This is a genomic window from Streptomyces sp. E2N166, assembly GCF_003671715.1.
Lineage (GTDB): Bacteria > Actinomycetota > Actinomycetes > Streptomycetales > Streptomycetaceae > Streptomyces > Streptomyces thinghirensis.
In genome coordinates this window covers 1-44885 of sequence record NZ_RAIF01000041.1, presented here as the reverse complement: position 1 = coordinate 44885, position 44885 = coordinate 1, and the positions used below count along the sequence as shown (strand labels likewise).

The 44885-nt window shown below is 70.0% G+C and carries 44 protein-coding genes and 2 pseudogenes; 19 read left to right on the top strand and 27 right to left on the bottom strand.

What is annotated here, in order from left to right:
• Positions 1 to 563: 563 nt before the first annotated feature.
• On the bottom strand, positions 564 to 1139 hold the full coding sequence (locus tag EBH09_RS39745; protein ID WP_238697609.1) for a hypothetical protein: 576 nt from the start codon (positions 1137 to 1139) through the stop codon (positions 564 to 566).
• Positions 1140 to 1282: 143 nt separating this feature from the next.
• Positions 1283 to 1513, bottom strand: a complete 231-nt coding sequence (locus EBH09_RS37255; protein ID WP_121751281.1) for a DUF3846 domain-containing protein — start codon at positions 1511 to 1513, stop codon at positions 1283 to 1285.
• Positions 1514 to 1645: 132 nt separating this feature from the next.
• Here EBH09_RS37255 and EBH09_RS37250 point away from each other — a divergent pair, with 132 nt between their 5' ends.
• On the top strand, positions 1646 to 2152 hold the full coding sequence (locus EBH09_RS37250) for a hypothetical protein (protein WP_121751286.1): 507 nt from the start codon (positions 1646 to 1648) through the stop codon (positions 2150 to 2152).
• Here EBH09_RS37250 and EBH09_RS37245 read toward each other — a convergent pair.
• The 6 genes from EBH09_RS37245 to EBH09_RS37210 all read right to left on the bottom strand — a co-directional run bounded on the left by EBH09_RS37245 (position 2094) and on the right by EBH09_RS37210 (position 7687).
• Complete coding sequence (locus tag EBH09_RS37245; protein WP_121751280.1) at positions 2094 to 2900, bottom strand: IS5 family transposase; 807 nt, start codon at positions 2898 to 2900, stop codon at positions 2094 to 2096. The two genes, EBH09_RS37250 and EBH09_RS37245, sit on opposite strands and share 59 nt — an antisense overlap.
• A 278-nt stretch (positions 2901 to 3178) precedes the next feature.
• A protein-coding gene (locus tag EBH09_RS37235) for an IS5 family transposase (RefSeq protein WP_238697611.1) occupies positions 3179 to 3996 on the bottom strand; the annotation gives its coding sequence in 2 pieces (ribosomal slippage) (positions 3179 to 3664 and positions 3667 to 3996; 816 coding nt in all).
• Positions 3997 to 4733: 737 nt separating this feature from the next.
• Positions 4734 to 5021, bottom strand: coding sequence for a sortase (locus tag EBH09_RS37225; protein WP_121751285.1), 288 nt, complete (start codon positions 5019 to 5021; stop codon positions 4734 to 4736).
• 46 nt (positions 5022 to 5067) lie between these two features.
• Complete coding sequence (locus tag EBH09_RS37220) at positions 5068 to 6270, bottom strand: IS110 family transposase (RefSeq protein ID WP_121751278.1); 1203 nt, start codon at positions 6268 to 6270, stop codon at positions 5068 to 5070.
• A gap of 205 nt (positions 6271 to 6475) precedes the next feature.
• The gene (locus EBH09_RS37215; protein WP_153182786.1) at positions 6476 to 6850 is read right to left on the bottom strand and encodes a hypothetical protein; all 375 of its coding nucleotides are present in this window, start codon (positions 6848 to 6850) and stop codon (positions 6476 to 6478) included.
• 60 nt (positions 6851 to 6910) lie between these two features.
• Positions 6911 to 7687 (bottom strand): CHRD domain-containing protein, encoded by a 777-nt coding sequence (locus tag EBH09_RS37210; protein ID WP_121751276.1) that lies wholly within the window; start codon positions 7685 to 7687, stop codon positions 6911 to 6913.
• 134 nt (positions 7688 to 7821) lie between these two features.
• Here EBH09_RS37210 and EBH09_RS39740 point away from each other — a divergent pair.
• Positions 7822 to 8000: pseudogene (locus tag EBH09_RS39740) on the top strand (anti-sigma factor); the annotation flags it as partial.
• A gap of 49 nt (positions 8001 to 8049) precedes the next feature.
• Here EBH09_RS39740 and EBH09_RS37200 read toward each other — a convergent pair.
• From EBH09_RS37200 to EBH09_RS37180, 5 genes are all read right to left on the bottom strand, one after another.
• The gene (locus tag EBH09_RS37200) at positions 8050 to 8853 is read right to left on the bottom strand and encodes a DUF1295 domain-containing protein (protein WP_121751275.1); all 804 of its coding nucleotides are present in this window, start codon (positions 8851 to 8853) and stop codon (positions 8050 to 8052) included.
• Positions 8850 to 10160 (bottom strand): cyclopropane-fatty-acyl-phospholipid synthase family protein, encoded by a 1311-nt coding sequence (locus tag EBH09_RS37195; protein ID WP_121751274.1) that lies wholly within the window; start codon positions 10158 to 10160, stop codon positions 8850 to 8852. Before EBH09_RS37195 ends, EBH09_RS37200 begins: the two co-directional genes overlap by 4 nt.
• Positions 10157 to 11425, bottom strand: a complete 1269-nt coding sequence (locus tag EBH09_RS37190; RefSeq protein WP_121751273.1) for a cyclopropane-fatty-acyl-phospholipid synthase family protein — start codon at positions 11423 to 11425, stop codon at positions 10157 to 10159. Before EBH09_RS37190 ends, EBH09_RS37195 begins: the two co-directional genes overlap by 4 nt.
• Positions 11422 to 12156 (bottom strand): DUF1365 domain-containing protein, encoded by a 735-nt coding sequence (locus tag EBH09_RS37185; RefSeq protein WP_121751272.1) that lies wholly within the window; start codon positions 12154 to 12156, stop codon positions 11422 to 11424. Before EBH09_RS37185 ends, EBH09_RS37190 begins: the two co-directional genes overlap by 4 nt.
• 89 nt (positions 12157 to 12245) lie before the next feature.
• Positions 12246 to 13550 (bottom strand): FAD-dependent oxidoreductase, encoded by a 1305-nt coding sequence (locus EBH09_RS37180; RefSeq protein ID WP_121751271.1) that lies wholly within the window; start codon positions 13548 to 13550, stop codon positions 12246 to 12248.
• A 153-nt stretch (positions 13551 to 13703) separates the two neighbouring features.
• Between EBH09_RS37180 and EBH09_RS37175 the strand changes: the two genes are divergently transcribed.
• Both EBH09_RS37175 and EBH09_RS37170 read left to right on the top strand, forming a co-directional pair.
• Positions 13704 to 14099: an ATP-binding protein gene (locus EBH09_RS37175; protein WP_121751270.1), complete on the top strand. Its 396-nt coding sequence runs from the start codon at positions 13704 to 13706 to the stop codon at positions 14097 to 14099.
• Positions 14100 to 14167: 68 nt separating this feature from the next.
• The gene (locus EBH09_RS37170) at positions 14168 to 14893 is read left to right on the top strand and encodes an alpha/beta fold hydrolase (RefSeq protein ID WP_121751269.1); all 726 of its coding nucleotides are present in this window, start codon (positions 14168 to 14170) and stop codon (positions 14891 to 14893) included.
• Positions 14894 to 15556: 663 nt separating this feature from the next.
• On the opposite strand, the gene EBH09_RS37160 is transcribed toward EBH09_RS37170, so the two are convergent.
• The 5 genes from EBH09_RS37160 to EBH09_RS37140 all read right to left on the bottom strand — a co-directional run bounded on the left by EBH09_RS37160 (position 15557) and on the right by EBH09_RS37140 (position 19955).
• A complete protein-coding gene (locus EBH09_RS37160; RefSeq protein WP_121751267.1) occupies positions 15557 to 16300 on the bottom strand; it encodes an anti-sigma factor in 744 nt (247 codons plus the stop codon).
• Positions 16297 to 16881, bottom strand: a complete 585-nt coding sequence (locus EBH09_RS37155; RefSeq protein WP_121751266.1) for a sigma-70 family RNA polymerase sigma factor — start codon at positions 16879 to 16881, stop codon at positions 16297 to 16299. Before EBH09_RS37155 ends, EBH09_RS37160 begins: the two co-directional genes overlap by 4 nt.
• 150 nt (positions 16882 to 17031) lie before the next feature.
• Entirely contained in the window at positions 17032 to 17703 is a 672-nt protein-coding gene (locus EBH09_RS37150) for a fasciclin domain-containing protein (protein ID WP_121751265.1), read from the bottom strand.
• Between the two features lie 78 nt (positions 17704 to 17781).
• Positions 17782 to 19398 carry a molybdopterin-dependent oxidoreductase gene (locus EBH09_RS37145; RefSeq protein ID WP_121751264.1) on the bottom strand — a complete coding sequence of 539 codons (1617 nt, stop codon included), beginning with the start codon at positions 19396 to 19398 and terminating at the stop codon, positions 17782 to 17784.
• Positions 19399 to 19682: 284 nt separating this feature from the next.
• The gene (locus EBH09_RS37140; RefSeq protein WP_121751263.1) at positions 19683 to 19955 is read right to left on the bottom strand and encodes a chaplin; all 273 of its coding nucleotides are present in this window, start codon (positions 19953 to 19955) and stop codon (positions 19683 to 19685) included.
• A gap of 280 nt (positions 19956 to 20235) precedes the next feature.
• On the opposite strand from EBH09_RS37140, the gene EBH09_RS37135 reads away from it, so the two are divergent.
• Complete coding sequence (locus EBH09_RS37135; protein ID WP_238697608.1) at positions 20236 to 20625, top strand: ATP-binding protein; 390 nt, start codon at positions 20236 to 20238, stop codon at positions 20623 to 20625.
• 146 nt (positions 20626 to 20771) lie between these two features.
• On the opposite strand, the pseudogene EBH09_RS37130 reads toward EBH09_RS37135, so the two are convergent.
• From EBH09_RS37130 to EBH09_RS37080, 9 genes and pseudogenes are all read right to left on the bottom strand, one after another.
• Positions 20772 to 21948, bottom strand: a pseudogene (locus EBH09_RS37130) (IS3 family transposase).
• 1248 nt (positions 21949 to 23196) lie between these two features.
• Entirely contained in the window at positions 23197 to 23712 is a 516-nt protein-coding gene (locus EBH09_RS37600) for a hypothetical protein (protein ID WP_153182785.1), read from the bottom strand.
• Positions 23713 to 23846: 134 nt separating this feature from the next.
• Positions 23847 to 24887, bottom strand: coding sequence for a DUF6292 family protein (locus EBH09_RS37110; RefSeq protein WP_238697607.1), 1041 nt, complete (start codon positions 24885 to 24887; stop codon positions 23847 to 23849).
• Between the two features lie 161 nt (positions 24888 to 25048).
• On the bottom strand, positions 25049 to 25603 hold the full coding sequence (locus EBH09_RS37105; protein ID WP_121751259.1) for a helix-turn-helix transcriptional regulator: 555 nt from the start codon (positions 25601 to 25603) through the stop codon (positions 25049 to 25051).
• 115 nt (positions 25604 to 25718) lie between these two features.
• Positions 25719 to 27071: a DnaB-like helicase C-terminal domain-containing protein gene (locus tag EBH09_RS37100; RefSeq protein ID WP_193776783.1), complete on the bottom strand. Its 1353-nt coding sequence runs from the start codon at positions 27069 to 27071 to the stop codon at positions 25719 to 25721.
• Positions 27068 to 28144 carry a hypothetical protein gene (locus EBH09_RS39735; RefSeq protein ID WP_238697606.1) on the bottom strand — a complete coding sequence of 359 codons (1077 nt, stop codon included), beginning with the start codon at positions 28142 to 28144 and terminating at the stop codon, positions 27068 to 27070. Before EBH09_RS39735 ends, EBH09_RS37100 begins: the two co-directional genes overlap by 4 nt.
• A gap of 343 nt (positions 28145 to 28487) precedes the next feature.
• On the bottom strand, positions 28488 to 28736 hold the full coding sequence (locus tag EBH09_RS39730) for a helix-turn-helix domain-containing protein (RefSeq protein WP_274595165.1): 249 nt from the start codon (positions 28734 to 28736) through the stop codon (positions 28488 to 28490).
• Positions 28737 to 28884: 148 nt separating this feature from the next.
• Complete coding sequence (locus tag EBH09_RS37085) at positions 28885 to 29634, bottom strand: glycosyltransferase family A protein (protein ID WP_121751283.1); 750 nt, start codon at positions 29632 to 29634, stop codon at positions 28885 to 28887.
• Positions 29631 to 30428, bottom strand: coding sequence for a GntR family transcriptional regulator (locus tag EBH09_RS37080; protein WP_121751256.1), 798 nt, complete (start codon positions 30426 to 30428; stop codon positions 29631 to 29633). Before EBH09_RS37080 ends, EBH09_RS37085 begins: the two co-directional genes overlap by 4 nt.
• Before the next feature lie 370 nt (positions 30429 to 30798).
• Between EBH09_RS37080 and EBH09_RS39725 the strand changes: the two genes are divergently transcribed.
• The 14 genes from EBH09_RS39725 to EBH09_RS37000 all read left to right on the top strand — a co-directional run bounded on the left by EBH09_RS39725 (position 30799) and on the right by EBH09_RS37000 (position 44735).
• The gene (locus tag EBH09_RS39725) at positions 30799 to 31599 is read left to right on the top strand and encodes a hypothetical protein (protein ID WP_238697605.1); all 801 of its coding nucleotides are present in this window, start codon (positions 30799 to 30801) and stop codon (positions 31597 to 31599) included.
• Between the two features lie 186 nt (positions 31600 to 31785).
• Positions 31786 to 32064: a hypothetical protein gene (locus EBH09_RS37070; protein WP_121751255.1), complete on the top strand. Its 279-nt coding sequence runs from the start codon at positions 31786 to 31788 to the stop codon at positions 32062 to 32064.
• Between the two features lie 813 nt (positions 32065 to 32877).
• A complete protein-coding gene (locus EBH09_RS37055; protein WP_121751253.1) occupies positions 32878 to 33066 on the top strand; it encodes a hypothetical protein in 189 nt (62 codons plus the stop codon).
• Between the two features lie 131 nt (positions 33067 to 33197).
• Positions 33198 to 33443, top strand: coding sequence for a hypothetical protein (locus tag EBH09_RS37050; protein ID WP_121751252.1), 246 nt, complete (start codon positions 33198 to 33200; stop codon positions 33441 to 33443).
• Between the two features lie 238 nt (positions 33444 to 33681).
• Positions 33682 to 34395 (top strand): hypothetical protein, encoded by a 714-nt coding sequence (locus EBH09_RS37045; protein ID WP_153182784.1) that lies wholly within the window; start codon positions 33682 to 33684, stop codon positions 34393 to 34395.
• 146 nt (positions 34396 to 34541) lie between these two features.
• Positions 34542 to 35699 (top strand): hypothetical protein, encoded by a 1158-nt coding sequence (locus EBH09_RS37040; protein ID WP_121751250.1) that lies wholly within the window; start codon positions 34542 to 34544, stop codon positions 35697 to 35699.
• 252 nt (positions 35700 to 35951) lie between these two features.
• Positions 35952 to 37625, top strand: coding sequence for an FtsK/SpoIIIE domain-containing protein (locus EBH09_RS37035; RefSeq protein ID WP_121751249.1), 1674 nt, complete (start codon positions 35952 to 35954; stop codon positions 37623 to 37625).
• A gap of 186 nt (positions 37626 to 37811) precedes the next feature.
• Positions 37812 to 38807: a bifunctional lytic transglycosylase/C40 family peptidase gene (locus tag EBH09_RS37030; RefSeq protein WP_121751248.1), complete on the top strand. Its 996-nt coding sequence runs from the start codon at positions 37812 to 37814 to the stop codon at positions 38805 to 38807.
• Positions 38807 to 39079, top strand: a complete 273-nt coding sequence (locus EBH09_RS37025) for a hypothetical protein (protein WP_121751247.1) — start codon at positions 38807 to 38809, stop codon at positions 39077 to 39079. The genes EBH09_RS37030 and EBH09_RS37025 overlap by 1 nt, the downstream gene beginning before the upstream one ends.
• Before the next feature lie 67 nt (positions 39080 to 39146).
• The gene (locus EBH09_RS37020) at positions 39147 to 40355 is read left to right on the top strand and encodes a hypothetical protein (protein ID WP_153182783.1); all 1209 of its coding nucleotides are present in this window, start codon (positions 39147 to 39149) and stop codon (positions 40353 to 40355) included.
• A gap of 93 nt (positions 40356 to 40448) precedes the next feature.
• Entirely contained in the window at positions 40449 to 41525 is a 1077-nt protein-coding gene (locus EBH09_RS37015; protein ID WP_153182782.1) for a hypothetical protein, read from the top strand.
• Positions 41522 to 43699 carry a hypothetical protein gene (locus tag EBH09_RS37010; RefSeq protein ID WP_121751244.1) on the top strand — a complete coding sequence of 726 codons (2178 nt, stop codon included), beginning with the start codon at positions 41522 to 41524 and terminating at the stop codon, positions 43697 to 43699. Before EBH09_RS37015 ends, EBH09_RS37010 begins: the two co-directional genes overlap by 4 nt.
• 184 nt (positions 43700 to 43883) lie before the next feature.
• The gene (locus EBH09_RS37005) at positions 43884 to 44102 is read left to right on the top strand and encodes a hypothetical protein (protein WP_121751243.1); all 219 of its coding nucleotides are present in this window, start codon (positions 43884 to 43886) and stop codon (positions 44100 to 44102) included.
• 186 nt (positions 44103 to 44288) lie between these two features.
• Positions 44289 to 44735 (top strand): RRQRL motif-containing zinc-binding protein, encoded by a 447-nt coding sequence (locus EBH09_RS37000; protein ID WP_121751282.1) that lies wholly within the window; start codon positions 44289 to 44291, stop codon positions 44733 to 44735.
• The last annotated feature ends 150 nt before the right edge of the window (positions 44736 to 44885 follow it).

Genomic DNA, 44885 nt, shown 5'->3' with positions numbered 1-44885 from the left:
CGCGCTGGGAAGTGAACGAATTCGCTGCGCGAATTCGAAACCCGCTCCGCGTGTTTTGGAAAGGCGCTGCGCGCCTTTCTTGAATTCACGCTGCGCGTGAATTCGGATTTCCGCTGCGCTCCAATCCGTAGGACTGGAGCGCAGCGCTCCACCAGTCCGGGGCGTCCGCTGCGCTCCCGCCCAACCGGCTACGCCGGGCAGCAACAGGAGCGGGTGGGGGGCGATGCATCAACTCGACTACCAGGTAGGATCCCGAACCAGTCACCCCCACCCGAGGCCGGCGCCCTCGGTCACCACTACCCCAGAAGGGTCGACGCCCCGTCAGGCACCACCAGGAGCAGTACAACCCCGGAACCGGAAACCCGCCCGGTAGGCCAGTCGCGGGAACCCCTGCCGGAACCTCACCACTTCGAGAAGAGTAGCACCCGTCGAGCGGGCTTGGGTCGCGAACCGGTCGACTGTCAGCCGTTGTTGGGAAGCACTGCCACACAGAGCATCAGCGGAGTGCATCAAATGATGCACTGGGTAGGATCCCGAACGGATCAGCATCCTCGGAGTTCGATTCACTTGCGCTCGATATGGGCCACCCAGGTAACGGCCTGGACTTTGCTGGGGATTTTTCCGATCTTCTGGGCTGCGGCGCGGTAGCAGTCGACGAGTAGGTTGTACCGCCCGACCGCTCCCAATCCCCGGTCACGCTGTCCGTAGATTTCTCGCACCGCGATATCGTGCGCGTGGCGGTCGATTACTACGGCGTCCGTGTGCTCGGGGTCGGCAATGCACACGTAGAAGAATCCCGTTTTGATGTGCATGGTAAGGACTTCGCTCGGGTCGGTTCCTGACATGATGCGGTCTGCCTTGGTGATTGCGTCGCGAACATGTCCGCTCGCCTTTCCTTCGATGAAGGCTTTGCGGGCGAGTCGGCAGTTTTCCGACCATGACTTATTGGCGGACAGTGCTGCGAGAACGCCCGCGCCCTTTTCGGTCTCTCCCGCAGCGATTTCGGCGGCGAACTTGTGTGCCGTCAGGTACCACTGGCGTCCGCGTTGTACTTGGTCGGGCGTGGCCGCGTTCCACTGGTCGATGATGGCCTGGGTGTAGGCGGCGCGCTGCTTTTCGGTGCACTTAACCGGGATCATGGTTCCTTGTGGGGTGAGTGATCGCGCGGAAGGGGGCGGTGAGGAGCGGGCTCGATGGCGGCTCAACTCGGGGCCGGTGCGCGGTGAAGACAGGGTTGGTGAGGGGGGGAGGCTCGTTGCGGCCTCCCCCGCCGTGTGGCGGCTCAGTCGGTGCGCGGGTGGGGAACCGTCGGTACGTCGATTCCGGCGAGTTCCAGTAGGGCGTGGCAGTTGTCGAGGGACAGGCCGGTGGTGTTGCCGTGAGAGTCGGTCCCGCCGGTGAATACGGCGGTGCCGTGGTAGTTCTGGTGGGCGGGTGCGGTGATGCTGTAGACCAATGTGGCCTGCTTGTTGATGGGGGATCCGTTCAGGATTCCTTCGTCGTCCAGCCACATGGAGACCTTGAGAGGCTGTTCTCTTTCCGAACCTCGTGTCACGTCTTCGCTGGGCAGGCATGAAGTAGCTGCTGCGGCGGGAGCCTGGGCTTGTTGCCAGGCGAGATGTCGTGGAGGTGGCGGATGCCGTCGATGCGGGCGGTTCTCGAAGCGCGGCAGAAGGCCGCAGCCACGCAGGTGAAGCACCTCGAAGCCGAGCTGGAACGGGTGCGGGCGGCTCTGGCGGAGGCGGAAGAGGTGCATCGGCGCCGGGTGATCGGCCTGGAGCAGTATCTGGAGGCGCTGGCCGAGGAGAACGCGCCCGTCCACGTGACCGGCGAGGTGTCGCGGAGGAAGCCGGTCGGGCCGCGCCGGGCGGTGCCTCACCGGCGACAGGCCACCGAGGTGGAGGAGTTGTCGCCGGACTATCAGGCGTTGATGACTGCCGCGGCCGATGCGGGAAGCGACGGGCTCGATGCCCGGCGGGCAGCGGTGGTGCTGGGCTGGGACACCGCGTCGGCCTCCCGCGTCGAAGGAGCCAGAGCACGGCTGAAGCGACTGGTGGAACGAGGCTGGCTGGTCGAGGCGAAGCCGGGCAGGTTCACGCTGCCCGCATCGGAGCAGGACCTTGGTGCCGGGCGGCCAGGCGGCGGCTCATGAGCATGGTCATCGACCACAGGACGACGGCTTCGCTGGTGTCGGTGCGCCGCTCGTAGTCCCGGACCAGGCGCCGGCTGCGCAGGCACCAGGCGAAAGATCTCTCCACGACCCAGCGGCGGGGCAGGACCTGGAAACCGCGGGTGTCGTCACTGCGGCGGACGATGTCCAGGACGACTTGGAGCTGCGTTGCACTCCAGTCGCCGAGGTGGCCGGTGTATCCGCCGTCGGCCCACACCCGTTTCAGCCGCCCGAAGCGGCCCTTGGCCACGGGCAACAGGATGCGGGCGGCGTCCCGGTCGGTGGTCGAAGCCGGGGTGACCAGCACGTCCAGCAGCAGACCGAGCGTGTCGGTGAGCAGGTGCCGCTTGCGCCCATTGATTTTCTTTCCCGCGTCGAAGCCCCGCGAGGTCAGGGCGACGGTGGCATCCCCCTTCACCGACTGCGAGTCGATGACCGCCGCGCTCGGCTCCGGATCACGGCCCTCGGCATCGCGCACGGCATCACGCAGCCGGTCGTGCAGTTCGGCGATCAGACCCATGTCCCGCCAGCGGGCGAAGAAGGCGTACACCCGTGGCCAGGGCGGGAAGTCCGACGGCATCGCCCGCCACTTGATGCCGTTGTCGACGAGGTAGCGCACCGCGTCGATCATCTGCCGATGGCAGTAGCCCTCCGGCCGCCCGCCCCGGCCTGCCAGCCATCCCGGCAGCGGCAGCAGATCCCGCACCACCGCCCACTCGGCATCGCTCATGTCCGACCCGTAGCGGCGCCGGCGGCCCGGACGGTCGGCCGCGTTCCCGAACCTGTGGGCGAGACAGTCACACCCAGGAGTGGACGGACTGGACCCGGCAACCATGACCACGCGAAACTTCGACAACAGGGCCTCTTGCTCCTCGCTGGACTCGACATCCGCGAGCTACCAAGAGGCCCTTCTTCCATGCGTCCGCACTGGCAGATTCCCCCGGACCAGACCCCCTGTTCGAACCCCACCGACCACACGGACGGATAGAGAACGGCCAGTTAGAGGTCCTAACAAAGGCGTTGGACGTGGCGGTGGGTGATCAGGCAGGTGGCGAGGCCGAGGAATGCTTCGTGGATGTCGTCGCGTCGTTCCCAGCGGATGCGCAGGCGGCGGAAGCCGTGGAGCCAGGCGATGGTGCGCTCGACGACGTAGCGGAAGGTGCCCAGGCCGGTGCCGTGGGGCTCGCCCCGTCTGGCGATCACGGGGCGGATGCCTCGTTGCCAGAGCAGGCGGCGGTACTTGTCGTGGTCGTAGCCGCGGTCGGCCAGTAGTGCGTCGGGGCGTCGGCGGGGTCTGCCGACCCGTCCGGCGACGGCGGGAATCTTGTCGAGCAGCGGCTCGAGTTGGGTGACGTCGTTGCGATTGCCGCCGGTCAGCGATACCGCGAGCGGGATGCCCTGGCCGTCGACGATGAGGTGGTGCTTGCTGCCCGGCCGTGCGCGGTCGACCGGGCTGGGTCCGCTTTTGGGCCCCTGCGTGCGGCCCGTACGTGGGAGGAGTCGATCACCGCCCGTTCCCAGTCCAGCTGGTTCTTCGACCGCAGCTCGTTCAGCAGCAGCTGGTGGAGCTGGTCCCAGACGCCGGCCTCGTTCCAGGCCGCAAGACGCCGCCAGCACGTCATCCCCGAGCCGAAGCCCAGCTCCTGGGGCAGGTACTCCCACTGGATGCCGGTGTGCAGGACGAACAGGATCCCGCACAGGGCCTGGCGGTCCGGCACCCGCGGTCTGCCCTCGACCTTCTTCGGACCCGGCTTCGGCAGCAACGGCTCGACCAGCGACCACAGTTCGTCCGACACGATCCACGGCCGCGACTGACGGTTTCCCATACCCAGACCTACGAGCAGAGCGGCCGACAGTCTCATGATCAGCAGCTTTTGTTAGAGCCAGTTAACCGGCGGGTACCCCGACTCGTCCTCTGGCCAGGGTTCGTCAGCCGGCCACAGCAGGGGCCCGCCCACCGAGCTGTCGTGGACAGTCGGCGTTCCAGGCGTCGGGTGCAGACGGGTGGCCATCCTGGTCAGGCCGGCCAGCTCTGGAAACACTGCAGTGATGTCCAGCGGCCGCGATGGTGTCGTGCGCGTCATGTCCTCTTCCTCCCGCCCATGGGGGCAATGCCGCATCCAAGCACGGCGCGCCGACAGCCCTGGCGGCGCGGTCGTGCCTGACGCATGCCGACGTCGGGTCATCCCTGGCGCGTGGCGCGATCAGCTCCGAGCGGAAGTGCTGTTGCATTGCGTGAACATCCCGCAGCATCGTGCATGCCGGACTGGCGAGGCCAACTGCACCATCGACGAGTTGCACGGCTACCAACCGACTCCCGCGGGCCGCCTGGGCCATCCTGCTCAGCTCGCCAACTCTCGCGCTCACTGAATGCCACCCGCATGGCCCACACACTGGGCAGGCAGGAAAGGTCCTGGGCTTCCGCGGGCCACTGGCGGCGGTTCTCGTCCGTCGCTCGCACTGCGGGCACCCGTGTCGCCCGGCCGTCGCACGCCCGGCGCGCTGGTCAGGGGGCGTGGGTCGTGCTTTCGGGGTCGGTGTCGGAGTCGCATGGACTCTGGCCCTACTCGCTGCGGCTGAGCGTGGCGTAGACGACGATGTTGTCGGCGTAGCGCCGTTCGGCGCTGGAGTAGTCGCCCGCGCAGGTGATGAGCCTGAGACCCGCGTGGTCCACGTTGCCGTAGACCTCGATGGTGGGGAAGTCGTCCTTGGCGTACTGTTCGACGCGGTCCACGGTGAAGACCGCTGTGCGGCCGTCCTCGCGGTCGACGGTGACGGTGTCGCCGGTAGCGAGTTGGCCGAGCCGGTGGAACACCGACGGTTCGCCGTTCCAGGTGACGTGTCCGGCGATGACGGCAGGGCGCTGGTGGCCGGGGGGGGTGCCTCTATGTCCTTCGTCAAGTGAGTCGGGGGCTCCTCGGCTCGTAGAAGGTTCCGTCGCGGAGCATGGCGAACAGGACGCTGATGCGGTGGCGGGCGAGGCGGAGGAGGGCCTGGGTGTGGGTTTTGCCGCGGGCTCGGCAGCGGTCGTAGTAGGTCCGGGAGGCGGGATCATGCAGGGCGGCGAACGCGGACAGGAACATCGCCCGTTTGAGCTGGCGGTTGCCGCCTCTGGGGGCGTGTTCGCCGTGGATCGAGGTTCCGGACTGCCGGGTTGCCGGGGCGAGGCCGGCGTAGGAGGCCAGGTGGGCGGCGGTGGGAAAGGAGCTGCCGTCGCCGACGGTGGCCAGGAGGACTGCGGCGGTCCTGACGCCGATGCCGGGCATCGAGGTCAGGACCTGGGAAAGAGGGTGGGCCTCCAGCAGGGCCTCGATTCTGGCCTCCAGGGCCCGGCGTTGTTCGTGGACGGCGGCCAGCGACTTCGCCAGCGACGGCACGATCACGTCGAGGGTGCCGGTGCCGGGGACGACGACGGTCTGCTCGTCGAGCGCGGTGAAGATGTCGTCGACCAGCCGCTCGGCCATGCGCGGTGCCCTCGGGCGGATGACCTCGACGAGCCTGCGGCGGCCTGCCTTGCGGAGTGCCTGCGGGGATCCGTATCGCTCGAGGAGCCAGGTGATGGCTGCGTGGTCCAGGCGCGGGCCCAGGACGCGTTCGAGGCTGGGGTGGAACTGGGTGAGCAGGCCGCGGATGCGGTTGGAGGTGCGGTTGGCCTCGCCGGCGAGGTCCTGGTCGAAGCCGACGAGCATGGTCAGCTCGGCGGTGACCTCGTCGGTCAGGTCGAGCGTGCGCAGGGTGTGGGGCATGGTGCGGGCGGCGTCCGCGATGACTGTGGCGTCCTTCGCGTCGGTCTTGGCTTCGCCCGGGTAGAGGTCGGCGATCCTGCGCATCGCCAGGCCTGGCAGGTAGGCGACCTGGCAGTCGGCGTCCCGGGCGACGGTCAGTGGGAGGGCGCCGATGGAGGCGGGCTGGTCCACGACCACCAGGACGGTGCCGAACTTGGCCTTCAGCTTGTCGAAGACCGCCCGCAGCTTCGGTTCGCTGTTCGGCAGCTGCTTGTCGAACACCTTCTTCCCGGCCAGGGTCAGGCCGTGTCCGTGATGGGTCTGCTTGCCGACGTCCAGGCCCAGGAAGACGCCCACCCCGTCGATGCTGATCACCGTGCCCCCACATGTGTCGACGTGTGCCGGCCCCGAGGTCGGGAGCCGTTCTCGCGCAGCCACGTTATGCAGACCTGCCGCCCGCGAGCAGCCGGGCATTGCGCCCGGCCAGGCGGTGGTCAGACCTCTGATCAGCGTCTCTGACGGCACCCCTCGGGCCCGGTGACACCACCCCCCAGGTCATCCCTTCGACAGGGGGCAACAGTCATGCCGGGCCCGGAGGCCAGCGGCCCTCTTGCAGGACCGCGAAGAAGATAACGGGGCCCGGGGCGTACCAGCCAGCGAGGTCGGGATCGCGCGGGGTCTCCATCGCTCCCTCGTTGTCACGGCCGAGCTCTTCCAGCACGGAAGAGATCCCTGTGGCCGGGATGGTCACCTTCACCGGAGCGGAGCGGGTGAGGGCTGCGGCCCGGCTGGGAGCGGTGTCGTGCGAGTGCTCCGTCTCGGGTGGGCTGGTGGAGGCGCGGGCGGCGGGCCCCGCCGGTGCGGAGACCGACGGGGCCGGAGGTGCCGAACGGATTCCGGTGCTGTCGTGCCACAGGCCGCCGGCCAGGACCGCGGCGGAGACCACAGCGATCACGGCGCAGAGGACCAGCCACGGAACCTTCCGGGGCGACCGGTGCTGCATCGGGCGGCCCGGTCAGCGCTCGCCGGTGCGCCGCCACACCACAGCGGCACCCATGGCGGCGGCCAGCAGCCCGGCTCCGCCCAGGGCCATCAGCTGGTTCGGCTCCTGCGCGCCTGTGGCCGCGGTGCCTGTCTCCACGCCGCCCTCGGGCATCTCGCCGATGGACGCGCCGTGGACCATGCCGCAGCTGGCGGGTGCTGTGGCCTCCAGTGGCAGCTTGGGGTCGAGGGGGCTCTTGCCGGCGTCCATGTCGTAGGCGCCGTTGCCGTTGACGTCGATGCCGTGCTGGACGATGTGCAGATTCTTGAAGTGTTCGGCGACGTCCTGCGAGACAGTGATGGTCCGCTCGTAGGACAGCCTGCCGTCCTCGTCGGCCGTGGGCATCCGGTGGACGGCCAGGCCGCTGTCTTTGCTGGTGTCACCACTGGTGGTCAGCGAGATGTTGATGTCCCCGTAGGACGGCAGGCCCTCCACGGTGGAGACGATGCCGTCGCCGTCCTTGTCCGCGCTCGCGTCGGGGCAGTGGAAGTTCTTGCCCTCGGTGGAGCCGTGGATGTGCTGGGCATGCGGAGCCCCCGGCACCAGGCCCCCGGCCTGGATCTTCACCGTGAGCCGGGTGCCGTCCAGGCTCACCATGGCGGTACCGCTCGCACCGGAGTCGTTCAGCTGCTTCAGGTCGATCTGATACGCCTGACCGTCCTCGGCGACAGCGGGAGCCGCGGCCCCGAGGGCCAGGAGGGCGGGTAGCGCGGTGACGGCGGCTATGCGTGTGTTACGGCGCTTCCTCATGCGATGACGTCCTTCCTCGCAGCCCACCCGCTGGGTGGGCGACTACGTGTGGTGCTCGGTCCCGCGGCCGGTCCCGGTCGCGTTGCACGGGTAGTCCGGAGTGCGCCCCGGACCGGATTGGTCCGGGCAGTCCGTGGTTCGACGACGGCGGCACGATGCGCTCGGCGGGCCTGATGGACCCGGACCGCGGCAGTCAGTCGGTACTGATGCGGGGACCGGTGGACGGCGCGTCGGGCGTCGGTGTCACCGTCGAGCCGGTTGGCGGCTTGGAACGCCGACCTCCGAGCCGATCGCCCTGATGGAGCTGCGGGCATGCCCAGCGGCGGGACCCGCACCGACGCGGCCCCGCCCCGGGGCCCCGGTCAGCGGGGGCGGGGCGGGCGCGGGAAGAAGCCGCTGGTCCTGGCGGCGTAGGCGGTCCATCCCAGGCGCTCGGCCATGTGCCGCTCCAGCAGCCGCTTTCCGCTTCCGGCGATCAGCAGGTACGTCATGACCAGCGGGGAGACGACGGACACGGCGGCGGCCGGGCCGCCGGCGTCGCAGGCGATGAGGAACAGGCCCCACCAGACGAGGAAGTCCCCGAAGTAGTTGGGGTGCCGGGTCCAGCTCCACAGGCCGTGGTCCATGATGCGCCCCCGGTTGGCGGGGTCCGCCTTAAAACGGGCCAACTGGGCGTCTCCGACGGCCTCGAAGAACATCCCGGTGGCCCAGACAGCTGCCCCGGCCCAGGCCAGGGCGGTCATCGGGCCCGGTCCGTACGAGGCGGCCTGGACGGGCAGGGACACCAGCCACACCAGCGTGCCCTGGAGCAGGTACACCGCGCGCAGCGCGTAGAGGTCGCGGTTGCCGGGGGCCTTGGCCAGCAGGGCGTCGTAGCGGGGGTCCTCGCCGTGTCCCCGCCCGCGCCGGGCGATGTGCGTGGCGAGCCGCAACCCCCACACCACGGTCAGCGCGGCCACCAGGAGGCGGCGTGCCGTGTCGCCCTCCGCCGCCACCCAGCAGGTCACCCCGGCGACCGCGGCGAAGCCGAGGCCCCAGGCGACGTCCACGATCCGGTGGACGCCCTGGCGGATCGCGACGGTGAAGGTGATCAGCATGACGGCGGCCGCGGCCCCGGCCGCCCAGGCGAGGTTGGCCGCGAACGCGGCCCAGGGGAAGCCGCTCACGGGCTCTCCGTCCTCTCGTACCACTTCTCCGGCGTGGCGGGCATACCGCTGGAACCGCGCGCGGTGGGCCGGAGGCTCAGGATCTGGTCCACGCCCATGCGCCGCTGCTCGAAGGCGAGCGCACCACCCACCAGGTACAGCCGCCACACCCGTGCCGTCTCCTGGCCGACCAGCCGGACCACCTCGTCCCAGCGGCGCTCCAGGGTCCGCTCCCAGGCGGTGACCGTACGGACGTAGTGCTCGCGCATCGACTCGACGTGACGTACTTCCAGTCCCGCCTCCTCAAGGAGGCTGACCGTCTCGCCGAGTGGCCGCATGTGCATGTCGGGCGCGATGTACGCCTCGATGAACGCTCCGCCGCCGGGCGCGGTGCGGCCCCGCGACATCTGCTGCACCAGCACCCGTCCCTGTGGGCGCACCAGCCGGTGCAGCGCGGCGGCGAACGCCGGGTACTCGGCGTCTCCGACGTGCTCGCCCATCTCCACGGTGGATACGGCGTCGTAGTCACCGCCGGTGATGTCTCGGTAGTCCTGGCAGATCACCTTGACACGGTGTTCGAGGCCGCGTGCGCGCACCCGCTCCCTGACGTGGGCCGCCTGTTCGCGGGCCAGGGTCACCGCGGTGACCTGGGTCTTGTGCTGTTCGGCGGCGTGCAGGGCGAGCGAGCCCCAGCCGCAGCCGATGTCGAGCAGCCGGGCGCCGGCGGTCAGGCCGAGCTTGCGGCTGATCAGCTCCAGCTTGGCGCGCTGGGCGTCGGCCGGGTCCGCGTCGGCCTCCGCGCTCGTCCAGTAGCCGCACGAGTAGGCCATGGTCTCGTCGAGGAGGAGGCGGTAGAAGTCGTTGGACAGGTCGTAGTGGTGGCTGACGGCGGCCCGGTCGCGGGACCTGGTGTGCGGTCGACCGCGCAACCGGGCCTGGGAGCCCGGGGCGGGTGGCCGGGGACCGACCGCGCCGAGCCGGGCGGCCAGGGCGGCGGCGCGCAACCGGTCGGCGGGGCTGAGGCGTGGCGGGCGGAGCCGGCGTTCGCGGGCGGCGGCCCACATCAGGCGCAGGGCCTCGGCCAGATCTCCGTCCACGTCGAGTTCCGCGGTGACGTACGCCTGGGCCAGGCCCAACTCGCCGGGCTGCCACAGCAGACGGCGCAGGGCCCGGCGGGAGCGTACGACGACCGTCGGCGCGTCCGCAGGGCCGGTCTCGCTGCCGTCCCAGGTGCGCAGGCGTACGGGAAGCGGGCCGCCGAGCACGTCCTCGGCGAGAGCGGCGAGCCGGTGGGCCGCGCCGGACCGGCTGGTGCGTGCGGTGCTCATCGGGCGGCGGTCTCCTTGGTGAACAGGTACTGCTGGACGTCCAGATAGGCGGCCCGGAACCCGGCCTCGGAGTAGGCGAGGTAGAAGTTCCACAGGCGCCGGAAGACCTCGTCGAAGCCCAGGTCGCCGACCTCGCCGCCGCGCTCGGTGAACCGCTCCCGCCACAGCCGCAAGGTCTCCGCGTAGTGCGCCCCGAAGGCGTCCCGGCGGGCGAGACGCAGCCCGGTGTGGTCGCGGGCCGTGGTCTCGATGGCCTCGGTGGAGGGAATCAGGCCGCCGGGGAAGACGTACTTCTGGATCCATGTGTGCGTGTGGCGCGCGGCCGTCATGCGGTCGTGCGGCATGGTGATGGCCTGCAGTGCGGCCCGGCCGCCCGGGGCCAGGCGTGCGTCGAGGGCACGGAAGTACACGGGCCAGAACTCGGCGCCCACGGCCTCGATCATCTCGACGCTGACCACGGCGTCGTAGATGCCGTTCTCCTGGCGGTAGTCGCGCAGTTCGATCCGTACGCGGTCGGCGAGGCCCGCCTGCTGAGCGCGTTCCGTCGCGCGGTCGCGCTGCTCGGTGGAGAGGGTCAGCGAGGTGACGTGGGCGCCGCGGGCGGCGGCTCGCAGGGCCAGTTCCCCCCAGCCGGTGCCGATCTCCAGCAACCGGGTGCCCGCGCGGACCCCGGCGAGGTCGAGCAGCCTGTCGATCTTCCGGCGCTGGGCGGCGGCCAGCGACTCCCAGCGGGCGGGAAACCCGAGGAAGAAGGCGGAGGAATAGGTGAGGGTCTCGTCCAGAAACAGAGCGAACAGGTCGTTGGACAGGTCGTAGTGGCTGCTGATGTTGGAGCGGGCGCCCTCCAGCGTGTTGCGCCGGGCAGCGGGGTGCCGCTGCGCCCACAGACCGCGCAGCCGTTGCAACGGGGCGGGAACCAGTTCGGCGGCGTTGGCGGCGAGTACGGTGAGGACGCCGACCAGGTCCGGAGCGTCCCACTCGCCGGCCATGTACGACTCGCCGAAGCCGATCAGGCCCTGCGCGCCGATGCGTCCGTGGAATGCCTCGGGGTCGTACACCTCCAGCAGCGGACCGCCCAGGCCGACGGTGTCGTGGTCGGCGTATCGCACGCGCAGCGGCAGCTGGCCGAGAGCACGGCGCAGGATCAGGGAGGTGGCGGTGCGGCGGACCTTCGACACCCGCGGCGGGGCGGTGACATCGGGCCAGCGGACCGGATCGGCGGCGGTGCCCCGCACGGGTGGAGGGAGCGGCCGGGTGCTGGTCATGTGGTCTTCTCCGAGGTGCGGTGGCGGGGACGGGGCTGGAGGGGGAGGCCGCTCAGCCACAGGCGGATGCCGTGGAAGCGGATTCCGGCGGAGACCGCGAGGGTGGACCACGGGTGGCGCAGCGCCAGACGCAGCAGGGCCGCCGGGGTGGCGGCGCGGCGGGTGCCGCGGACGGTGGCGATGAACGGCCGGGCACCTGGCCGGTCCAGGCGTACGGTCAGGTCGAGGCGGTCGCCCGGGGCCGGGAGACGCATGCGGTAGCGGCCGTCGACCGGGAAGAACGGCGAGACGTAGAACTCCTTGGCGGTGTGCGCGACGCCCGAGCGGTCGGGGTGGAGCAGGTACGCGTGCCGCTCGCCGTAGGTGTTGTGGACCTCGGCGACCACACAACGCTGCCCGCCGTCCCGGTCGTGGCACCAGTACAAGGTCAGCGGATTGAAGACGTGGCCGAGTACGCGCGCGTGCGTGAGCATCAGGATCCGCCCGCCGACGAGGTCGATTCCGTGGGCGGCGAGGAAACGCTCCAGGCCGGCCCGCAGAGTGGGGGCGTCACCGCTGAAGTGGTCGCGGGGCGAGAAGCGGGCCAGCGGCCGCAGCGGGCCCGGCAGCGCCGGGATGTGGTCGAGGTCGACCAGCCACAGGTAGGTGCGGTGCCTGAGCGTGTACCGGGTGGGCTCGGCGCGGACGTGTGCGATGTCGCACGGATAGAGGGCGGGGGGCGTGGTCGCCATAGGCCGGGCGGGCGGAGCCGGGACCGCCGGGGCCGCTCGTGGATTCCCCTCTGGTGAATGTGCCCCCCGCGGTTTCCTCTCCTGCGGATTCACCACCGCACCCCCAGCGCGGCGGCGGCCCGAACGCCGGAGCGGCAGCCGTCCTCGTGGAAACCCCAGCCGTGATAGGCGCCCGCGTACGCGATGAGCGGCGTGTCCAGCTCGGGCAGCCGACCCTGGGCTGCGACGGACGCGGCGGTGTAGACAGGGTGTTCGTACGTCATGCGAGCCAGCACCCGGTCGGGGTCGACGCGGTCCTGCCCGCCGAGGGTGACGACGTATGTCTCGGGTGCGTCGAGGCGCTGGAGCCGGTTCATGTCGTAGCTGACCCGGACCCGGTCGGCGCCGACGTCGCAGGACGGCATGACGTAGTTCCACGAGGCCCGGGCACCGCGCGAGCGCGGCAGGAGAGCGGGGTCGGTGTGCAGGAGGGTGGTGTTGCGGGAGTAGCGGAACGCGCCGAGCACCTCCTTCTCCAGTGGCGTGGCATCCGCCAGCAGTGCCAGGGCCTGGTCGGGGTGGACGGCCACGACAAGGTGGTCGTAGAACATCGTGGTCCCGTCCGCGGCGGTGACGTCCACACCGTCGGAGTGCCGGGTCACCGATCGGACCGGTGTGGCGGCGCGGACCTCGGGAAGGCGGGCCGCGATCCGGTCGACGTAGGTGCCGGAGCCGCCGGTGACCGTGCGCCACACCGGGGAGCCGCCGACCGCGAGCATGCCGTGGTGATGGAGGAAGCGGAACAGGTAGGCGGCCGGGTAGCTCAGCGCTGTGGGAGCGTCGCAGGACCAGACGGCGGAGACCACCGGGGTCATGAAGTGGGCCCGGAAGTAGGGCGAGAAGCTCTCCCGGTCCAGGAACTCGCCCAGCGTGAGAACGTGCCCCGGGTCCTCGTCGAGCAACCGCCGGGCCGCGCGGTGGAATCGTGGCACCTGCGTGAGCATCCGGAGGAAGGGTCCGAGCAGGGCGTTGCGCGGGCGGGCCAGGAGCCCGGCCGGGCCACGGGCGCCCGCGTACTCCAGTCCGCATCCCTCGCACCGCACCGACATGCTCATCTCCGACTCCTGTGTCGCGACGCCGAGTTCGTCGAACAGACGCAGCAGGTTCGGGTAGGTGCGGCGGTTGTGCACGATGAACCCGGAGTCCACGCGGTGAACGCGGCCGTCCGGCGACGTCAGCTCGTGGGTGTGGGCGTGCCCGCCGAGCCGGGCGTCCGCCTCGTACAAGGTGACGTGGTGGGCATGGTCCAGTACGTGGGCGGCGGTAAGTCCGGCAACGCCGCTGCCGATGACGGCGGTGCGGGGTATCTCCCGCCCGCCGCTTCCCGGCCTCGCCTCCCCTGATGCTCGCGGCATCGTTGTTCCTCCCCTGTCCGTGATCAACGCCGACGTGGGTAATCCGAGGCAGCGGCCCGCGCGGATTGGGTTCGGATGCGCGCCGCCGCCAGCCCATCCGGATGCGGGTGCGGCAACGGATCACCGAGAGGGGATGAAAGAGGTGAAAGCGTCATGAACGACACGTGTGAGCCGGTCGGCCGGGCGAGTGGTCACGCCGTGCGCGGCGGTGTGCGCGACCAGCTATGCCGCTGGGGCGCGGATGCTCTCGCGGACGACGCCGAACTGGTCGTCTCCGAGTTGCTGGCCAACGCGGTACGTCACGGCAGGCCGCCGGTGCGGGTCGCGCTGACCATGCTGGGGAGGCCGGTCCGTCGGCGTGTGGTGCGTATCGAGGTCACGGACGCGGGCACCGCGGTCGATGTCGCGCGTGTGCGGGCCCGCTGGCGGCACCCCTCCTTCCGGCTGGGCGAGATCGGCCGGGGACTGCTGCTGGTCGACGGCCTGTCCACGCGATGGGGAGACAAGCCGGCGCCGGGCGGGCACACGGTCTGGGCCGATCTGCGCTGACGGCCGACCCATCCGCTCACGGCACGGCAACGGAACACTTCTGGTAGTCCATCGCCGGAAGGGGCCCCATGAACTCGGAGAACGAGCCGGATACCAACACCCTGCGGGTACGCCGCCGCCCGCCGGTCACGCGCGGCGCCGTACTCGTCCTGCACGGCGGCCGGGCGGAGAGCCGCCGGGCGGCGCGGCCCTGGCACCTGGCGGCGCTGCGCATGCGCCCCTTCCTGCGCGCCCTGGATGAGTGCACCGGCCGGGAGGACGTCCTGCTGGGACAGGTGCGCTACCGCAGGCGCGGCTGGAACGACGACTTCGCCGACCCGCTGTGCGACACCTGGCGGGCCCTCGACCAACTGCGCGTTCTCGTCGGTGACGTGCCCGTCGTGCTGCTGGGGCACTCCATGGGGGGCCGGGCCGCCTTGCGGGCCGCGGCGGCAGGCCCGGTACGGGGTGTGGTGGCACTGGCACCCTGGTGCCCGCCGGGCGAACCGGTCGCCCATCTGGCGGGCAAGAAGCTGCTCATCCTCCACGGCAGCCGCGATCGCGTGACCGACTCCCGTGCCTCCGCCGCCTACGTCCGCCGCGCCCGGGCCGCCGACGCGCGTGCCGGTCTGGTCATCGTGGAGAACGGCGACCATGCGATGCTCCGCCACCACGGCTTCTGGCACCGCGCCGCGACCGAGGCCGTCGCCCACCTGATCGCACCGCGGACGGCGCCCTCCGCCCTGTTCACCGATGCCCTCGCGGCCTCGCAGTCGACGGTGGTGCGGTCCGCAGGCCGGTTCCCCGCACAGTGACGTCCCCCGGGCCGGGGGTACGCGCCGACGGGGCGACCTCCGGCCGCCCCGCTTCCCCGCAGCCCGCGTCAGCTCTTGGGTAACCGCCCTTGGTGGCCTGCCAGGGGATGGACCACTGGCGCCAGGTGTCGCGGGAGTCCTCGGCGGCCAGCCGGGCCTGTTGCCAGGGCCCGTCGTCGACGCGGATCTCGACCTTGCTCACCCACTTTGGAGAGGACGTACACAGGCATCGGCTGAAATCACTCTCATAGGTGGATTACGTGACAGCGTTGCCGAGAGTCTCCCGTGGTCCCGGCATCCTTAAGGGAGCGGTGCCCCGCTCAGCGCCCGAATCGCCGGGCAGGGCGACGCTTGTCTCAGGGACGTTTCCCCCTGACTCCTGCCGACGTCCGGATCCAGGAGCGGGGTCCGTGCCCCGGCTCGCGGTGGCGGACACCGTGCATCACTGTCTGGTGTAGCGCCGGAACAATGCGGCCGGGCACGGAGAAGAACGCCGAGCTGACGCTGTCAGAGTTCACCTTTCTCGTTGACAGCGAAGACACGGATGTCACCTGTGTGGCCAGGGCTCAGGCGACGGCAGGTTCAGCAAAGTCGGCAGTGGTTGCTGCAGGGGCTGGGCACTCTGCGGTGGCTCGCCGCACCGTCCAGCATCGTCTCATCAGATCAGGCCGGCAAGGTCAGCAGGGCGATGGGGTCGGAGGTCGGGCGGGCGGAGCCACCGGTTGGTTCGAGGGTGATGCCCACGGCGGAGGCCGCGTTCGCCGACCCCTCCAGGACTAGGGCCTGACTGGTGCGGTGCGTGTCCATCAGGCCCGCCGACCGCATGTGGCCGTCGACCTGGTACCACGCCTGGTAGACCTTGCCCGATGGGGTAGCGGGCAGGTCCGTCAGCAGTACCGCCTGGTCACGGCTGTCGGAGACGACGACCGTGGCACGGGAGCCGTCGTCCAGGCGAGCCGTGCGGGTGTCGGCGTCCGGAGCGCCCAGCACCGCGACAAGCTGGTCCATCTGCCCGCGAGTCTCCTCGGCTTGGGTGGTGGCGTCCTCCGCGCGGTCGTGCTGCCATACGGCGACGCCTCCGAGTGCCGTCGCAGCGGCCAGGCAGGCGGCCAGCGCGAGCCTCGGCAGCCGTCGCCGCAGGCCGGTGGAGGGTGACCGCGGGCGGGACGAGGGGGCGACCTGGCGGACCGAGGCCACGCGCTGGAGTACCCGCCGCTTGGCGGCGCTGGGGGGATGGACGGATACTGCGGCGGCGAGTTTGGCGGCGGTGGCGGTGAACTCGCCGACTTCGTCCCGGCAGGCCGCACACGCCATCAGGTGCTCCTCGAAGAGGGCGCGTTCGTCGTCGGGCAGCGCGTGGAGGGCGTAGGCACCGGTGAGGGTGTGCAGATCGGCGTTGGTGCTCATGTGCTCACTCCCAGGCAGTCGCGCAGCCGGATCAGACCGTCGCGCAGACGGGTCTTGACCGTGCCCAGCGGGACGGACAGTTGTTCGGCCACCTCCCGGTAGGTGAGCCCTCGGTAGTAGGCAAGGGTCACCGACTGGCGTTGGAGGTCGGTGAGGGCGCGCAGGCAGCGCCGCACCTGTTCGCGTTCGAGCCGATGCTCGACCTCTTCGCTCACCTCGTCGTACTCGGGAGTCTGGTCCAATACCGCGGCCCTGTGGTCGCGGACGGCCGATGCCTCTGCGGAGCGGACGCGGTCGATGGCACGTCGGTGGGCGAGGGTGAGGATCCAGTTGGTGACCGAGCCGCGTTCGGGCCGGTAGCGGGGAGCGGTGCGCCACACCTCCACGAGGACGTCTTGGGCGACCTCCTCGGACTGAGCCACGTCGCGCAGCACCGCGCGCACCACACCCAGGACAGCGGGGGCGACGGCGTCGTAGAGGCCAGCGAAGGCGTCCGTGTCCCCGCAGGCCACCGCGTGCATCAACGTCTGGAGATCCGGCTGCTGGGCTGGGTGGGGGCCAAGGAAGATCGGCTCTTTCACGGATTCCGTCCTGTGGTGCGCGGTGCGCGTGCCCGCCCCGTCCGGTCTGCCCGCGTGCGGGGCAGGCGCGGCGGAGGGGGACGGGGTTCAACGTACAGGGGTCTGCCCGCCGGGCGTCGTAGGAACGCCGCCCGGCGGCCGGATGGGGCGTCAGCTGCTGGGCATCAGGACGCTGTCGATGATGTAGACGTTGGCGTTGGCGGTCTTGACGTTGCCGCAGACCACGTTGGCGGAGTCGTTGACCATGTATTCCTCTTCCGAACCGGAGGTGGTCAGCTCGGACTTCTCCAGGGTCTCGAAGGAGCCGTCCGGCAGGTCCGCCGGGGTCAGCTTCTGCCCGACGACGTGGTAAGTGAGGATCTTCGTCAACTGCTCCTTGTCGTTGAGGACGGCGTCCAGGTCAGCCTTCGGGATCTTCGCGAAGGCGTCGTTGGTGGGCGCGAACACCGTGATGTTCTCGGCGCTGTTGAGGGTGTCGACCAGGCCGGCCTTCTTCACCGCCGTCACCAGCGTGGACAGCGCCGGGTTGTTGGACGCGGCGGTGGCCACCGGGTCCTGGGCCATGCCGTCGAAGGAGCCGGCGCCGTCCTCGGGCACGGCCGCGCAGGCCGGGCCGAAAGGCTTGTCCGCCGAGGCGGCACCGTCCGTGCCGTCCGTGGCTTCGTCGGACGTCGTCGCCGGGGCCGACGTGGGGTTGTTCGCCGAGTCGGAGGCGGAGGAGTCACCGCCGTCGTCGGAACAGGCGGCGAGGCCCAGCGGCAGGACAGCCGCGGCAGTCACAGCGATGGCGATACGGCGGACACGGCGGGTACGGGTGTTCATGGTGTTTCTCCTGATGGCGTTGTGTAGCGGGTGCTGCACGTTCACAAAGGGACGGATGAGTGGTTTCGGGGAGGGGGGTCAGTCCACGGTGACCACCACCGAGTGCCAGCCGCTGGCGCCGTCCGGGATGGGCCGGGCGCGCTGCTCGGTCTGCGTCGCGCCGGTGCGGTCGGTGGCGCGGACGGTGAGGGTGTGCCCGCCCTTGGTGGCCTGCCAGGGGAAGGACCATTGGCGCCAGGTGTCACGGGAGTCCTCGGCGGCGAGCCGGGCCTGTTGCCAGGGCCCGTCGTCGACGCGGATCTCGACCTTGTCGATGCCGCGGTGCTGGGCCCAGGCGACTCCGGCGACCATGACGGTCCCGGCTGCTGGCCGGGCGAAGGGTTTCGGGGTGTCGATCCTGGACTGGGTCTTGATGGGTGCCTTCCGTGCCCAGTCCCGCTTGACCCAGTAGGTGTCGTAGTCGTCGAAGGTGGTGAGTTCGATGTCCTCGATCCACTTGCAGGCGGAGACATAGCCGTACAGGCCCGGTACCACCATGCGGACGGGGAAGCCGTGGTCGACCGGGAGCGGCTGGCCGTTCATGCCGACGGCGAGCAGGGCGTCGCGGCCGTCCATCACGTCCTCGACGGGACTGCCGAGCGTCATGCCGTCCACCGAGCGCGCCACCAACTGGTCGGCGGGGCCGCCCCGGGAGGGCGGTTTCACGCCGCTCTCGGCGAGCAGTGCGTCGAGGCGTACGCCGATCCAGCGGGCGTTGCCGACGTACGGACCGCCGACCTCGTTCGAGACACAGGTGAGCGTGATGTCCCGCTCCACCATGTCCCGTCGCAGCAGGTCGTCGAAGGTGAGGGTGACGGGCCTGGTGACGCCCTTGCCGTGGATGCGCAGTCGCCAGGTCGTGGCGTCCACCTTGGGCACCACGAGGGCGGTGTCCACGCGGTAGAAGTCCTTGTTCGGGGTGATGAAGGGGCTGACTCCGGGGAGGCGTAGCTGGGCTCCCTTGGGCATCGGCCGCGCTGGGGAGGCCGGAGCCGGAAGGGCGACGTTCGCGCGTGAGGCCACCGCGTCCCGGCCGCGACCGCCGTTGAGTACGCGTCCCCACGCTCCGGCCCCGGCCGACGCGGCGGCCGCCGCGCTCGCCGCGATCAGGAATCCTCGCCGGTCCCAGCCGGGCGAGCGCGTGACCGCCTCCTGCCCCGCCGCGCCGGGTGCCGAGGTGGCCTCGGACGGTTGCAAGCGGCCGAGGAGGGTACAGAGGACCAGCGCGCCGATCACCGCTCCTACGAGGGACGGCAGCGCGTCCACGACACCGCTGGAGTCCGGCCGACTGATCGCAGCCGCGGCACCCACCGCCCCGAAGACCAGGATCCCCGCCGTGCCGGCGGGACGGTGCCGCAGTCCCAGGAGTCCCAGCGCGAGCGCGAAGGCTGCCAGAACAGTGAGGATGCCGAGCTGGAGGACCAGTTTGTCGGCGGTGCCGAAGTTGCGGATCGCCCAGTCCTTGACCGCGGCGGGTGTGCGGTCGATGGCCGCGCCGCCGACCGCGACGACCGGACCGGCCTGCGGCCTCACCCACGCCGACACCAGTTCGGCGACGGCCAGGGCGGTGAACCCGGCCAGAGCGCCACTGAGGACGGCCAGCACCCGGCGGATGCCGCCTTGGGCCGTTCGCGATGTCCTGTCGTCGTCCGTCACGTGGGGAATCCGGGGCCGGGTGCCGGACGGATTGGTCTGGTACCCGATCGAATGAAAAACCGGCGGCGGGCCAATCGGCGCGGGTCCGGGCAACGGATCAAGAACCTTCTCCCCTCAGCGGGCGGACGGTCCGCTGTTGCCATCGCCCTCGCTGGGCCGCGCCGTACACGCAGCCGTACGGCGCTCGGTCAGCGACCCGCCCACGGCAGAGGGCCGGGTGCCGTGACCGGCACCCGGCCCCAGAGGCGTTGCTCAGGGGGCGCGGCGCGGTAGGGGTGTCGCGGTCAGCGCCACATGCCCCACTCACCGTGCCCGCCGCCGTTGACACACGTGTTGCCGAAGGCGGGGTTGAGCAGGCCGATCACGTTGACGGTGTTGCCGCAGGCGTTGACCGGGACGCTGACCGGCACCTGGATCACGTTGCCCGACGCGACTCCCGGAGAACCGACGGCCGCGCCCTGGGCGCCGCTGTCCGCCGACGCAGACGCGGCACCGCCGAACCCCAGGGCACCGACGGCGGCCAGCAGCCCGGCGTACTTGATGACACGAGATGTCATGAGACCTCTGCCTCTCGCTTCCGGCGGTCACGGACCGCCGACGCCGCCGCACCGTGCGGCGGACACAGGTGATCCGTGACGGACGCCGCGGTGGACTGCCGGTGTGCCGGAGAACCACTCGGAAGGAGTACGCCCTCCGGCTGCCGTCTCCGGCCGCCCGTCCGGGTCCGCCGTCTTCTCGGCCATCCGTTCTCGGGACCGCAACGAATAACCAGTAGGAAGAAAAGGGTGAACCACCATGAATGGCTCCTGTGAAGTTCGTGACAGCGCCGCGACAAGCGTGCTGGGTTCCGTCCGCCAGGACATCCGTGAGCAGTTGGACCGCTGGGGCACCGGCGAACTCGCCGACGACGCCGCCCTCATCGTCAGCGAGCTGCTGGGCAACGCCTTCCGGCACGGCAGGCCACCCGTGTCCGTCTCGCTCACACTCGACGACCGCCGGGACCGCCCATGCCTGCGGATCGGTGTCACCGACTCCGGCACGGCGCTCAACGTCGACCTGGTCCGCGCGAAGTGGCGGCACCCTTCCGGCGGCCTGACCACGGACGGCCGCGGTCTGTGGCTGGTCGACGCGCTCTCCCTCGCCTGGGGCGACCAGTCTCGCCCCACGGGCCACACCGTCTGGGCGGAACTCGACTGCCCCGCCGGCCATAACCCGGCCGACGCTTGACTGCGCGGCACCGGGAGGGGCCCCTGGCCGATCCACTCCCGCCTCAGCGACACCACTGGTCACCCGGTGCGGCCGACGGTTAATCCTTTCCCTCGCCCATCGTCAGGGTGTTGGGGACTGCTGCATGATCGGGTGACAGCGGCGGTTTATGCAGCCAGAGCTGCGGGTGGGGTCATGATGGTCTCGTACTCGACGGGGGTCAATCGGCCCAGGCGTCGTTGCCGTCGGCGCCGGTGGTAGGTCCGCTCGATCCAGGTAACGATCGCGATCCGCAATTCCTGGCGGGTGGCCCAGACGCGGCGGTCGAGGACGTTCTTCTGCAGCAGTGCGAAGAAGCTCTCCATGGCGGCGTTGTCGCCGGCGGCCCCGACCCGGCCCATTGAGCCGACCAGGCCGTGCCGGGTGAGGACGGCGGCGACCGGTTGAATCCGCCCTGGGCCCCGTGATCGGTGTGCATGACTGCCCCGGTGAGGCTGCCGCGGGCGACGGCCGACTCCAGCGCGGCCACCGCGAGGCGGGACTTCATCCGGGCGTCGATGGAATAGCCCACGACACGGCCGGAGTACACGTCCTTGACGGCGCACAGATACAGCTTGCCCTCGCCGGTCACGTGCTCGGTGATGTCCGTGAGCCACAACCGGTTCGGCCCGTCTGCGGTGAAGTTCCGCCGCACCAGGTCATCGTGGGCCGGCGGCCCGGCTTTGGCGTTCTTCCCGCGGCCCCTGCGTTTGCCGAAGGCACTCCACCAGCCGTTGTCCCGGCAGATCCGCCAGGCAGTCCGCTCGGCCATCGGCTCACCGGCGGCGCGGGCCTCGTCGAGAAGGAAGCGGTGCCCGAACTCGGGATCGTCGCGGTGCGCGTCGAACAGGGCGTTGGCCCGGTATGCCTCGGACAGCTCGGTATCGGTGACCGGCCGCTCCAGCCACCGGTAGTAGGGCTGGCGGGCCAGTCCGAGCACCCGGCACGTCACCGCCACCGGCACCCGGTGAGGGGCATCGGCGGCGGCCAGCTCGCGGACGAGCGGGTACATCATTTTGCCGGCAGGTTCGCCTGCGACAGATACGCCGCAGCCCTCCTGAGCACCTCGTTCTCCTGCTCCAGCAGCCGGATGCGCTTGCGGGCCTCGCGCAGCTCGGCGGACTCGCCCGACGTCGTCGCGGGCCTGGCGCCCTCGTCGGTGTCGGCGCGGCGCAGCCACTTCGACAGCGTGATCGGGTGGACGCCGAAGTCGGCGGCGATCTGTTCCAGCGTGACGCCGGGCTCGCGGTTGCGTGCGACCCGCACGACGTCTTCGCGGAACTCCTTCGGATACGGCTTGGGCACTGCAACATCCTTCCAGGCCGCATCTCAGCGAGCCAGGTCAGATGTCACCCAACCCTGCAGCAGTCCCCTCTGCTACTGGACCCGCAACAACCGACTCATCCGCACAGCCCCCTGCACCTACAAGATCCCGCTCGCCGAACCCTTGACGGCACCATCGGGGCCTTAACTTCGCGGCATTGGTCGATCATCTGCCGGTGGCAGTAGCCCTCCGGCCGCCCGCCCCGGCCCGCCAGCCATCCCGGCACCGGCAGCAGATCCCGCACCGCTGCCCACTCGGCATCGCTCATGTCCGAGCCGTACCGGGGCCGGCGCTCCGGGCGGTCGGCCGCGTTCCCGAACCTGTGGGCGAGACAGTCACACCCAGGAGTGGACGGACTGGACCCGGCCACTGCGACCACGCGACACTTCGACAACAGGGCCTCTTGCTCCTCGCTGGACTCGACATCCGCGAGCTACCAAGAGGCCCTTCCTTCATGCCCGAGCACCCGACAACTCACCCAAACCAGCACCCTGTTCGAGCCCCAGCCGACCACCCGCACGGATAGAGAACAGCCAGTGAGGGAAAGGTCGACAACGGCAACGTTGGTGCAGCCGATTTCGGTGTAGAGGCTGCGGAGGCCGGCGGCGGATTCGCGAGGCCATTCGATGATCTGGAAGGAGGTGTCCGGACGGAGAATTAGGGCGAAGCCTGCTGCGGACATGAGTGTCCCCTTTCAGGGTGTGGTGATCTTGGGTGTCGTTCGACTGCCACTGCCGACCAACAAGAAAAGTGTATCGCAATTTAGCTACTCAGGCGATCACTTTCGCCGAGTTTCCGCAGGTCAACCCATATGGAGTGGCGGGCCGGGCCCGGCCGCCGCGCCGCTCATTCGCACCGCGCAGCGGTGAGAATCTGCCTGTCCGGACGCCGCAGGCGGCGGGGCGGCGCGCAGCGTCTGCCCCGGGACCAGGCAGGCCCGCCGTAGGACCGCGCAGCGGGCCCGGCGGCGGTGGGGGCAAGGCGAGCGTGCGCAGCGCGCGGTCGGGCGCGCAGCGGCCGACGTCCTGGCCCCCACCCCGGGCGTGAGCGCGCGCAGCGCGCGGTCCGGGTGCGCAGCACCCGGGCACGCCCCCGCGGCGCGGCGGCCGGGCCCCGGCCCGCCACTCCCAAACTGGAACTAGTCGCCCATGAGAGCCGTCAAATCCGCGCGCCTACTACTGACGCTGCGCCCTGCGTCTTTGTCCAGGGCGCCCACGTTGCATCACGGCCTACGCACCACGGTGGAGAACCGCGTGAGTGATAGCGAGGAAATCGCAGCGTGAGTCGTCGCAGCGCTCTACTTCCCAGTCGTAAGCGCCCGCGCTATCCCGGTTGTAGTCATCGAGTAATTCGGCCAGGCCCAGGAGTGCTTCTCTCATGGCCGATGCCGCTACGCGTACGTCCTCGGGGCCTTCGAGATCGACGAGGCTGTACAGCGTGTTGACCTTCTCAATCCCGCTGCGCCTCGCCGAAGCCGGGTTGCGAGGCTTAAGAAGGTGCAGCGCCTCGTTGAACGCCATGAGGAACTGGCTGTACACCTGCCGCCGCGCTTCCTCAGCGCGGGCGGCACGCTGCTCATTAAGGGTCCGGTTCACCGTGTCGATTACGGCACGCGCCTGCTCGTCGCCGGCATACCGGGCCGCTGCTGCTTGGCGTCGTCCAGCAGCGATCGTGAACCAACCCGTGAGCGCACTACCGGCAAGTGCGGCTCCTGCCGCAATGAGCGCTATACCCAGCTCTCCCATGAGGACCACGGTACTGATGGCAGGGATCTCTCGTCGGTGAACACGGATGATGGCTGCTGGTGCCGCCCGCTCTGCTGGCTCGACTTGCCCGCAACCAAGTGAGCCCGCGTACGGAGCATTTACGTTCCAGCGGCTCAGTCGATGCTCAAAAGGGCCTTCACAAGGTCGGTAGGCGCGGGGGCTAGGCCGGTGGCGAGGTGTCGCACGCCGTCGCCGGGTGGGGGCCATGCTGCGCCCCGACCGAACGGGTGGCGGCGCGAGGGCGCGGTGCGCCAGCCGTGCCGTTCGGACCACACCAGAGCGGGGGCCGGCGCCGCGGGGGCGTCCAGGACGAACGCGGCCATGCAGACGTCGTCTTCGGGGTGCTGGACGGCGGGCGGGGTGTCGGTGGAGCTCCAGCCGCGTGCGTGCAGGGCCTGGGCCACGGCGGCGAGGTAGGGGCGTGCCTGGCGGCCGCGCAGGACAGCTTCGGCGCGGACGCCGGCGCGGCGGGTCTGGCCAGCGGGGTAACCGAGTGCGGCGGCGGCCTGTGCTGCCGTGAGTGCGCACTGCTCCATGACGTCGGCCAACCGCTGCGCGCGGCACTGAGTCAGTGCGGCTTGCGCGGTGTTGCGGTGTACGCCGAGGCGGTCGGTAGTGGCCGCCGCGGTGAGGGCGGGGTCGGCGTCCAGGAGCTGCGCGACTCGCGCGGGCAGCTGGTCGCGGGGGACCTGGTCCCCGGCGCCAGTGGGCCGGCCGCCCCCGCCGCTGCCGCTGGTGCGGCGGCGGGGCGAGGGGGTGTAATCCCGGACGACGCGGCGGGGCCAGTGCTCGACCCCGCCCACGCGCACCAGGTGCTCGCTGACGGCCGCCTCCTTCTTGCGGCGGTCCCACACTGACAGGGGCTCGCCGCGCAGTGCGGCGGCCTCCTGGCGGTCCAGGAGGTCTTCGTCGTCGTCCGCTGTCGGCAGCTCGGGGACGGGGAGGCCGGCGAGGTACGCGTCGACCTGCTCGCCGTCGTAGAGCCGAGTGCGGCCCGCGTTCAACGGCGCGGGGAAGTCGTCGGCCTGGTGCTGGCCGGAGTTCAGCAAGGTCTGTACGGCGATGCCCTGCTGCGCGGCGATGTCGGCGAGGGTGCGCACCAGGTGCTGGCGTCCGGCGCGGATCATGAGGGCCTCCAGAGTCCGGCGAACCACCGGGAACTCATCAAGAAAACAGTACGTGATTTGGCTACTGCTCGGGTGGGGCGCGGTAGGCTGCCATCCGAGCACGCGCCCCTTGGGCGGTGTCTTGGGTCGGCCGGCACCCGTGCCACCCGCTCAGGCGGACTGAGGGTGCCGGCCACTTCCACCGGGCGCTACAGGTCGAATTCCACGTGCTCGACGTCCGTGAACTGGATCTCCAGTCCGGCTGCACGGCTGCCGCCGTCGCGGAAGTACATCTCGCCGAGTCCCTCGGCGGCAATGTCGCGGAGCTGCTGCTCGCTGGCGCCGGCGTCCTGGGCATCGAACAGACGGGCCGCGTAGTGCGGGGTCAGGGCGATGGTCAGGTGGCGCATGCGGGCGTCGTCGGTGGTGCCGGGCGCCGCGGTGAAGCCGAAGCGGGCGCGGGCATCGACCACCAGACCGGTGCTCCTGGCGGCCTGCTTGCGGGCGCGGTCGCGGACGCGGGGCTGCCAGCGCTGGCGCACGGCGTCCTCCAGGCGCTGCGCGAGGTCGGCGCGCGGTCGGCGGATCTGGTCCTTCACGTAGCGCTCCACCGTACGCTGCGAGACGCCGAGCAGACCGGCTACCGCGCGGGTGCCCTTGAGCTGCTTGACCAGGTAGCGCACCTGCGCCCCGGCCGACTTGGGGATAGGCCGGGTGAACGCGCCCTGCACGGCGCGGTTGAGGCCGTCTCCGATGATGCCCATGAGGGCTGCTCTCCTTCATGATCGGCTGTGCGGGCCGCTGAGGGGTGATCACGGGCGGGCTGGGGAAGTTGTCCGACCCGCCCGTGATCACGCCGCACAGCGGCGTCCAGGGCGGCTAGAGGTCGGGTTCCTCGGCACCGGACATGTCGCGCAGGCGGCTGTAGTGGAACTGGTGGGCCACGGTCACGGTGGCCGTGGGCCCGTTGCGGTGCTTGGCCACGATCAGGTCGGTCTCGCCGGACCGCGCGGACTCGGGCTCGTAGTAGTCCTCGCGGTGCAGCAGGATGATCGCGTCGGCGTCCTGCTCCAGGGCGCCGGAGTCGCGCAGGTCGCTGACCGCCGGCCGTTTGTCCTGCCGCTGCTCGGGCCCGCGGTTGAGCTGGGCCAGGGCGATGATCACGGCGCCGGTGTCGGAGGCGAGGATCTTCAGTTCGCGGCTGATCTCGGTGACCTTGTCGTAGGTCGACTGCCGGGCGTTGCGCTGGTCGGTCTGCATCAGCTGGAGGTAGTCGACCACCACCAAGGGCGCGCGGCCGGTTTCGCGGATGACGGTCTTGATGCGGGAGCGGATGCGGGCGGGACTGACGCGGGCGCTGTAGTCCATCCACAGCGGCAGGCCCTTCAGCTCCGGAGCGTGCCGGTCGAGGCGGTCCCAGTCGTCCTGGGTGAGGCTGTCGACGCCGTCGCGGATGTGGTGGAACGCCACCCGGGCCCGAGCCGACAGGATCCGGTTGCTGACCTCGGCACGGCCCATCTCCAGGCTGTGCACCAGTGTCGGGCCGCCCTTGCGGGCGTTGGCGGTGGCGATTCCGAGCGCGAACGCAGACTTGCCCATGGCCGGGCGAGCGGCGACCAGGATCATCTGGCCGGGCATCAGCTTCATCAGGATGTCGAGGTCGGTGAACCCGGTGACGGCAGCAGGTGGGACGGAGATGGCCAGGCTGTCCAGGTGCGCGTCCAGGTGGTCGCCGAACCGGCCGAAGGTGTCGTCGTCCTGGTCGTCGACGGCCAGGGACTCCAGCTCCGCCTGGTGGGCGGCGATCGTCTCCGGCACCGACAGCGGGTCTGCCTGGCGAGCGCCCTGCATGCCGCGCACCAGCGCCTGCTGGTAGCGGCGCACCTGGGCATACCCGTGGACAAGGTCGGCGTAGTGGCCAGCCTCAGCCGCCGAGCAGGCCTCGCTCGCGAGCCGGGACAGGCCCACCACGCCACCGGCGCGCTCGAGGTCGCCGGTGCTGCGCAGCTGCGCCTCTACCGCAGGCACTCCGGTCGGGCGGCCGGCGCCGTGCAGCCGCTGGACGGCTAGCCACACCAGCTCGTGCGCGGGCTCGTGCCAGTCGGCCTCGCGCACGGCGCGGGCCACGTCGGCGACCGGGTCGTACGAGGGGGTCGCCATCAGGCAGGCCCCCAGTGCACGGCTCTCGGCTTCCACGGAGACGGCCCGTTCCTGGTCCAGGGTCACGGTCACTTGGCCGCCTCCACTTCGCTGCGGGTGACGCCGGGGTGCGTGCATCGCCGCTGCGGGGCGTCGTCGTCGTCGTCCAGCAGCCAGCCGTACTCATCGCACGCCGTGCAGGCCTCGATGACGTCGCGCGCCGCCGTCGGCCGCGTGCTGCCGCCCGGCGCGGGAGCAGATGCGGGCTGCGGGCGGACCAGGGCGTAGCGGCGCAGGTCGCGTACCCAACCGGGCAGGCACTTGGTCCAGGACGCCGCACCGCCCGTGTTCTTGAGGACCTCCGCTTCGAGCAGGGCCAGGTAGTCGGCGCCAGCATCGACCAGTGACGGCCAGCCCTGTTGACGCATCGTGCGCAGCAGCTTCGGCGCACAGCTGCGGGCGGTGGACGCCCCCGCCTGCCAGAGCCGCATCTGCTGGAGGAAGTCCTCAGCCGCACAGATCTCCTCCGGAGAGAACTCCGGCCCCTCCTCCCGCTGTGACGGAAGCGAACTTGAGGGACGGGGGTGAGGGGTAGGGGAGGAGGATTCCTCCTCCCCCGGGGGGTGTGGGGGGGAGACGATTCCGCTTCCCGGAACCCGGGACGCGTTCTGACCTGCGGGAACATGCCGTTTACCGCTTCCCGGAACGCCGGAACCGTTGTTACCGCTTCCGGCGTTCCGGGAAGCGTTCTGACCTGCTGTTTTACCTGCTTCCCCGAATGACGGTTCCGGCGTTCCGGGAAGCGTTGCGACCTGCTGTTTTACCTCGTCGTGATCTTCGGCTCCCGGAGAGGTCGGCGACCAGTCCGGGTTCCAGGCCGGGTTGTCGTAGACCTCGTAGACGACCGGGCCTTTACGGCCGGGCTTGGTCGGGTGCGGCAGCTGTGTCCGGCGCACGTATCCGGCGTCCAGGAGCCGGGCGAACGACTCGTACACGGCGTTCTTACCGACCAGCTCCCGCGCGTTCTTGGCAGAGCGGATGCCGCGTTCCTGGAGCTGCTTCCAGACACTCAGCGGCGTGGACTCCATGGAAGAGGCCAGGTTGAACATGACTTGCAGCAGCACGACGTAGTCGAGGGTGTGTACCAGGTCGCTTCCGACGCCCATGTGTCGCGGGACCGAGACGCCGCTGACGGGCGCCTTTGCTGCTGTCAGGCGCCCCGACTCGTCCACGTGACGGCTACCGGATAGGTGTTGCTGGCTGTGCAAGGAGTCATCTCCCCAGGTAGGGGAGCCATGATCAGTGGATGTGACCGAACAGAAGACCCGGAGTAGTGGCGTTGCGCAATCTCTGGCGCATACTCTGGGTAGAGGTGACCACGAGGGCCGCAAGGCTCACGGGCATCACCCCCGGCGAGGTCACCTCACCGGATCACGACTCAAGGGTTGCTAGCTCGATTGAGTCGGACTTGGAAGCGGCTCCTGTTGTGGCGACAGGGGCCGCTTCGCATTACGGGGAACTCATAGCTTTGTCACCTCGTATCCGAACGGCGGCGGCTGGATGCTTGGCTGCCCATCCGGCGAGCAGGCGAGCGTACGCCTCTAGGTGGCGCCGCCGCGGCTTGGCCGCTCCGACTTCCCAACGGTTAAAGGCGACGCGAGTGACTCCGAAAACGTCGGCCACTTCCTGTTGGGTGAGACCGTCCGCCTTGCGCAGCCGCGCGCGGATCTCCGGCGGAGGCAGAGTGTCCGGTCGCACAAGCAGAGCATCGACCGCGTCTAGTAGTTCAGACAAGGCTCCCCCTCTCCTCACGTGATCCAGAACTATACAAAACTCTTCACTCGGGCCAGGTCAGCTGACCGCGTGTCGCTCGGATTTGAGCGCTGTCGCGACCTTCCGGTTCTCGCTACGGCCAGCGCCAGCCGGTGCGACGAAGCGCCTCTACTTGTGCTCGGACAATGGCCCGGAGCTGATCCAGGTCAGCGACCTCGGCATATGCGGACTGAGAAGTCGTCTGGTCGGGGTGCTTCCGGTAGATGCCTCCCGGGGTCGAGATCATCCACCCGTCTGAGACGGCGGCGCAGAGCATGACGGCTGCGATTGCCTCCCATGCTGGGATCGCCGGCCAGGCCCCCACCGCGAGCAGCAGTGGCGTACGCGCGGTCAGATGCGTACCGATCACGGGGAAGTTGTCCTCGTCGTACGCGGTAAGCAACGTCTCGTAGGTGAGAGGTCCCTCTGGCGGGTCGTACGGCCCCGCCACCATGGACCCATCCGGCAGGAGATCCAACCCGGCGGAGATGCACCACCCGACTTCAGGGTGCGCCTCCATAGCGGCGATGTCCCGGGCGAGGCCTCCCGGGAGGAGCACGTCATCGGCGTCCAGCGTGCGGACCAGTTCGCCCGTCGCTCGCGGCAGAGCCATCGTTCGGGTGACTCCAGCACCGCCCTTGCTGGCCATCCCAGTTGAGATCCATGGCTCTTCCGGGATGACGGCAAGTGGCCTGCCTGTGGTCCCGTCCTCTTGGACGAGCCACTGCACCTCCCAGCCCTCTGGCAGGCGGGCACGCTCGTCCCTCACGGACTCATAGGCTTCGCGCAGGTACTTTGCCCCGCCGTCGTAGACAGGCGTTACCACGCTGATAATTCGGTTCATGACCATCGCTTCAGTGGTGTGACGTACCGGAGTTCCACGCGATCCGCGGGCAGAGGAATATCTGTTACCTCTACGACCTGACCGTCCGTCGAATACGAGATCTTCCTTACACGGAGCACAGGCACTCCCGGAGGAATGTCCTGCTCCTCCGTTTCCGTGTCCGTTGGCATGGCCGCTGTGACCCGGTCCTCGATGCGGTCGACCTCGATGCCCACGGTGTGGAGTTGGTGCTGAGCGCCGCCGGGCCACGGCTCGCGCTCAGGGTCGAACAGGTCAGGGTTCTGGCTGGCGAGGTCATGGGGCATGTACGAGACGGACTTGCCCATGCCGGCGCCCTGCTTGGTACGACGCGTGCCGATGCGGCGTAGGACCAGGGTTCCTTGTGCCACACCGAGGGCCTCAGCCACGTCGATCGGAGCGGGCACCACGTCGAGCCGCACGTGGTTTTCCATCGTCGACACGGAAACGCCGTGGTCCGACTCTGCTACGCCGAAGTTGCCTCTCACTTCCTCGGGCTCTAGCACCAGATCCTTCTCGGCCTGGTAGCGAGTGTTCACCCTCACCTGGTGAATCGGCTGCACTCGCACGCGAGTCGTGCCGCCAGGCTTTCCCGACAACAGACCCTGCTCCTTGAGCACCTGCACTGCCCGCGAGGCCGTGTTCGGGGCCACAGCGTGCGCCTTGGCCAGCTCCACCACGGTGGGGAACCGGTCGCCAGGCGCGTACTCCCCTCTTCGGACCGCTTCGGCTAGCGCCTCCGCTAGCTCCAGGTACTTCGATGACGTGTGTGCCATGGGTGCACTCTCTCACTCGGCAAACCCCTATGCAACAACCAACGCAACATGGGCTCATCCATATTGCGTTGGTTGTTGACCTAGTCGCCACACTATGCCAACCTCTTCCCAGCAGCCAGTCCATCGCAAGTTGGATGGAGCAACCTGGTATGCGTCAACTTCATACGTCTGGCTGACCGTCGCTTACATGCGCGGCCGAGGTGACGAACCACGAGGTCCCCGGAGCACAGCCAGGTGCGCTACCCGCAGCCGTTGCGCTGCCCGTCGACCAGGAGCAGGACGTGCTCTGACTCCTGGCCGGCGGAGAACGCAGCAGCAAGGGAGACACCAGATGCGTCACAACGGACGTACACCGATCAAGGCCAGCACCATGCGGCCCGAGCACCTCAACCTCCGCGATGGCGAACCGCCGCTCGCGGTCTGCCCGGACTGCGACACCTGGCACCGCCTCACCCGGTCGATGATCAAGCCGCACCGTGCCAGCATCGACGCCCCGCGGACCGGCGAGCGCCGCTACTACGGCGACAAGCCGACCGGTGGCCCCCGCTGCCCTGGCAGTGCGCAGCGCATCACCATCGACATCACCGTTGAGGAGTGGGGCGAGAAGCTGCTCGCCGCCGACAGCACGGCGACCGGCCGCCGCTCGGCCCGTCAGCACCACAAGCCGATTCAGACTCCGGCTACGCCGGTTGCCAGGATGGCCCGGCCGGCCCCGAACGCGGCCGCTGTACTGGACGCCTACCGCGAGCACCTCAAGCAGTGTCGGCCGAAGTGCCGGTGCCGAAAGAAGTGCCCGAAGGAGTGCCGGAAGATCAAGCAGGTGGCTGGGCGCTGCGGTGCCACGTATCGCTGCATCACCGGCTTGCGGCTCGCCGCGCAGTACGAGCTGCTGAGCCGGGGCCAGGAGCAGCGCGACCGCGTGAATATGAACGAGGCCCGCGTTGACACGCTCATTGCCCGGCACCGGTCGAGTGTGGCGGCGCAGCGTACGGCGGCCGAGTGGGCACGGCACCGCGACGACACCACCGCTCCGGCGGCCGCCCTTGCCAAGCGTTCCGGTACGGCGGTCGAGGACGCCAACAACATGTGCCGTACGCGCCGGGCGGGCACGCTTTCCGACTACCGCGGCCCGCAGGTGCCGAGGGAGCCGGTCCATATCACCGCTGCCTGACCGCTGCCCTGCGCTGCCCGCCGGCCACCGCTCCCCTGCACGGATTGGGCGGTGGCCGGCGGAGTGCGCAGGACGCACTAACCGCCCGCTGTCCATCCGGACCACCGCGGGCTGTGCGACGAACCCCCAGGGATGCCGCCCTGGGGGTTCTTGTCGCAGGTCACTTCTTGGGAGAGGACGACCCGCATGCACAGCATTCCACCCCGCCCGAGCGTCCAGGACGAGATCGGCCCCCGCCTCCCGGGAGCCATCTACTCCAACACGGACGGGCGCTTCGAGGTTCTGGCCCTCATCACCAACCCGACGGACGCCGCGCAGCTGCTGCGCCGGGCCGCTGCTCGATGGGCCCTCATCGTCCGCGACACGCTGCGCCCCGACGGCGACCCCTTCGTGGTCGGTTCCGTCTGGACGACGTCCGACTACCTGGTCCGGCCCGCTCGGACCGAGTACGCCCCGGCTGCTTGACGGCCCGCCACGGTCCACCTCCCACCCCACCAGAGCGTCGGGGGTGGGAGGCGGGCCGTGGCGGGCCGTCCGGTCAGCCACAAGGTGACAGCCCCGGAAGGTGAGAGCTCCGGGGCTGTCCGGTCAACAGGATTGGAGCATCCCAATGACCGCAGCGATCATGACACGCCCCGTGGCCCGTGCGACAGGGGCCGGGATGAACCCGGAGTACTGGTGCCCCCCGTGCCGCGGCTTCCACGCCGGGCCCTGCACCTCCGTCGCGCACCGGCAGCTCGGTGACCTCCTGGCCCGGATGGTGCACGAGGCCGACAGCCGCGTCCCGACCACGCGCCGCGCGCGCCGCACCCTCCAGGAGATGCTGCCCGGCTACGAGCGGCAGCCGGTGCTCACCCTGCACCGCCCTGTGATGGCCGGCGACTCCTGCCCGCTGTGCGGCAAGTGGAACTGCGACCCGAGCAAGTGCCCGCCCGGCGTCAGCGCCCGCCGCGCCGCGCAGCAACTTGCAGTGCGACGTGTGCGGTGGCGTCTTCGGTGCCGCACCGCTGCCGACGGGCACGCAGAGCACGCGGCTGGCGCCTACGGCGTGGACGTGCGACGCCTGCCAGGCCCTCGGGCTCTGAATGCCGCACCTCATACACGCGGCCCGGGCAGCGCAGCACTGCGCGGCCCGGGCCGCCTCCCACGTCGGCATCGGCCACCCCCTGACCCGCTTGCTGCTCGCGGCCGCCGCTGTGGCCGCCGCCGCAGCGTGGGAGGCAGGACACCGCGTCGACGACCTCCACCCGCCCCGCCGGCACCACGAAAGAGCACCGCGTGCCTGACGCCCTGTACCAGCGCTACCTGGCGGCCCTCGCCGCCTACCAGGACCACCGCACCACCTGCACCGATCCCGCGTGCACGAACTTCAGCCGCTGCCTTGAGGGGCAGCGGCTGGGGACGGTGTTCGAGCGGCGCCAGGACGCCTACCTCGAACGCCAGCGCAGCAAGCGCAACGCCCGCTGAGCCATCCCGCTCAGCCGACACCGCCACCTCTGTCGGTTGCCTCCCACGCCCGTCTCGGCTGCCTCCTGGCGGCCGAGACGGGCGAGGCGAGGGGAGCCGGACAGCCCGGCATACGTCAGGAGGGTCCAGACATGCTCAAGAAGATGCGTGACAGGCAGCGCCACATCCGCCTGATGAGGGTTGCCAAGCATCTGGTCCGGGATGCGGCCGTGACGTCCTCGGACGGGCCCGGGCGGGTCACCACCGCGCAGGTCGCCTGCCTGGCCTTCGCCTGGCATCAGCTGCGTATCGACGAGGACGAGGCCGCCGACTACCTGGCCGCCGCTCTGGTCGCCCGCGGCTACAGCACCGATCACCGGCCCGCCACCGCCGCCTGACGGCTGCCTGACCCGCCCGGCCTGGCCCCGCCCACGCGGTGGCTGGTCCGGGCGCGGTCCAGGGGAGCCGCGCAGTCGCGCTCCGTCTGTCCGCTGGGAGGTTCCTATGTTCGCCCACACCATCCCGTTACGCGCGCCCCTGGACGACTTCGGGCTGCCGCGCAAGGAACGGACCGCCCCGACGGACGGTCCCGCCGCACCACGTCCGAACACCCCCGCATCCCGCCAAGGAGACGACATGCCCGACACCTTCTCGGTCCCGTTTCAGCAGGTCCTCGACCGCATCACCCCGCACCTGCCGCCGTACCTGCGGAAGATCGAGCCGACCCCCTACGGCCGGGTGACCTTCGAATTCGCGCCGTTCACCGGCCACGAGAAGGAGCCGGCCAAGTCGCAGTCGTACTACGACGACCCGCGGCTGAACTACGTGCCCGAGTCGGAAGATCAGACCGAGCACCGCATCCGGACGGTCGCGCGGGACGTCCTGGACGACCTGTACCAGCAGGCGGGCAAAAGGTGGCAGGACGCCGCCTACGTCGCCGAACTCCGCCGGGTCGTCCAGGGCGCCCCGGAGCGCTGGCGGGCGTACGAGCGGGAGGCGAAGGCCCTGGAAGCGGCCTACGCCTACCTGCGCACCGCCGAGGCGGGCCGGGAATGGCCGGCCGCCATCTCCCGCCTGATCGACGCGCAGGACCGCACCCGCGCCGCCGCCGCCCGGTTCGACAAGCGCGCGGTCGACATCGCCGACGCCCAGTACCGGCACCTGTACGCCGACCTGGGCCACAGTCAGGCCCTCGCCGAGGCGGGCTACCCCGAGGCCAAGGACTGGCACATCGGCGACGGCTTCGGCGGCTACTTCCGCGACGGGCTCGCCGCCAAGGTCGACCGCCTCATCGAGGAGCAGGAGCAGCACCTGGCCAAGGTCAGCCGCCTGTCCGGCGCCACCCACTGACCCGCCAACCGATCCGGAAAGGGGACCCGTGCGCTTCGTCTACCTGCTGGGCATGGCCAGCCCGCTCATCGTCGTCATTGCCGTTCTGCTGGCCCGCTGAGGACTGCGACGGCAACCACTCGCACCAGACCAGAAGGGAAACAGGCGTGAACAAGACCAAGCTGCCCCTGGGGAGGCCGTCCCCGCGCGCGACGGTGCTCGCCATCCTGGGAGTCATCACCCTGGGTGTGGCCATCCTGTCGGTGGCCGTCTCCTACGACATCCTCGAACCCCGCTTCGGCGCGTGGGCAGTGCCGACCATCGGCGCTCTGGACGCGCTGTGGGTGGTCTTCCAGGCCACGGAGATCCTGGCGGGCAACAACCGCCGCCGCGCCCGGCGTGTTCAGTTCGCAGGCCTCGCCCTGACGGCCATCAACGCCGCCATCCCGACCGCCCACCTGGTCATGTCCGGGCCCGGCGAATTCGACCTGGCCTACGTCCTGACCCCGGTGGCCATCGTCGCGACCAAGTTCGCCTGGTGGTGGGTGCTGCCGTCGCTCGGGCGAAAGGTGTCCGTCGGCACGCGGCAGTCCCTCGACACCAAGCGCCAGGAGGTCGACGACCGGCTGGAGGAGATGGAGGCGGAGGCCTCGCACCGGATCGAGCTGCTGGAGCTGGCCACCGAGCTGGAGACGCAGGTGGCCAAGGCGGAGACCAGGTACCGCAGGTCGGTGCTGAAGGCGCAGCAGACCACCACCGAGGCCCTGCACCAGCAGGCACAGTCCACGCAGGAGACGGTCACCGAGAAGGCGCTGCCCGCCTCGGTCGCCTCCATCCGCCTGCCGGAACTGGGCACGTGGAGGCCCAGCGCCCCCGCGCTGCCCACGCCCCCGGCCCTCACTGGCCCCGACCGTAACGCCCCCGACACGGACGGCAGCGGCAGTCACGCAGGTCAGAGCGGTGGCGTGGGCAATGGCGAGGGCACACGGCGTACCGGCCGTGACACCGACCGAGACCGCGTCACGCTCGAACAGCTCGCCAGCGTCACGGGCGTGCCCACCCCCGAGCCCGGCGAACAGCTCACCGACGGACAGCTGGACGTCGTGCTGCGCCATCTGCGCTACCGCGACGAGCCGCCGCTGTCCTACCGCCAGGCCGTCGCCACCTTCCGCGAGGACGGATTCGTCGGCAGCGAGAAGCGGGTGCGCCGCTCGTGGGTCGCACTCAGGGCGAAGGAAGAGAACACCGCAGCAGGCCGGACCGAGACGCCGGCCGACTCCGAGGACTCCGAGACCGACGACGAGACCGAGGACACGGACGCCTGACCAACAAGAGGGCGTACGCCCCGTTTTGTCCGGCACCACCAGTGAGGGCCAGCCCGCCGTGCGGGCTGGCCCTTGCTGCGACTGCCGGAAGCGAAAACGCAGTCGACCAGTGCAGACCCGGCGAGTGACCCGGCGAGCGGATCTTGCGTTCGCAGACCCGAGGGAGCAGACCCGGCGAGCACCATCAAAACCACAGGAAATCGAGTACATGTGCGATTACGCTCGCGTGCTCAAGATCAGAAAGGAGGGGGTGTGAGCAAGAAGAAAGCCCAGGCCAGCGACGACTTTTACGGGCAGGCGGCCGGCGGCATCGGCGTCCTCGCCATCGCCTTCGGCTGCCTAGCCGCCATCAAGGACAAGCTCGGCCTGTCCTGGCCGGCCACCGTGCTGCTCACCGCTGGCGCCCTGGTCGTGCTCGGCTACGGAGCCTGGAAGGCCCGCACGCTCGTCATGCGCCTGTGGGCGCACAAGGGACAGCCCGGGACCACGTCCAGGACGCGCGAGGCCCAGCCCGCGGCAGTGTCCCCGCAGGAAGCGCCCGCCGCTGGACAGGAAGCCCCGGCGGCCGGACTGGAAGCGCCGCTGGCGGACGCTGAGGTCGTCGTGGCGCACCCGGAGCTCACCGCGGCGCTCACTACGGCCGGCGCCATCGGAGCCAGCCAGGTGATCCGGGCCGACGAGGTCACGACCGGATCGGTGCAGACCGGCGACGTCTACGACTTCCTGGTCCCCAAGGGCCGCACGTACGAGGACGTGGAGAAGCGTCTGGGCACCATCGCCGGAATGTTCGGCGTCACCCGCCTGCACATGACGCTGGAGCGCAGCCGCGACAACGAACGCCGCGTCAAGCTCCTCAAGCTGCACGAACCTCCCTTCACCCACTCGTTCCCGGCCCCGACCAGGCAGGCGATCGAGACGTTCGCCGGCGTGCCGCTCGGCCACGACGTCACCGGCCAGCTCGGCGGCGTGCCCACCTTCGACAAAGCGTCGCTGCTGGTCGCCGGCATGACGCAGATGGGCAAAACAACCCTGGTCAACGGGCTCATTACCTGCCTGCTGATCGCGTACGGCGAATTCGACCTGTATCTGCTCGACGGCAAATTCTGCGGGCTGACCAGGTTCGAACCGATCGCCACCCGCTACGAGTCGTCCGACGACCCGGCCGTCTTCTGGGACATGGTCCGGGAACTGAATGACCTCTCGGACAGCCGGTACGCCAAAATCAAGGAAGCCATCCGCAACCGGCAACCGCGACCGAAATTCCGGCCGGTCATCTTCATCGTGGACGAAGCGGCCGACTTCTTCGCTTCCGGAGCCACAAACGAAGAAAAGGACCAGTCCAAGCAGATCACCAACGACACACGGCAGCTGGTCTCCAAGTCCCTGGAATCCGGCATCTCCACGGTGCTCATGACACAGCGCCCTTCCATGAACGCAATTCCCGTAGAGGTGCGGGACCAGTTCCTTTACCGAATGTGCCTTTACGTGGCATCGGCGGGAACTGCCAAGGTTGCTCTCGGCGACACCTACTTCGAAACGGTCGCACCGATCAACCCGGCACTCCTCGACCCGGACATCAAAGGTCAGGCCGTCCTCTTCGCCAACGGGCGCTCCACACTCATCCGGGGATTCAACTTCGAAGATGAGTTCATCTGGAGCGTGGTGGACGAAAAGATTGCCAAGCACGTGGAATCACTTCCGGAAGAAACCCCGCTCCGACAGGCCATCGACCTGATGCGAAGCAAGGGCGTGGACTTCATGACCACACCGGACATGGCGCCCGCCCTCGGAATCCTGGAAGACGATCCGGCAAAACGCGGAAAGAAGCTCAACGAGCTTCTGGGCGGCCCTCCCACCCACAAGAACTCGCAGGGCCGCGGCTACCTCCTGGACGATCTGATCGCCTTCGCGCGGTCCGACTCGTGACCGCCGCACGGCACCGCCAGCGCACCGCCACAGCACCGCCACCGACCGCCATGCCACCGCCATCCTGGCGGACCCATGGCGGACCCGTGGCGGTCCATGACGGTCGCCTGGCGGACCCATGGCGGACCGCCAGGCGGGTCTGACCTGCGAAAACACCCCACAGCCGGGAAAGGAGGGAAAACGCTCTTGAGGAGCACCACAGCCGTCACCATCGGCGTTGGAGCGACCGCGGCCGTCGTCCTGGGCGCCCTCGTCCAGGACGCCGGCGACAACCCGGTGAGCACGGCCCTCAGCATGGCCGTCCCCGCTGAATACAAGAGCCTGATCGAGGAGGCAGGTAACACCTGCCCCGAGGTCACACCGAACCTGCTCGCTGCGCTTCTCACACAGGAATCGAATTTCGACCCGGAAGCGCGCTCACAGGTCGGAGCCCAGGGAGTCGCGCAGTTCATGCCGTCCACGTGGGAAACCCACGGAATCGACGGCAACGGGGACGGCAAACGCGACGTGCTGGACCCCGAAGACGCCATCCCCTCATCGGCCAAATACCTGTGCACCATCGCCAAGGACGTCAAAGACGTCCCCGGTGACAAGCAGGCCAACATGCTGGCCGCATACAACGCAGGACCTCAAGCCGTCCGCGACGCCGGAGGCATACCGCCCTTCGAGGAAACACAGAACTACGTCCGGTCCATCACCGCACTCGCCAACCAGGGCGGCGGCGGTGGAAAGACAGCGACCACGGACCAGGCCGTCACCGCCATCAACGCGGCACAACAAATGATCGGCACCCCCTATTCGTGGGGCGGGGGAAACGCAAACGGTCCCAGTACCGGCACGTGCTGTTCCCCCAGCGGCCGATCCGGCACATCCATCGCCGGTTTCGACTGCTCCGGTCTCACCCTCTACGCCTACGCGAAAGCAGGCATCAACCTGCCCCGCACGGCAGCCGCACAATACGCGGCATCCGAGCCGGTCAAACCCGGAGAGGTAAAGCCCGGAGACCTCGTCTTCTACGGAAAGAGCGCCGCCAGTATTCACCACGTCGGCATTTACGTCGGCAGCGGCTGGATGATCGACGCGCCCCGCCCCGGGACCAAGGTCCGCTATTCCCCCATGGACACGATGACCGACCTGTTCGGCGTTGGCCGCCCCGTATCACACACCAACAAGGAGATCTGATGCGCAAGTTCAACATCGCCGCCCCCGTCGACATGTCCAAGGGCTTCCAGGACTTCTTCGACACCATCGGCCTCACCGGCGGCGGCCTGGTCACCAAGGGCATCGCCGCCGTGATCGCCATCATCGCCGTGCGCATGATGTTCACGGCGCACAGCGACCCCAAGGGCGCCCTCCGCAAGGGCAGCCTGGCCGTGGGCACGCTGTTCGTCGCCGTCATCCTCGCGCTGTACGGCGACACGATGTTCTCCACCGTGACCGAAGCCAAGGGCTGATCGCATGTCCTACCGGGCAGCCGACCCGTGCGACGCCCTGAAAGGCACGCCGGGCTATGAGTACTGCGTGAGGGACAACGACGGCGGCGGCCCACCCGATGAGGGCGGGCCGCCCGCCGGCGGAGGCCAGGGCCTCACCGACGGCGCCGCGAGCAACGTCCGCGACCTCGCTGAAAGCCTGATCAGGAAGCTGAAGGGGCTGGTGGCGCCGGACAGCACGTGGGCGCCGGAAGAGGCAGACAGCTGGATCTACCAGCAGTTCCTGTGGCTGGGCCAGCACCTGGCCGTCGCCATCTTCATCTGCGTTGTCGTCGTGTGTGCCCTGACCGCATGGCAGGGTGCCCCCCGCCTGAAGCAAATGGGCGCGTCAACTGGGTGGACGCTCGCGGCCGTCGCCGGCATGGCATCGGTCCCGGGCGTAGTGATGATGTTGAACAAGGCCGTGAGCGCCGCGTTCACCGCCGCGTTCGACAGCAGCGAGTCGACCTTGTTCGGCGCGATCTCCGAGGACATGGACAACGCAGCAGACGCGGACAACCCGCTGGCGGTGCTGCTGATCCTCGCTGCTCTCGTGGTCGCCCTCGCCTTCGCGGCGCTGGTGTTCATGTCACGCAATCTCGGCATCCTCGTGTTCGTCTGCATGGCTCCCGTGGTCCTGGCATCGCTGGCCCGCGGGGGCGACACGTCTGCGGTCAAGGCGTGGGCACAGCGGCTGCTGGGGTTGATGTTCGCCCCGATGGCACTCCTGCTGGTCAGCCCGTTCGTGAAGCTGACAGAAGGGTCGCTCGTGATGGACGCCGTCCTACTGGTCGCCGCGGATGCCCTGATGCTGCGGATGATCTTCCACGGTGTGCCGTACTTCGGGCCGAAGGTGGCCGGCGCCGCCAGGGCGGCGGTGGAGCGCAGGACCGAGAACCCGCTGGCGCGGGCGGTCGTTCGTGCTGGCGCCCCGGACGTCTACGAGCAGGAGAACACGGAGCGCAGGCGACGCACAGTGGACACCCCACGCCGCGCCATGACCCAGGACCGTGGCGTTCTGTTCGCCGCCTACGGCGTCAAGCAGCCGAAGCGGCCGGGACGGCTGACGACCGAGTCAGTCATCGAGAAGACCCGGCAGGACAGGGCCCGTACCGAGCGGATCCGAGAGGCACGCAAGCAAGTGCGGCCGGCTGCTTCGCCTGCGCCTGGCGGACCTGCGGTGCCCGCCTCGCGGCCGACCCCCGCTCCAGCGCCGGCTCCTGCTCCCTCGGCTGCCCCGCCGTCGACCAACCCATAACCCTCGATCCCGGCCCCGGTGTTCGCCTCTCCCGTCCTTGGACGGTGGTGGGTGAACGCCGGGGCCGGCCCCATCCTTTGAGGAGGAAATGCCGTGTACTCCCTGACGCCTGGCTACCGCGTGCCCGCTCTGCAGCGCGGTCTGAGCCCTGCCGAGACTCTGCTGACGAAAGCCAACGCGGGCGTTGGGGGAGCCGTCCTGATGTCGGCGATGCTCACCCCGCCCCCCATCTGGACGTTCGGAGCGGTCGGCGCCGCCGCCGCGCTGCTCAACCTCGCACCCGGGCCGCGTTCCCTCGCCCGGTGGGCGGCCGTCGGCTACCGGCGACTGCGGGAGCGTACCGCCCCGGACACCATGGCCAACGGCGCGGGAGCGACCACGACGTGGACGCTGTACCCGGAGCACGGCACCATGCAGGACCCGCAGCAGAGGGCCGCTTTCCATGAGGCGTTCTCCCGCGCCCTCGCCTTCGCCGGCGACCAGGCCCGCGGCGCAGGCATCCAGGTGCACGTCACGCACCACACCCGCGTGGATGACTACACCGACCACGCGCAGACGATCTCCGTTCACGTGCCGAAGGGACTGGTCGGCCAGCCCGCCCGTGTCGTCGACACCCTGGCGCACGAGTTCGCCAGTCTCGGCGCACTGACGCTGGTGGAGCCGGAGCCGCTGCCCGTCGTGACCGAGCGGGGTCCGGGCTGGGTCGCCCTGGACGACGGCCGTCACGCGGCGACCGCACGCATCACCGCCTGGCCCGACGAGACCGGCGGCGACCTGATGCCGAAGCTGCTGCTGGGCCAGGGTGCCACCGAGCGGTCGCTGGCCGTTCTGTACCGGCCGCTGCCGACGGGCCAGTCCCGCCGCTCCGCGAAGTGGCAGCGCGCCGCCAGCGAGGCCTTCGTCACCGACAAGGTCAAGCAGGACTCACACGACCTCGCGAACAGCGCGATGCACGGCGCGCTCGTCCAGGGCGCCACGCTCGTGGACATCGACGCCTACCTGACGGTGTGGTGTGACACTCCCGAGGCCATCGCGGACGCCCGGTGGCAGGCCTCCCTCATGGCCGACCGGCACCGCCTCCGTCTCGACTGGCTCATCGGCCAGCAGCACCGTGCTCACGTGATGACCACCCCGCACGGAGCCTCCACCAGGAAAGGGGCCATCCTGTGATTCGCCTGCCCTCCAGCCACGCCGCAATCACCGCGCCGCTCGTCGCCTCCAGCGCCCGGTTCCCCGGCATCCCGATCGGGCGGTCGCTGCTGGACGGCCGGCCGTTCCACCTCTCCCCCGTCATGGCCGAGGCCGCCGTCCTGCCGTCGACCAACAGCCTCGCCCTGGGCGGACTCGGCTCCGGCAAGTCGACAACGGCAAAAGTCCGCGGCCGCCGCGAGATTCTCGAGCACGGCCACCAGTACGTCGTCATCGACAGCTTCGGCGAGGACAACTTCGGCGAGTGGGCGCCACTGACCCGCGCTCTCGGCGGCCAGATCATCGAGGCCGGCTCCTTCACGCTGAACCCCGTCAGCGACATGTTCCCGCCCGACGTCCGCGAGCAGCTCGTCCGGTCGCTGATCGCCGCCGTGGAGCCCGGCGCCCTCACCCACCAGGCCACCCACGCACTCCAGCACGCTCTCAACCACCCCAAGGCAACGTCTCTCAACGGCCTGGTGGACGCCCTGGTGGAGCCAGAGGACGGCCGGTGGCCGGCCACGAAGCTGAGCGAGTGGGGCGAGGGCGCGGCCATCGCGCTGTCCCGCTACACCGAAGGATCGCTGCGCGGCCTGTTCGACGGCGACAGCGCCAGCCTTCCGGACACCGATCTGCCGATCACCACGTTCGACTTCTCCCGCCTGGACCGCAACAGCCCGGCGATCCCGTCGCTGATGGCGGCGGTGGCGTGCTGGGTAGAGCACGTGTGGCTGCGGCAGTCGACCGCCGCCCACCGCCACCTGGTCCTGGAAGAGGCGTGGCAGATCCTCCTGTCGCCAGCCACCAGCGAACTGATCCAGCGACTGCTGAAGAACTCCCGCAAGGCCGCGATGTCGCTGGACGTCGTGATGCACACGCTGTCCGACCTCGGCGACGGCAAGGCGCAGGACCTGGCGCGCCTGTGCGAGGTCGCCCACATCGGACGCCTCGGGCCGGAAGAGGCCGCCATCGTCGGCGCCCTGCTGGGTCTGCCCGCCTGGGCAGTCGACAGGATCCCGACACTGGACCCCGGGCAGGCCGTATGGAAGGTCGGCCCCGACTACGTCGACATCATCCAGACGGTCATCAGCGAGGACGAAGCCCAGCTGACCGACACCTCCTCCCGGCGCCGCATGGCACAGCAGGCCCTGGCCGCAGACCAGGACACCGCCGCGCCCGCCGACGCACTGGACGCCGACAGCGACGACGGCCAGGACGACACCGACTGGCTCGTCCCTGTCGAGCACGACGGCGGCCCCTGGCTCACGTCCGTCGAGCAGGACGGCACCGGCCGTGACAGCGAGTGGGATTGGGAGATGCCTCCCAACGTCATCGACACCCGGCACCACGACGTCCTCGCAGCTGCCCGGGACGGCCGGTGCAGTGAGGCCGCGGACCTGGCCGCCCTCGGGGAGCGCGCGGACATCGCCGCCCACGGCATCAACTCCCACCAGGCCATCTCCTGGCTGTCGACCCGGGCCCGGGTGGCGGAACTGTGCGGAAGCCCTGACCAAGCCATACAACTGCGCGCTACCGTCGCCCGCATGGGGAAAGACGTCGAATGGTTCGAGCAGACCGAGGGTGATACCGCGTCACCGCAATGGCACCGCGGCCCCGACCCGGTCAAGCCCGAACCATCCGCTGACTACGTACCGCCGGTGAAGGCGCGGCGGCGCGCCTGGCCCTACGTCGCCGCGATCGCTGCCCTGTCCATTACCGCAGCGGGCGTGTGGCAGGCCTCCGACAGCGAGCAGCACCGCGAAGAACAGAAGGAGAAGGCCGCCGCGTACAAGGGCAGGTCGGGAGCCGAACTCAACGTCGACGGCGTCAAGGCAGACGTGGTGGCCCGCTGGACCCGAGATAGGGACCGGGTCATCGTGGTGCTCAGCTCGGGTTTCGACCGGGATGCCAAGTACTTGCGCATCGACGCGTCTGAGAAGAGCGCCAGCAGCGTCAAGGAAGGCGACTGGTTCCCGAAGGACCCCGAGATTGCTGTGCCGGTCGAGGACCCTCTCGCTGATGTGACGGTCCGGGTGGCGATCGGTGGGAAGGACTGGAAGGAAGGGGCCCGAGCGGAGTCCCGGTCGATCCGCCTGTCGCCGTCCGGTACCGCATACGACGCTGACACTGGGAAGCCGCTGCCGTCTGACCTCTGACGCCTCTACGACTGTTGGGCCCGCCTCCCGGAACGCCGGGGTGCGGGCCCTTCGCATGTCGTTACTGATCGCCGGACGCTCCGCCTGGCCCTCGCCCACCCGCTGCCGCGCGGTCGTGCGAGGGCCGGTCAGGCCGCCCGGCCTCATGCACCACTAACTCTGTCCCCCACCGATTGGAGAACTCGTGGCCGTCATAGGCGTCTTGCGGGAGCCGACCCCGCCCACCTGGTGGCAGGCGAACCGGCACAAGGTGTTCGGCGTCACCGGATTGGTGATCGGCTACATGCTCGGCAGCCACTCCGGCAGCGTGGCTGACCAACAGCCGCAGCACCCGCGCCCGGGCCACAGCACCCCGGCCCCGACCACGCCCGGCATGCCCACGGCTCTCGGCAACACCGCCTGACCGCTCCCGTCTAGCACCGCGCCCCGCTGGCCATCTGGCGGGGCGCGGTGCTGTTCACCGACGCCTGGAGGTACCGCCCGTGCTCATCGTCCGCCCGCGCCGCCGCATCGGCCGGCCACGCCCGCAGCTTCCCGGCCCCCGCTACCCGCAGCGCCCCCGCTGCCTGCCCCGCTCCTGGACGCCGCGGTGACCACCCGGACCCGCCGCCGACCTCGTCAGGCGCACCCCCGCTTACCGCAGGGGCTGCCCGAGTACGACTGGGGGACCGCGCCGGCAGAAGAGTTCGCCACGCGCCGCCAGCTGCGTGCCGCAGGACTGCGGCCCGGCGGCCACGCTCCCGTCGCCATCCTGCGCTGCAAGGCCTGCACCACTCGCCCGCTACGGGCCTGCACGCGCCTCGCGTACCTGTACCGCGTCGACCTCGCGAAACCGGTACGCCCCATGACCCTCGCGCGGGAGGCCGCCCTCGACGCCGCCATGGCTGCCCGGAGCACGTGCCCCGTGTGCCGGCGTCGCTACCACTACGTCCTGCCGTTGCGCACCCTCGGTTCCTGCCTGGAGTGCTGGGACGGCACGCCCGCCGATCCCTCCACCTACATCGCACCCCGCCCCACGCACCAGCTGGCCGCGTGACCTCCTCGGCGAGGGCAAGGGCCCGGGGCGGCGGCAGCATCGGCAGGAGTACGCGACCGCCCCGGACCGCTGCGTCACTGTCTCAGCGACCGCAGCGCTCCTCAGTGTGCCCCGGCCAGTCACCCAATGACCTTGCCCACCCACCCCACC

Coding starts and splice junctions, on each gene's coding strand:
- EBH09_RS39745 (WP_238697609.1), bottom strand. CDS start 1,139: ATGATCCCGGTTAAGTGCACCGAAAAGCAGCGCGCCGCCTACACCCAG.
- EBH09_RS37190 (WP_121751273.1), bottom strand. CDS start 11,425: ATGACCAGCACCCGGCCGCTCCCTCCACCCGTGCGGGGCACCGCCGCC.
- EBH09_RS37140 (WP_121751263.1), bottom strand. CDS start 19,955: ATGACATCTCGTGTCATCAAGTACGCCGGGCTGCTGGCCGCCGTCGGT.
- EBH09_RS39725 (WP_238697605.1), top strand. CDS start 30,799: ATGCGGCCCGAGCACCTCAACCTCCGCGATGGCGAACCGCCGCTCGCG.
- EBH09_RS37185 (WP_121751272.1), bottom strand. CDS start 12,156: ATGGCGACCACGCCCCCCGCCCTCTATCCGTGCGACATCGCACACGTC.
- EBH09_RS37180 (WP_121751271.1), bottom strand. CDS start 13,550: ATGCCGCGAGCATCAGGGGAGGCGAGGCCGGGAAGCGGCGGGCGGGAG.
- EBH09_RS39735 (WP_238697606.1), bottom strand. CDS start 28,144: ATGGGCGTCGGAAGCGACCTGGTACACACCCTCGACTACGTCGTGCTG.
- EBH09_RS37600 (WP_153182785.1), bottom strand. CDS start 23,712: ATGGGAGAGCTGGGTATAGCGCTCATTGCGGCAGGAGCCGCACTTGCC.
- EBH09_RS37085 (WP_121751283.1), bottom strand. CDS start 29,634: ATGAACCGAATTATCAGCGTGGTAACGCCTGTCTACGACGGCGGGGCA.
- EBH09_RS37245 (WP_121751280.1), bottom strand. CDS start 2,900: ATGAGCGATGCCGAGTGGGCGGTGGTGCGGGATCTGCTGCCGCTGCCG.
- EBH09_RS37195 (WP_121751274.1), bottom strand. CDS start 10,160: ATGAGCACCGCACGCACCAGCCGGTCCGGCGCGGCCCACCGGCTCGCC.
- EBH09_RS37175 (WP_121751270.1), top strand. CDS start 13,704: ATGAACGACACGTGTGAGCCGGTCGGCCGGGCGAGTGGTCACGCCGTG.
- EBH09_RS37105 (WP_121751259.1), bottom strand. CDS start 25,603: ATGGGCATCATCGGAGACGGCCTCAACCGCGCCGTGCAGGGCGCGTTC.
- EBH09_RS37025 (WP_121751247.1), top strand. CDS start 38,807: ATGCGCAAGTTCAACATCGCCGCCCCCGTCGACATGTCCAAGGGCTTC.
- EBH09_RS37210 (WP_121751276.1), bottom strand. CDS start 7,687: ATGAGGAAGCGCCGTAACACACGCATAGCCGCCGTCACCGCGCTACCC.
- EBH09_RS37080 (WP_121751256.1), bottom strand. CDS start 30,428: ATGGCACACACGTCATCGAAGTACCTGGAGCTAGCGGAGGCGCTAGCC.
- EBH09_RS37045 (WP_153182784.1), top strand. CDS start 33,682: ATGCCCGACACCTTCTCGGTCCCGTTTCAGCAGGTCCTCGACCGCATC.
- EBH09_RS37250 (WP_121751286.1), top strand. CDS start 1,646: ATGCGGGCGGTTCTCGAAGCGCGGCAGAAGGCCGCAGCCACGCAGGTG.
- EBH09_RS37255 (WP_121751281.1), bottom strand. CDS start 1,513: ATGTGGCTGGACGACGAAGGAATCCTGAACGGATCCCCCATCAACAAG.
- EBH09_RS37160 (WP_121751267.1), bottom strand. CDS start 16,300: ATGAGCACCAACGCCGATCTGCACACCCTCACCGGTGCCTACGCCCTC.
- EBH09_RS37050 (WP_121751252.1), top strand. CDS start 33,198: ATGCTCAAGAAGATGCGTGACAGGCAGCGCCACATCCGCCTGATGAGG.
- EBH09_RS37070 (WP_121751255.1), top strand. CDS start 31,786: ATGCACAGCATTCCACCCCGCCCGAGCGTCCAGGACGAGATCGGCCCC.
- EBH09_RS37150 (WP_121751265.1), bottom strand. CDS start 17,703: ATGAACACCCGTACCCGCCGTGTCCGCCGTATCGCCATCGCTGTGACT.
- EBH09_RS37170 (WP_121751269.1), top strand. CDS start 14,168: ATGAACTCGGAGAACGAGCCGGATACCAACACCCTGCGGGTACGCCGC.